Annotated in this window: 56 protein-coding genes (2 of these 56 cut by a window edge); 32 read left to right on the top strand and 24 right to left on the bottom strand. The window is 70.5% G+C overall.

Annotation, left to right across the window (positions count from 1 at the left end; all coding sequences use genetic code 11):
* On the bottom strand, nt 1-436 hold the beginning of the coding sequence (eccCa, locus tag AB0M54_RS04630; protein ID WP_364313086.1) for a type VII secretion protein EccCa. Its footprint begins 3,521 nt before the window's first position; 436 of the gene's 3,957 nt are visible here — the first part of the coding sequence; the start codon lies at nt 434-436; the stop codon falls past the left edge of the window.
* A gap of 129 nt (nt 437-565) precedes the next feature.
* Between eccCa and eccD the strand changes: the two genes are divergently transcribed.
* The gene (gene eccD / locus AB0M54_RS04625; protein ID WP_364313088.1) at nt 566-2,002 is read left to right on the top strand and encodes a type VII secretion integral membrane protein EccD; all 1,437 of its coding nucleotides are present in this window, start codon (nt 566-568) and stop codon (nt 2,000-2,002) included.
* Between the two features lie 68 nt (nt 2,003-2,070).
* Here the strand turns inward: eccD and AB0M54_RS04620 are convergent, their stop codons facing one another.
* A complete protein-coding gene (locus AB0M54_RS04620) occupies nt 2,071-2,574 on the bottom strand; it encodes an inorganic diphosphatase (RefSeq protein WP_364313091.1) in 504 nt (167 codons plus the stop codon).
* Between the two features lie 237 nt (nt 2,575-2,811).
* The gene (locus AB0M54_RS04615; protein ID WP_364469066.1) at nt 2,812-3,300 is read right to left on the bottom strand and encodes a hypothetical protein; all 489 of its coding nucleotides are present in this window, start codon (nt 3,298-3,300) and stop codon (nt 2,812-2,814) included.
* A gap of 114 nt (nt 3,301-3,414) precedes the next feature.
* Here AB0M54_RS04615 and dacB point away from each other — a divergent pair, with 114 nt between their 5' ends.
* The 7 genes from dacB (at nt 3,415) to AB0M54_RS04580 (ending at nt 10,822) form a co-directional block, all read left to right on the top strand.
* Nucleotides 3,415-4,797, top strand: a complete 1,383-nt coding sequence (gene dacB / locus AB0M54_RS04610) for a D-alanyl-D-alanine carboxypeptidase/D-alanyl-D-alanine-endopeptidase (RefSeq protein WP_364469064.1) — start codon at nt 3,415-3,417, stop codon at nt 4,795-4,797.
* 54 nt (nt 4,798-4,851) lie between these two features.
* Nucleotides 4,852-5,910 (top strand): zinc-dependent metalloprotease, encoded by a 1,059-nt coding sequence (locus AB0M54_RS04605; RefSeq protein WP_364313099.1) that lies wholly within the window; start codon nt 4,852-4,854, stop codon nt 5,908-5,910.
* On the top strand, nt 5,911-6,861 hold the full coding sequence (tilS, locus tag AB0M54_RS04600; RefSeq protein WP_364313102.1) for a tRNA lysidine(34) synthetase TilS: 951 nt from the start codon (nt 5,911-5,913) through the stop codon (nt 6,859-6,861).
* Nucleotides 6,862-6,967: 106 nt separating this feature from the next.
* The gene (gene hpt, locus AB0M54_RS04595; RefSeq protein ID WP_364313105.1) at nt 6,968-7,543 is read left to right on the top strand and encodes a hypoxanthine phosphoribosyltransferase; all 576 of its coding nucleotides are present in this window, start codon (nt 6,968-6,970) and stop codon (nt 7,541-7,543) included.
* Nucleotides 7,544-7,767: 224 nt separating this feature from the next.
* Nucleotides 7,768-9,792, top strand: coding sequence for an ATP-dependent zinc metalloprotease FtsH (ftsH, locus tag AB0M54_RS04590; RefSeq protein WP_364313107.1), 2,025 nt, complete (start codon nt 7,768-7,770; stop codon nt 9,790-9,792).
* On the top strand, nt 9,792-10,427 hold the full coding sequence (folE, locus tag AB0M54_RS04585; RefSeq protein WP_364469192.1) for a GTP cyclohydrolase I FolE: 636 nt from the start codon (nt 9,792-9,794) through the stop codon (nt 10,425-10,427). Before ftsH ends, folE begins: the two co-directional genes overlap by 1 nt.
* Nucleotides 10,424-10,822, top strand: coding sequence for a RidA family protein (locus AB0M54_RS04580; protein ID WP_364313110.1), 399 nt, complete (start codon nt 10,424-10,426; stop codon nt 10,820-10,822). The genes folE and AB0M54_RS04580 overlap by 4 nt, the downstream gene beginning before the upstream one ends.
* A 20-nt stretch (nt 10,823-10,842) precedes the next feature.
* Here AB0M54_RS04580 and AB0M54_RS04575 read toward each other — a convergent pair whose 3' ends face one another.
* The 3 genes from AB0M54_RS04575 to AB0M54_RS04565 are packed head-to-tail and all read right to left on the bottom strand — an operon-like array spanning nt 10,843 to nt 14,002.
* Nucleotides 10,843-11,103 carry a hypothetical protein gene (locus AB0M54_RS04575; RefSeq protein WP_364313112.1) on the bottom strand — a complete coding sequence of 87 codons (261 nt, stop codon included), beginning with the start codon at nt 11,101-11,103 and terminating at the stop codon, nt 10,843-10,845.
* An 11-nt stretch (nt 11,104-11,114) separates the two neighbouring features.
* On the bottom strand, nt 11,115-11,786 hold the full coding sequence (locus tag AB0M54_RS04570) for a hypothetical protein (protein WP_364313115.1): 672 nt from the start codon (nt 11,784-11,786) through the stop codon (nt 11,115-11,117).
* Nucleotides 11,783-14,002 carry an FtsK/SpoIIIE domain-containing protein gene (locus AB0M54_RS04565; RefSeq protein WP_364469190.1) on the bottom strand — a complete coding sequence of 740 codons (2,220 nt, stop codon included), beginning with the start codon at nt 14,000-14,002 and terminating at the stop codon, nt 11,783-11,785. Before AB0M54_RS04565 ends, AB0M54_RS04570 begins: the two co-directional genes overlap by 4 nt.
* 614 nt (nt 14,003-14,616) lie before the next feature.
* Here AB0M54_RS04565 and AB0M54_RS04560 point away from each other — a divergent pair.
* Nucleotides 14,617-15,054 (top strand): hypothetical protein, encoded by a 438-nt coding sequence (locus AB0M54_RS04560; protein ID WP_364469062.1) that lies wholly within the window; start codon nt 14,617-14,619, stop codon nt 15,052-15,054.
* A 4-nt stretch (nt 15,055-15,058) separates the two neighbouring features.
* Here the strand turns inward: AB0M54_RS04560 and AB0M54_RS04555 are convergent, their stop codons facing one another.
* The 7 genes from AB0M54_RS04555 to AB0M54_RS04525 form a co-directional block, all read right to left on the bottom strand.
* Nucleotides 15,059-15,652, bottom strand: a complete 594-nt coding sequence (locus AB0M54_RS04555) for a hypothetical protein (RefSeq protein ID WP_364469060.1) — start codon at nt 15,650-15,652, stop codon at nt 15,059-15,061.
* Between the two features lie 11 nt (nt 15,653-15,663).
* Entirely contained in the window at nt 15,664-16,779 is a 1,116-nt protein-coding gene (locus AB0M54_RS04550; protein ID WP_364469058.1) for a M23 family metallopeptidase, read from the bottom strand.
* A complete protein-coding gene (locus tag AB0M54_RS04545; RefSeq protein ID WP_364469056.1) occupies nt 16,776-17,273 on the bottom strand; it encodes a hypothetical protein in 498 nt (165 codons plus the stop codon). The genes AB0M54_RS04550 and AB0M54_RS04545 overlap by 4 nt, the downstream gene beginning before the upstream one ends.
* 63 nt (nt 17,274-17,336) lie before the next feature.
* Nucleotides 17,337-19,283: an MFS transporter gene (locus tag AB0M54_RS04540; RefSeq protein ID WP_364469054.1), complete on the bottom strand. Its 1,947-nt coding sequence runs from the start codon at nt 19,281-19,283 to the stop codon at nt 17,337-17,339.
* Between the two features lie 4 nt (nt 19,284-19,287).
* Nucleotides 19,288-23,055, bottom strand: coding sequence for an ATP-binding protein (locus AB0M54_RS04535; RefSeq protein ID WP_364469052.1), 3,768 nt, complete (start codon nt 23,053-23,055; stop codon nt 19,288-19,290).
* A gap of 40 nt (nt 23,056-23,095) precedes the next feature.
* Complete coding sequence (locus tag AB0M54_RS04530; RefSeq protein WP_364313133.1) at nt 23,096-23,458, bottom strand: hypothetical protein; 363 nt, start codon at nt 23,456-23,458, stop codon at nt 23,096-23,098.
* A gap of 3 nt (nt 23,459-23,461) precedes the next feature.
* Nucleotides 23,462-23,755 carry a hypothetical protein gene (locus AB0M54_RS04525; protein WP_364313136.1) on the bottom strand — a complete coding sequence of 98 codons (294 nt, stop codon included), beginning with the start codon at nt 23,753-23,755 and terminating at the stop codon, nt 23,462-23,464.
* A gap of 371 nt (nt 23,756-24,126) precedes the next feature.
* Between AB0M54_RS04525 and folP the strand changes: the two genes are divergently transcribed.
* The 7 genes from folP to AB0M54_RS04490 all read left to right on the top strand — a co-directional run bounded on the left by folP (nt 24,127) and on the right by AB0M54_RS04490 (nt 28,548).
* Nucleotides 24,127-24,951 (top strand): dihydropteroate synthase, encoded by an 825-nt coding sequence (folP, locus tag AB0M54_RS04520; RefSeq protein ID WP_364316986.1) that lies wholly within the window; start codon nt 24,127-24,129, stop codon nt 24,949-24,951.
* The gene (gene folB / locus AB0M54_RS04515; protein WP_364313139.1) at nt 24,948-25,325 is read left to right on the top strand and encodes a dihydroneopterin aldolase; all 378 of its coding nucleotides are present in this window, start codon (nt 24,948-24,950) and stop codon (nt 25,323-25,325) included. Before folP ends, folB begins: the two co-directional genes overlap by 4 nt.
* Nucleotides 25,322-25,849, top strand: coding sequence for a 2-amino-4-hydroxy-6-hydroxymethyldihydropteridine diphosphokinase (gene folK, locus AB0M54_RS04510; RefSeq protein ID WP_364313142.1), 528 nt, complete (start codon nt 25,322-25,324; stop codon nt 25,847-25,849). The genes folB and folK overlap by 4 nt, the downstream gene beginning before the upstream one ends.
* Nucleotides 25,846-26,370 (top strand): DUF3180 domain-containing protein, encoded by a 525-nt coding sequence (locus AB0M54_RS04505; protein ID WP_364313145.1) that lies wholly within the window; start codon nt 25,846-25,848, stop codon nt 26,368-26,370. Before folK ends, AB0M54_RS04505 begins: the two co-directional genes overlap by 4 nt.
* Before the next feature lie 111 nt (nt 26,371-26,481).
* Nucleotides 26,482-27,705, top strand: a complete 1,224-nt coding sequence (locus AB0M54_RS04500; protein ID WP_364313148.1) for an ABC transporter permease — start codon at nt 26,482-26,484, stop codon at nt 27,703-27,705.
* A 16-nt stretch (nt 27,706-27,721) separates the two neighbouring features.
* Nucleotides 27,722-28,003 carry a hypothetical protein gene (locus tag AB0M54_RS04495; RefSeq protein WP_364313150.1) on the top strand — a complete coding sequence of 94 codons (282 nt, stop codon included), beginning with the start codon at nt 27,722-27,724 and terminating at the stop codon, nt 28,001-28,003.
* Nucleotides 28,004-28,056: 53 nt separating this feature from the next.
* Nucleotides 28,057-28,548 carry a hypothetical protein gene (locus AB0M54_RS04490; protein WP_364313152.1) on the top strand — a complete coding sequence of 164 codons (492 nt, stop codon included), beginning with the start codon at nt 28,057-28,059 and terminating at the stop codon, nt 28,546-28,548.
* A 258-nt stretch (nt 28,549-28,806) separates the two neighbouring features.
* On the opposite strand, the gene AB0M54_RS04485 is transcribed toward AB0M54_RS04490, so the two are convergent.
* The 4 genes from AB0M54_RS04485 to AB0M54_RS04470 all read right to left on the bottom strand — a co-directional run bounded on the left by AB0M54_RS04485 (nt 28,807) and on the right by AB0M54_RS04470 (nt 32,178).
* Nucleotides 28,807-29,838 (bottom strand): ABC transporter permease subunit, encoded by a 1,032-nt coding sequence (locus AB0M54_RS04485; protein ID WP_364313155.1) that lies wholly within the window; start codon nt 29,836-29,838, stop codon nt 28,807-28,809.
* The gene (locus AB0M54_RS04480; RefSeq protein WP_364313158.1) at nt 29,835-30,722 is read right to left on the bottom strand and encodes an ABC transporter ATP-binding protein; all 888 of its coding nucleotides are present in this window, start codon (nt 30,720-30,722) and stop codon (nt 29,835-29,837) included. Before AB0M54_RS04480 ends, AB0M54_RS04485 begins: the two co-directional genes overlap by 4 nt.
* Nucleotides 30,719-31,108: a GntR family transcriptional regulator gene (locus AB0M54_RS04475; protein ID WP_364313161.1), complete on the bottom strand. Its 390-nt coding sequence runs from the start codon at nt 31,106-31,108 to the stop codon at nt 30,719-30,721. Before AB0M54_RS04475 ends, AB0M54_RS04480 begins: the two co-directional genes overlap by 4 nt.
* 71 nt (nt 31,109-31,179) lie before the next feature.
* Nucleotides 31,180-32,178 carry an ATP-binding cassette domain-containing protein gene (locus AB0M54_RS04470; RefSeq protein ID WP_364469050.1) on the bottom strand — a complete coding sequence of 333 codons (999 nt, stop codon included), beginning with the start codon at nt 32,176-32,178 and terminating at the stop codon, nt 31,180-31,182.
* A gap of 2 nt (nt 32,179-32,180) precedes the next feature.
* On the opposite strand from AB0M54_RS04470, the gene AB0M54_RS04465 reads away from it, so the two are divergent.
* The 4 genes from AB0M54_RS04465 to AB0M54_RS04450 all read left to right on the top strand — a co-directional run bounded on the left by AB0M54_RS04465 (nt 32,181) and on the right by AB0M54_RS04450 (nt 37,039).
* Entirely contained in the window at nt 32,181-32,900 is a 720-nt protein-coding gene (locus AB0M54_RS04465) for an ABC transporter permease subunit (protein ID WP_364313165.1), read from the top strand.
* Nucleotides 32,897-33,616, top strand: coding sequence for an ABC transporter permease (locus AB0M54_RS04460; RefSeq protein ID WP_364313168.1), 720 nt, complete (start codon nt 32,897-32,899; stop codon nt 33,614-33,616). The genes AB0M54_RS04465 and AB0M54_RS04460 overlap by 4 nt, the downstream gene beginning before the upstream one ends.
* Before the next feature lie 146 nt (nt 33,617-33,762).
* Complete coding sequence (locus tag AB0M54_RS04455) at nt 33,763-34,761, top strand: glycine betaine ABC transporter substrate-binding protein (protein ID WP_364469048.1); 999 nt, start codon at nt 33,763-33,765, stop codon at nt 34,759-34,761.
* Nucleotides 34,762-34,900: 139 nt separating this feature from the next.
* Nucleotides 34,901-37,039 (top strand): hypothetical protein, encoded by a 2,139-nt coding sequence (locus AB0M54_RS04450; RefSeq protein WP_364469046.1) that lies wholly within the window; start codon nt 34,901-34,903, stop codon nt 37,037-37,039.
* On the opposite strand, the gene AB0M54_RS04445 is transcribed toward AB0M54_RS04450, so the two are convergent.
* Nucleotides 37,040-38,164: an NADH-quinone oxidoreductase subunit D gene (locus AB0M54_RS04445; protein ID WP_364316989.1), complete on the bottom strand. Its 1,125-nt coding sequence runs from the start codon at nt 38,162-38,164 to the stop codon at nt 37,040-37,042.
* A gap of 14 nt (nt 38,165-38,178) precedes the next feature.
* Complete coding sequence (locus AB0M54_RS04440; RefSeq protein WP_364469044.1) at nt 38,179-39,573, bottom strand: SAM-dependent methyltransferase; 1,395 nt, start codon at nt 39,571-39,573, stop codon at nt 38,179-38,181.
* Between the two features lie 76 nt (nt 39,574-39,649).
* On the opposite strand from AB0M54_RS04440, the gene AB0M54_RS04435 reads away from it, so the two are divergent.
* Genes AB0M54_RS04435 through panD form a run of 3 tightly spaced genes read left to right on the top strand, consistent with a single transcriptional unit; the run spans nt 39,650 to nt 41,735 of the window.
* Nucleotides 39,650-40,513 carry a Rossmann-like and DUF2520 domain-containing protein gene (locus AB0M54_RS04435; RefSeq protein ID WP_364469042.1) on the top strand — a complete coding sequence of 288 codons (864 nt, stop codon included), beginning with the start codon at nt 39,650-39,652 and terminating at the stop codon, nt 40,511-40,513.
* On the top strand, nt 40,510-41,340 hold the full coding sequence (panC, locus tag AB0M54_RS04430; protein ID WP_364469040.1) for a pantoate--beta-alanine ligase: 831 nt from the start codon (nt 40,510-40,512) through the stop codon (nt 41,338-41,340). The genes AB0M54_RS04435 and panC overlap by 4 nt, the downstream gene beginning before the upstream one ends.
* Nucleotides 41,340-41,735 (top strand): aspartate 1-decarboxylase, encoded by a 396-nt coding sequence (panD, locus tag AB0M54_RS04425; protein WP_364313185.1) that lies wholly within the window; start codon nt 41,340-41,342, stop codon nt 41,733-41,735. The genes panC and panD overlap by 1 nt, the downstream gene beginning before the upstream one ends.
* Nucleotides 41,736-41,740: 5 nt before the next feature.
* Here panD and AB0M54_RS04420 read toward each other — a convergent pair whose 3' ends face one another.
* From AB0M54_RS04420 to AB0M54_RS04410, 3 genes are all read right to left on the bottom strand, one after another.
* The gene (locus AB0M54_RS04420) at nt 41,741-43,387 is read right to left on the bottom strand and encodes an L-aspartate oxidase (RefSeq protein WP_364469039.1); all 1,647 of its coding nucleotides are present in this window, start codon (nt 43,385-43,387) and stop codon (nt 41,741-41,743) included.
* A 47-nt stretch (nt 43,388-43,434) separates the two neighbouring features.
* Nucleotides 43,435-44,316 (bottom strand): septum formation family protein, encoded by an 882-nt coding sequence (locus tag AB0M54_RS04415; RefSeq protein ID WP_364313191.1) that lies wholly within the window; start codon nt 44,314-44,316, stop codon nt 43,435-43,437.
* A 205-nt stretch (nt 44,317-44,521) separates the two neighbouring features.
* Entirely contained in the window at nt 44,522-44,884 is a 363-nt protein-coding gene (locus tag AB0M54_RS04410) for a hypothetical protein (RefSeq protein WP_364313194.1), read from the bottom strand.
* Nucleotides 44,885-45,478: 594 nt separating this feature from the next.
* Between AB0M54_RS04410 and nadC the strand changes: the two genes are divergently transcribed.
* The 5 genes from nadC (at nt 45,479) to AB0M54_RS04385 (ending at nt 52,191) form a co-directional block, all read left to right on the top strand.
* Nucleotides 45,479-46,336, top strand: coding sequence for a carboxylating nicotinate-nucleotide diphosphorylase (nadC, locus tag AB0M54_RS04405; protein ID WP_364469037.1), 858 nt, complete (start codon nt 45,479-45,481; stop codon nt 46,334-46,336).
* A gap of 181 nt (nt 46,337-46,517) precedes the next feature.
* Nucleotides 46,518-47,276: a type III pantothenate kinase gene (locus tag AB0M54_RS04400; protein ID WP_364313200.1), complete on the top strand. Its 759-nt coding sequence runs from the start codon at nt 46,518-46,520 to the stop codon at nt 47,274-47,276.
* Nucleotides 47,277-47,301: 25 nt separating this feature from the next.
* Nucleotides 47,302-48,810, top strand: coding sequence for a lysine--tRNA ligase (gene lysS, locus AB0M54_RS04395; protein ID WP_364469035.1), 1,509 nt, complete (start codon nt 47,302-47,304; stop codon nt 48,808-48,810).
* A gap of 125 nt (nt 48,811-48,935) precedes the next feature.
* The gene (locus tag AB0M54_RS04390) at nt 48,936-49,292 is read left to right on the top strand and encodes an Lsr2 family protein (protein WP_364313206.1); all 357 of its coding nucleotides are present in this window, start codon (nt 48,936-48,938) and stop codon (nt 49,290-49,292) included.
* A gap of 373 nt (nt 49,293-49,665) precedes the next feature.
* Complete coding sequence (locus tag AB0M54_RS04385) at nt 49,666-52,191, top strand: ATP-dependent Clp protease ATP-binding subunit (protein ID WP_364313208.1); 2,526 nt, start codon at nt 49,666-49,668, stop codon at nt 52,189-52,191.
* Between the two features lie 26 nt (nt 52,192-52,217).
* On the opposite strand, the gene AB0M54_RS04380 is transcribed toward AB0M54_RS04385, so the two are convergent.
* Entirely contained in the window at nt 52,218-53,105 is an 888-nt protein-coding gene (locus AB0M54_RS04380; protein WP_364469033.1) for an A/G-specific adenine glycosylase, read from the bottom strand.
* A 21-nt stretch (nt 53,106-53,126) separates the two neighbouring features.
* Between AB0M54_RS04380 and AB0M54_RS04375 the strand changes: the two genes are divergently transcribed.
* From AB0M54_RS04375 to AB0M54_RS04360, 4 genes are all read left to right on the top strand, one after another.
* Nucleotides 53,127-53,639 (top strand): ACT domain-containing protein, encoded by a 513-nt coding sequence (locus tag AB0M54_RS04375; RefSeq protein ID WP_364469031.1) that lies wholly within the window; start codon nt 53,127-53,129, stop codon nt 53,637-53,639.
* Nucleotides 53,640-53,668: 29 nt separating this feature from the next.
* Complete coding sequence (locus AB0M54_RS04370) at nt 53,669-54,187, top strand: peptide deformylase (RefSeq protein WP_364316992.1); 519 nt, start codon at nt 53,669-53,671, stop codon at nt 54,185-54,187.
* Between the two features lie 71 nt (nt 54,188-54,258).
* A complete protein-coding gene (locus AB0M54_RS04365; RefSeq protein ID WP_364469029.1) occupies nt 54,259-54,996 on the top strand; it encodes an adhesin in 738 nt (245 codons plus the stop codon).
* 16 nt (nt 54,997-55,012) lie between these two features.
* The gene (locus AB0M54_RS04360) at nt 55,013-55,252 is read left to right on the top strand and encodes a hypothetical protein (RefSeq protein WP_364469027.1); all 240 of its coding nucleotides are present in this window, start codon (nt 55,013-55,015) and stop codon (nt 55,250-55,252) included.
* A gap of 379 nt (nt 55,253-55,631) precedes the next feature.
* Here AB0M54_RS04360 and disA read toward each other — a convergent pair whose 3' ends face one another.
* On the bottom strand, nt 55,632-56,514 hold the 3' portion of the coding sequence (disA, locus tag AB0M54_RS04355) for a DNA integrity scanning diadenylate cyclase DisA (RefSeq protein WP_364316994.1). It continues 200 nt past the right edge of the window; only the last 883 of its 1,083 coding nucleotides appear in the window; its start codon lies off the right edge, out of view; it ends in the stop codon at nt 55,632-55,634.

Raw genomic sequence — 56,514 nt, 5'->3', positions numbered from 1 at the left:
ACACCCGGTGGCTGCCCGCGGTCGACCAGAGCTGACCAGGCTCCGGGTGCCGGTAGTAGAGGCCGGTGCGTTGCTTGCCCGCCGTCTCGCGGACCCGGCGCCGCAGGTTGGCCAGGTGGCGCAGGTATTCCCGGCGGGCGGCCATCATCTCGGCCTTCTTCGGCGAGCCGTTGCTGCCGAAGGAGGTGGCCAGCATCGCCAGCGAGGACACCCCGAACAGCCCACCGACCACGTAGGACATCGCGCCGCCGCTGCCCCGGCCCATCATCATGGCCATGGCGACGGACCCGCCCAGCATCGGCAGCGCCATCAGCGCCTGCTGCCAGCGCCGGCCACCGTCCTGCGGAATCTCCGGCGGCGCGTCGACGGCCAGCTCACCGGTCGGAATCTCCGGCGCCGGTCGTCGCGCGGACCGTTTGATCACGGTCGTACTCATGGCGGGCTGTCCCTTTCCTCCCCGTCACCCGCGGCAGAACGTCATCCACAGGCGGGCATCGCGCCGCGCCCAGGATAGGTAAAGTCCCCTCCGTTCCGCAGCACCGCTGCCTGTCGATGGGTTTCATTCATGAGTGTCGGTCTGGCGCGAATCACGATCAGCGCTCCGCAACGTCGCGTCGATGTGGCGCTGCCCGAGCATGTCCCGCTCGCCGAGCTGCTGCCCGAGGTGCTGCGCCACGCCGGCGAGGGCCTGGCCGACGACGGCGAGCGCCACGGCGGCTGGCTGCTCCGGCGCACCGACGGCGTGCCCCTGGCCACCGCGCAGGGCCTGTTTCCCCAGGGTGTGCGCGACGGCGAGGTGCTCCATCTGGTGCCCGCCCGCGACGACTGGCCCGAGCTCGAGTACGACGACGTGGTCGAGGCGATCGCCGATGGCGCCCGCCGCCGCGGCACGGTCTGGACGCCCGCCTCGACCCGCACGGCGACCGTGCTCAGCGGCGCCCTGCTGCTCGGCCTGGGCCTGATCGCGGTGCTCGCGGCCGGTCCGGCGTGGGCCGGTTCGGCCTATGTGGGGCTCGGCGTCGGCCTGCTTCTCGCGCTCGCCGGGGTGACGGCTTCTCGGGCGTACGGGGACGCGCGAGCCGGCACGGCCCTCGGCGCGTGTGCGATGCCGTACGCGTTCGCCGGCGGCGCCGTCCTCGTCTCGTCCGGCGCCGGCGACCGCGTGGGCATGTTCGCCCTGCTCCCGTGGCTGGGCGGGGCCGAGCTGCTGACCGGCTCGGTGGCGTTGCTGCTGGTCGCGGCGCTCGGCGGCATCGGGGTGGCGGCCGGCCTGCGGGTCTTCGCCGCCGGTGGCCTGGTCGGCCTGCTCGCCGCGGCGACCGCGCTGATCAGCATCTGGTCGTCCGCCGCGGCCGGCGCCGCGGTGCTGATCTCGATCCTGGTCTGCGGCATCGGCCTGATCCCGCTGCTCGCGATCCGGTTCGGCAAGGTGCCGATGCCGCCGGTCACGCTGCCCACCGGCAGCGGCGCCGAGGGCTTCACCGCGGCACAGACCGCGGGCGCCGCCGACCTGGCCCGCGAGCGTCCCGACCGGGCGACCGTGTTCGCGGCGGTGACCCGCACCGAGGAGCTGCTGGCCGGCATGCTGCTCGGCCACGCGATCCTGGCCGCCGGGGCGTTCGTCGTGCTGGCAAGTGCCGGCAGCCTCTCGGCCCGCATCCTCACCACGGTGGCGGCGGCCGCGCTGCTGCTGCGCTCACGCCTGTTCGTGACCCTGCGGCAGCGGGTGCCACTGATCTGCGCGGGCATGTTCGGGGTGGCCGCCCTCGGCGTCGACCTGCTGACCGGCGCCAGCACCCCGGTGCGCCTGGGCGTCAGCGCCGCCGCGGTCATCCTCGCGTTGTCCACGATGGCGGCGGGCGCCACCTATTCCCGCAAACCGCCGTCGCCCTACCTCGGCCGCGCCGCCGACCTGGTCGACACCCTGGTCGTGGTCTCGGTGATCCCGGTCGCCTGCGCGGTGGCCGGCCTCTACGACGCGGTCACCAACATCTCCTTCTGACCGCCCTGATGCCGACGGCCGGCCTTCCGCGCTGCGGAGGCCGGCCGTCCGGGCTGAGTTTGGGCTGGTCAGTGGCCGTCGGGGCCATGTTCGAGGGCTTCGGCGCGCTTGAACGACGCGCGGATCTCCTCTTCGGCCTCGACGCGGCCGGTCCAGGTGGCGCCCTCGACCGACTTACCGGGCTCGAGGTCCTTGTACACCGTGAAGAAGTGCTGGATCTCCATGCGGTCGAACTCACCCAGGTGGTGGATGTCGCGCAGATGTTCCTGGCGCGGGTCTTCATAGGGGACGCAGAGGACCTTGTCGTCGCGGCCCTTCTCGTCGGTCATCCGGTACATGCCGATCGCCCGGGCGCGGACCAGGCAGCCGGGGAACGTCGGTTCCTGGATCAGGACCAGGGCGTCGAGCGGATCGCCATCCTGACCGAGGGTGCCCTCGATGAAGCCGTAGTCGGCCGGGTACTGCGTCGCGGTGAACAGTGTGCGGTCCAGCCGGATGCGGCCGGTCTTGTGGTCGACCTCGTACTTGTTGCGCTGACCCTTGGGGATCTCAACCAGAACGTCGAAATCCATGCTGTGCTCCCTCGGTCGTCTTGCCGGGCGTGTGTAAGCCCTATCACGATGCGCGCGGGCGAACTCGCGCTCGGCAAGATCCGCGCGCCGCGATGTGCGGGATTTCAGTAGTCTCCCCTAAGTCTGACGCCGCGAACGAGGGAGGGGCCGGTGGGGAGGGAAGACTCACATAGAGGACGGGCATCGGTGCCCGCAAACCCTCCCGAGACGGGCTCGGACGCGCCGGCGACCCACCAGTCACCACCGGCCCAGCAGGCACAATCCGCGGAATCGGGCGTCGGGCAGCCCGGTCGGGGCCAGGCCATGGCGCCGGCCGCGACGGGTGACGGGGACGACCAGGGTGACGGCCGGCGCGAGGACGGCGCCGGGCCGGGCGGGCCGGAAAGGGCTTCGGAATTGGCACGGGGTGGAACGGCGCCTGAGGGCGCCCGGGGTTCGGCGCGCGTCGGTCCGCCGGCCGAGAGCGAGCAGGGCGCGGGTACGCCGCCACAGCCGGCCGCCGCGAGCCCGCAGCCCCCGGGTGCAGAGCCGCAGCCCCCGGGTGCAGAGCCGCAGGCTCCGGGCGTCGGGCCGCAGGCTTCGGCGGCCGCGGCGGGCGCGGAGGAGGCCGTCGGGGGATTGCGGCCGGCGGTGGGACGGGTCAGTGTTTCGCGGCCGGTCGGGATTGACCGGGCCGGCGCGGGCGCGGGTGGGCCGGGCGGGGGACCGGCCGATGGGCCGGGACAACCCGCAGGTGGCCCACCGGGCGGGAGCGGGCAGCCGGCCGGTTCGGTGAGCGCGGGACCGTCTTCCGCTCGGCGTATCTTATGGGTTTCCGGGTTGTTGGTGTTGATCTTGGTCGTGGGGCTCGGAGCGGGCGCCTTCATCATGCGGCCGGGGCCGATCGCGGGGTGGCTCGCGGACAAGCCGGCGCCGACGCCCTCGGCGACCCTCCCGCCCGAGCCGACGCCCACGCCGGTGCTGGCCGCGGCGGGCGAGGTCGGCACGGCGCCCACCGCGGCCGGCGTCCAGAAGGCGATCGGCAGCCTGGTCACGGCGCCGGCGTTGGGCTCCCGGGTCCGCGTCTCGGTGGTCGACGCGGCGACCGGCGCGACGCTGTTCTCCCGGGACGCGGCCACCCCGGCCACCCCGGCCTCGACGACCAAGCTGGTCACCGCCGCGACCGTGCTCGCCGCGCGCGGCCCGGCCTACCGGCTGACCACCCGCGCGGTGGCCGGCGCCAAGCCTGGTCAGGTGGTGCTGATCGGCGGCGGCGACCCGTCGCTGGCGGCCAACGCGAAGGGCCAGTTCCCGGGCGCGGCCCGGCTGGACAAGCTCGCCGCCCAGGTCAAACGGGCGATGGGCGACACACCGGTCACCCAGGTCGTGATCGACACGTCGCTGTTCACCGGGCCGACCACGGCCAAGGGCTGGACCGGCACGATCATCGCGCCCGAGGGGCAGGTCTCGGCGATCATGCCGCTGATGATCAACGGCGGGCGTCGGCAGCCGGTGCACCGCGAGGCCGGCGGCGATCCGCGGTCGTCGGATCCGGCGCTGGCGGCGGGGCAGGCGTTCGCGAGGCAGCTCAAGGTGAAGGCGGCCGTGGTTCGTGGCACGGCGCCGTCCAGCGCGGGCGGGGCCTCGTCGGCGCCCCCGATCACCCTGGAGCCGGGCACCGAGCTGGGCCAGGTGCAGTCGCCGCCGCTGGTGCACGTCGTGGACTGGATGCTGGAGCAGTCCGACAACACCATCGCCGAGGTGCTGTCCCGGCAGGTGGCGCTGGCCGCGGGGGAGCCGGCCACGTTCGACGGGTCGACCCGGGCGATGATCGCCAAGCTGACCGAGCTGGGCCTGCCGGCCGACCGGATCAAGCTCTCCGACGCCAGCGGGCTGTCGCGGCTCAACCAGATCAGCCCGGCGCTGCTCACCCAGCTGCTGGCGCTGGCGGCCAAGGGCGACCACCCGGCGCTGACGCCGATGTTCGGCGGGCTGCCGGTGGCCGGCTGGTCGGGCACGCTGCGGACCCGGTTCGTGACGCCGGCGCCGAACCGGGCCGGTCAGGGGCTGGTCCGGGCCAAGACCGGGTCGCTGAGCGGGGTGAACACGATCGCCGGTCAGCTCGTCACCAAGGACGGGCGGCTGCTGGTCTTCGCGATCATGGCCGATAAGAGCGGCGAATCGACGTCGGCGCGGCAGGCCCTGGACAAGATCGCCACCCGACTGGTCGCCTGCGGCTGCTGATCTCGGGGTTTGTTCAGGGGCCACCGGCTGGTGAGCCGCGAGTACTGTCGATTCATGGCGCAGTTCGTTGACTGGGATCTGGCCGCCGCGACCGCGGGGGCGTTGTCCAAATCCGGCCCCGCGGTCTCCTATGAGGAAGCCATGCAGGTGGTGACCCAGCTGCGTGAGCTGACCGACGAGGCGGCCGGTCACGTGGCCGACTACACGGGGCTGACCTCGCAGGTCGAGGTTCCGCCGGTCCAGGTGGTCGACCGCAAGGACTGGGCGGCGGTGAACATCGCGGGCCTGCGACAGGTGATCAGCCCGCTGGTCACCCGGCTCTCCGGCGACCGGCAACCGGGCGGGGTGGCCGACGCGATCGGCTCCCGGGTCACCGGTGTGCAGGCCGGCACGGTGCTGGCCTATCTCTCCGGCCGGGTCCTCGGGCAGTACGAGGTGTTCTCCGGCGAGCCCGGCCAGCTCCTGCTGAACGCGCCGAACATCGTCGAGGTCGAGCGCAAGCTCGATGCCGACCCGCGCGACTTCCGGCTCTGGGTCTGCCTGCACGAGGTGACCCACCGCACCCAGTTCACCGCGGTCCCGTGGATGCGCGGCTACTTCCTGGGCGAGGTGCAGGCCTTCGTCGACGCCTCACAGAGCGGCGGCGAACACATCCTGGAGCGGCTGCGGCGCGGCGTGGCCACGCTGTCCGACGCCCTGCGCGACCCCGACAGCCGGTCCTCGGTGCTCGACATCGTGCAGACGCCGGCCCAGAAGGCGGTGCTCGACCGGCTGACCGCGCTGATGACGTTGCTCGAGGGGCACGCCGAGTTCGTCATGGATGGCGTCGGCCCCGAGGTCATCCCGAGCGTGGAGTCGATCCGGGCCAAGTTCAACCGGCGCCGCGAGACCGGCAACCCGCTGGAGAAGGCGATCCGCCGGGTGCTGGGCATTGAGGTCAAGATGCGGCAGTACGCCGAGGGCCGCAAGTTCGTGCACGGCGCGGTCGAGCGGGTCGGCATGGCCGGCTTCAACAAGATCTTCGAGTCGCCGCTGACTCTGCCGCGGCTCGACGAACTGGGCGACCCGGATGCCTGGGTGGCCCGGGTGCACGGCGGCGTCTCGGCGGGATAGGTGGCGTACCTTCCGGCGCCGGTCGCGGCCACCCGCCGGGCGGTCCGGGCGGCGCTGGCCGGGTTTCCGGCCGAGTCGCTGGTGCTGGTGGCCTGCTCGGGCGGGGCCGATTCGATGGCGCTGGCCGCGGCTTGTTCTTTCGTCGCGCCGCGGCTGGGTTTGCGGGCCGGGCTGGTGACTGTTGATCACGGACTCCAGGCCGGGTCGGCAGCGCGCGCGGCCGCAGTCGTGGCGTGGGCCTCGGGATTTTCGCCCGTTTTGTCGATGGAAGTCTGCGTCACCGGCCCCGGCGGGCCCGAAGCTGCCGCCCGAAATGCGCGATATGCGGCGCTGGAGGCGGCGGCCGAGGAGCACGGCGGCGCGGCGATCCTTCTCGGCCACACCCGCGATGACCAGGCCGAGACGGTGCTGCTGGCGCTGGCCCGGGGGGCCGGCCCGCGCGGGATGTCCGGGATGCCGGCTCGGCGTGGGCGGTTGCTGCGCCCGTTCCTCGGGGTGGCCCGCTCCGACACGCGGAAGGCCTGCGCGGCGCTCGGGCTCGAGATCTGGGACGACCCCCACAACCAGGATTCCGCGTACGCCCGCGCGCGCGTCCGCGCCGATCTGCTCCCCGCGCTGGTCGCCGCCCTGGGCCCGGCCGTGGTCGACAACCTGGCGCGTACGGCCGGCCAGCTCGCCGCCGACAACGCCGCCCTGGACGCGCTGGCCGCGGCCGAGGTCCACGACGAGCTCGAGGTGACCGACCTGTCCGTCCTGCCCGACGCGATCCGCACCCGGGTGCTCCACCAGTGGGCCCGGCGGCTGGGCGTCTCCGGCAGCGCGCTGTCCCACCGGCACGTCGCCGCGCTCGACGCCTTCGTCACCGACTGGCACGGCCAGGGTCCGGCCGCGTTACCGGGCGGGGTGCTGGTGGCCCGGCGGGAGGGACGCTTGAGGCGGGTCGACCTGTGACGGTCGACACCCCGTGTCACGACCGCCTCGGGTTTAGCCGGATTTGCGCTGGTCCGAGCAGTGACCCCGGCCGCCGCTCGCAACCTTCATCAGGCAGGCTAGGCGCATGGCAGACGGCTCCTGGTACGACGCCGACATCGACCACGTGATCCTCTCCGAGGAGCAGATCCGGGAGAAGACCGAGGAACTGGCCAAGCAGGTCTCGGCCGACTACGCCGGCGCCGACGGCGGGCTCCTGCTCGTCTGCGTGCTCAAGGGCGCGGTCATGTTCATGGCCGACTTCGCCCGGTCGCTGGGGCGGACGGGTCCGTCCGTCGAGATGGAGTTCATGGCGGTGTCGTCCTACGGCTCCGGAACCACCTCGTCGGGCGTGGTGCGCATCCTCAAGGACCTCGACCGCGACATCGCCGGCCGACACGTGGTGATCGTCGAAGACATCGTCGACTCCGGCCTCACCCTGTCCTGGCTGATGAAATACCTGCAGAGCCGCTCGCCGGCCAGCGTCGAGGTGGTCGCCCTGGTGCGTAAGCCCGACGCGGTCAAGGTCAGCATCCCGGTGAAGTACATCGGCTTCGACATCCCGAACGAGTTCGTCGTCGGGTACGGGCTCGACTTCGCCGAGCGGTACCGCGAACTGCCCTACATCGGGGTGCTGAAGCCGGACGTGTACGCCCGTAGCTGAACGGGTTCCTCAGCGTCTTCTCAGGAATGCGGCGATTCGCCCGGTTTTCAGCGTCCTAGGGGGTAAACGGTCGGTGTCGGGCGGGTGGGCTCACGGAGTCGTGACCGGCACCCACGGTGTACCGTCGAGTGACCAATGGCGTAGCCCCACGCTCGCCGGAGCAAGTCAGGTGACCAGGACGCCGATCAGGAGGGTCCGGGCGCGCTAATCGCCCGACAGACAGTATGGAACGTACGCGTTTCTTCCGCCGCCCGGTGGTCTGGATCAGTCTGGTGATCATCGGTGCGATTGCGCTGAGCTCAATCTTCACCAGTGGTCCGAGCTACCAGCGAGTTGACACGTCGGTCGCCCTCGAGCGGCTGAACCAGCCGGGCATAAAAAAGGTCCTGATCAAGGACAAAGAGCAGACACTGCAGATCGATCTGGTCTCCGACGAGCGATTCGCCGGCAAAGAGACCAAGCTGATCGAGACGCAGTATCCCTACGAGGCGAGCAACCAGATCCTGTCCGCCGTCCAGCAGGCCAAGGCCGCCGGGCGCGTCCAGGAGAACTTCAACGTCACCGTCTCGGGCGACAGCATCCTGCTCAGTCTGCTGGTCAACCTCCTACCGATCGCGATCCTGGTGATCCTGCTGCTGCTGTTCATGTCGCAGATGCAGGGCGGCGGGTCCCGGGTGCTCAACTTCGGCAAGTCCAAGGCGAAGATGATCACCAAGGACACTCCGAAGACCACGTTCGCCGACGTGGCCGGTGCCGATGAGGCGGTCCAGGAGCTCTACGAGATCAAGGACTTCCTGCAGAACCCGGCCAAATACCAGGCTCTCGGCGCCAAGATCCCCAAGGGTGTGCTGCTGTTCGGCTCGCCCGGAACCGGTAAGACGCTGCTGGCCCGCGCGGTCGCCGGCGAGGCCGGGGTGCCGTTCTACTCGATCTCCGGCTCCGACTTCGTCGAGATGTTCGTCGGTGTCGGCGCCAGCCGGGTCCGTGACCTGTTCGAGCAGGCCAAGGCCAACGCGCCGGCGATCGTCTTCGTCGACGAGATCGACGCCGTCGGCCGCCATCGCGGCGCCGGCATGGGTGGCGGTCACGACGAGCGCGAGCAGACGCTCAACCAGCTGCTGGTCGAGATGGACGGCTTCGACACCAAGGGCGGCGTGATCCTGATCGCGGCGACCAACCGGCCCGACATCCTCGACCCGGCGCTGCTGCGCCCGGGCCGCTTCGACCGGCAGATCCCGGTGGACAACCCGGACATGGAGGGCCGCAAGGCGATCCTCCGGGTGCACGCCAAGGGCAAGCCGTTCACCCCCGACGTCGACCTCGACGCGGTGGCCCGCCGGACGCCCGGGTTCTCCGGCGCCGACCTGGCCAACGTGATCAACGAGGCGGCGCTGCTCACGGCGCGTAACGAGAAGCGGGCGATCAGCAACTACTTCCTCGAGGAGTCGATCGACCGCGTCATCGCCGGCCCCGAGCGCAAGACCCGGGCGATGAGCGACAAGGAAAAGAAGATCACCGCGTACCACGAGGGCGGGCACGCGCTGGTGGCGTACGCGCTGCCACACTCCGCCCCGGTGCACAAGGTGACGATCCTGCCGCGCGGCCGCTCCCTGGGCCACACGCTGGTGCTGCCGACCGAGGACAAGTACACCCAGACCCGGGCCGAGATGATCGACACCTTGGCCTACGCCCTGGGTGGCCGGGCCGCCGAAGAACTCGTCTTCCACGAGCCCACCACCGGTGCCGGCAACGACATCGAGAAGGCCTCCGGGCTGGCCCGGGCCATGGTCACGCAGTACGGCATGAGCTCCAAGCTGGGCGCGGTCAAGTACGGCACCAGCGGTGACGAGCCCTTCATGGGTCGCAACATGGGCCACGAGAAGGACTACTCCGACTCGGTCGCCGCCGACATCGACGGCGAGGTCCGGGCGCTCATCGAGCTCGCGCACGACGAGGCGTGGGAGATCCTGGTGGAATACCGGGATGTCCTCGACGACATGGTGCTCGAGCTGATGGAGAAGGAAACCATCACCCAGGACGACATGAACCGCATCTGCGCCCGGGTGCAGAAGCGTCCTCCGATGGCTCCGTTCAACGGCTTCGGCAAGCGCCTGCCGTCCTCGGCGCCGCCGGTCCTCACCCCGTCCGAGCAGTCCGCGCTGAAGGCTCAGGCCGAGGCGGACGGCCAGGCAGCGGTCGGTCCCGGCCCTTCCGGCAACACCAGCAATGGCTCGGAAGGCGGCCACTGATCGGCGAGCTCGACTATCTCGCGGCGCGACTGGTCGACGGCAAGCTCAACGGGTCTCCCGTCGAGGACGCCGTCGACCTGCCGCGTATCGAGAACGCGGTCCGGGAGATCCTCATCGCGATCGGTGAGGACCCGGACCGTGACGGCCTCCAACGCACCCCGTCCCGGGTCGCGCGGGCCTACGCGGAACTCTTCGCCGGCCTGCGGGTCGACCCCTCCGTGGTGGTCACCACGACGTTCGAGGCCAACCACGAGGAACTCGTGCTGGTCCGCGACATCGAGGTCCAGAGCATGTGCGAGCACCACCTGCTGCCCTTCATCGGCAGCGCGCACATCGGCTACATCCCCGGCGTCGACGGCCGCATCACCGGCCTGTCCAAGCTGGCCCGCCTGGTCGAGGTGTTCGCCCGCCGCCCGCAGGTGCAGGAACGCCTCACCTCGGAGATCGCCGACCTGCTGATGAAGCAGCTGGCGGCGCGCGGCGTCATCGTGGTGCTGGAGTGCCGGCACCTGTGCATGGAAATGCGTGGCATCCGCAAGGTCGGCGCCCGTACCGTCACCTCGGCGGTCCGCGGCGCGTTCCAGCGCGACGGCAAGGTCCGCGCCGAAGCGATGGCTCTGATAAACGCGAGGTGACCTTGCTACATCGATCCAACCCACCAGGTCTGCACCAGCCGGACGGCTACTCGCACATCACCGTCTCCGACGCCGGCCGCATGATCCACTTTGCCGGTCAGTGTCCCCTCGACATCGACGACAAGGTGGTCGGCGACGACTTCCTTACCCAGACCGACCAGGTCATCTCCAACTGCCTGGCCGTCCTCGCGGCCGCCGAGGTCAGCGCCGCCGACGTGGTGCGATCCGTCGTCTACGTGGTCAGCACCGACAGCGACGACCTCGGGGCGGTCTGGCGCCGGCTGATGGCCTCGCCGCTGGCGCCGGCCTTCACCACGGCCAGCACCCTGCTCGGCGTCGCCGCCCTCGGCTACCGCGGCCAGCTCATCGAGGTCGACCTGACTGCTGTCGGTTAGGCCGGGTTATGAAACACGGCCTACACGATCATCCGGTAGGTGTTGCCGGAGTCGATCGCACCGCGGGCCAGCGTCGCCGCCTCGTCCAGCCGCATCCGGGCCTGCTCGAGCTGGGCAATGGCCGACGCCACGGACGGGTGGAACGACCCGATCGCCGTCATCCGGAGCAGCGTCAGCGCGTCATCGAGCTGCTGCGTCACATGCTGGATGCCGGTGACCGCCCGCTCCGCGCCGTCGACCGACGCGGCCACGTTCGCCTTGACCTCTTCGACACTGGCCACCGAGCCGCCCCCTAGTTCACGAACTGCAGCAGGCCGACGGCCATGCAGGTCAGCAGCACCGGCGTCAGGCACGCGACCACGCCGACCAGCGGGGTCCGGTCCACCTTCTCCGGGCCGCCGCCATAGACGAACCCGATCGTCACCCAGCCCATCCCGAACGCCAGCAGCGGCATGCTCAGCCCGCACAGCAGCGCGTAGGTGGGCACCGAGCCGGCCGGCGCCACCAGGTAGAGCACGATCTGCACGATCAGCACGGCGGCGGCGAACGGGCCGTAGACCAGCAGGTTCCGCGCCCACGGCCGCAGCGACGAGATCCGCTTGGCCGGCGAGTTCAGCATCGCCGCGTCGGCCGCATCCGCCGTACCCCGGGCCTGCCGCAACGCCGCCAGCACGGCGACCGGCCCACCGGCCATCGCGAGCACCTGGTCACCGGCCTGCGGCACCAGATCCTGATCGGGTACGCCGAACTCCTGCGCCAACCGGGCGCGCTGCGGTGCGAGCCGCGCGCGTACCCCCGAAAGCTCCTGCCTCGCGGCCTGCAGAGCCGCCGCCTGCTCACCCGCGGTGACGCTCGCCTCGCGCCGCACCGCGTCCAAGCGTTGCGCCGCGGCCAGATAGTCTGCCCACGGCCCATGGGCGGGCGTCTTCTGGGTCGGTATCTCGTGGGTCGTCGGCTCGGTCATCCGTCCGCCTCCGGCAGCACGAACGGCACCACGACATCGGACCGGTCGGTCTGCCGGTCGTAGAGCAGCGCCCGGTTCGCCCGCGGGTGCCAGTCGACCGTCCGTCCCAGCATCAGCGTGACGTCCTGCTGCGTGCAGTTCAGGAACAGCAGGCCGGCCACGTCTTCCCGGCCCATGCTGCCGCCCGTCTCCTCGGTGAACCGCCGGGTGCCCCGCCACCACGACAGCAGGTGCACGCCGCGGCTCGGTCCCTCACGCAACACCTGACGCAGCGACGGCAGCGTCCCCGGGCTGGCCGCGTCCATCCCGAACACCACCAGATAGCCCGGCTGCTCCAGGGTGAGCTGGGCGGCCAGGCCGGACGCGCCGACCGCCACCACCTCTTGCCGGTGGCCGATCTCCACCGCCAGGTCCTTGGCCAGCTCATCGCCTTCGGCGACCAGGGACGAGATGACAAAGCGGGCGGTACGCGGCGCGTGGAAGGCCGCCACGCTCAAGGCGGCGGCCTGCAACACCTCGGCGCCGTCCGGCCGCGACCCGAAGATTGCCAGGTGCCGCCCCGGGGACGCGTCCAGCGGGAACGACGCCGTCGACAGCTGCACGTCGATGGACCGGCCGACCAGCGCCGCCGGGCGGCCCGCGCGCCCGGCCAGCGCCGCGCGGTAGGTGGGGTCGTCGGCCAGGTGCTGCTGGGCGTACCCGGCGAAGATCCGCGGCGCCGGCGACTCGGGGTCACGGGCGCCCCACAGCTTGTGCCGCAGGTCGCTGAGCGCCTCTTTGTCGGCGTGCGGGTCGGGGAAGCGCACGATGCGTTCGTGGGCGCGGGTGGCGCCACGCGGGCCACCCAGGCCACCGGCGGTGTTCATCACCGCGGTGCCCAGGGCCAGGCCGGCCGCCGAGTCGTTGGTCGGCTCCAGCACGTCGCCGCCGCCCGGCAGGGCGACCCGTACCGGGAACTGGCCGAAGATCGAGTCACGCTTGGTGTAGAGCGCCTCCACGCCGAGCACGGTCTGGCTGGCCAGGACCAGATGGATGCCGTACGACCGGCCCTTGCGCGCCAGCGACTCAAGCAGGCCGACCGCCTCGGAGGCGATCGGATCGTTGCCGGACAGCAGCACCTGGAACTCGTCGATGACGCAGAGCACCCGGGGCAGCGACTTGCCCCGGCCCTCCTCGGCGGCCACCGCGCGCAGATCGGCGAACTTCGTCACACCGGCCCGCTTGTACGCCACCGACCGGCGGGTCATCTCGGCGTCCAGTTCACGCAGGACGGCCAGCCCGTACTCCCGGTCGGACTCGACACCGACCGCCCGCGCGTGGGGCAGCCAGGTGCGGTCGCGCTGGGTCGGCACGAATTCGGCGAACGAGACGCCTTCCTTGAAGTCGAGCAGGTAGAGGGCGAGCTCGGCCGGGCTGAACCGGGCGCACAACCCGTACAGCACGTTGATCAGGAAGGCCGTCTTGCCGGCGCCGGACCGGCCGCCGACCATCCAGTGTGGCGTCAGGTCGTTGAACTGGAGCATCACCGGGTTGTCGCCGGCCTGCCCGACCGGGGTGCTCAGCCCGTCGGCGGCGTCCCCCGCCCAGATCTCCTCGCCCGGTTCCGGCAGCAGATCGGCCAGCGTCACCTGGGCGGCCTGCGCCGAACTCGCGGCCAGCTCCTGGCAGACGGCGTCGATCAGGTGGGGCGGTGGGTCGTCGTCGAGGAACACCGGCACGTCGAAGAACCCGTCGACCCCGGCGGTGAACGCGCCGGCCGGGGTGTTGCCGATGCGTACATCCGGGTTGAGCAACGCGATCGCGGTCGAGTGAGGCAGCATCCCCTGCTGACTGTCGCCGGTGTTCTCCGGCGGCGGTGGCCAGCCCGCGACGATCAGGTGCAGTCCCGCCTCGGGCCCCTGCTGGGCCAGCAGCGCGATCTGGCTCAACTCGCCCCACGCGGTCGGCGGCAGGCTGGCGATGACCAGCAACATCACCTTGTCGCGGCGGCTGCGCCGAGACCCTTCACCCCGACGGGTACGAAGCCACTTCTGCACTTCGTTCAGGGTGTCCCGCAGCCCCGCCTGGTCGGTCGCCACCGGTTCCATCACGCCGGCGTCGGTCAGCGGCTCGAACGGCGCGAACACCGTTCCCCCACCCGCGCAGTCAACCGCCCGCAACAGCAACGACCCGGCCGGCGCCGCGGCCAGCAGCCGCAGCACGACGCTCCGCAGCATGCCGCCGACCCGGGCATCGCGCGCATCCTGGTCGATGGTCAGGTTGCCGGTCCCCAGCAGCGGAACAATCGCCGGGAACGTGGCATCGTCGAGTGGCTGCGCCACACCCACCCGCACGAACTGAGGCAGCCCAGCACCACCCAGCGGCGTATTGGCCGACCGAGCCTCCAGCGGCGCACCCAGCCACCCCGGGGCGAGCGCCTGCGCCGCGACCCGCAACTCTTCCGCCAGCGCATGCTGCTCACGCGGATCGGCCGCGGCCGGCCCTTGCGCGTCAAGCGCGGCGGCCGCCGCAGCGACGGTGGCCTCGGCCTGCCGGTGCAGGGCAGCGGCCTGATCGATCCGGGAACTCGATTCCGCCACCGCCTCACCTCCCTGTGTGCGCTCAAACCGTATCCCAGCCACGCCGCCGCTTCGCGTTCCGTAGCCCAAGCGCCTTCCGTGGCGCAGGTCGATCAATCCCCACACGCACTAAAGTCGACACCGTGCACCCACCGGAGCCCCCCACCCCCCCGGCGCAGCCACCCCCAGCCGCGCCTCCCCAGGGCGCCCCACCACCCCCACCCCCCGGCGTGCCGCCCCCCGCACCCGCCACACCTTCCCGAAACCGCCGCATGCGCCTCTTCCTGGCCATGGCAGCAGGCATCGTGGCGTTGCTCTGCCTGGGCGGCGTAGGCGTCTTCGTCTCCCTCTACGACGACGCAACCAAGATCAAGCGCACAGAGCCCGACGCGGTCGTCGACAGCTTCCTCGGCGCATACCTCGTGAATCGGGACGACGCCCAAGCCGATCTTTACGTCTGCAAATCGGGCGCGGACCTGTCGTCGTTGGCGGCCTATCGAACGACGATGACGAACATCGAACGAGACAAGAGCGTCGGTATCCGGGTCACTTGGTCGAGCCTCACGGTCGTCACCACGGGTGCTCGTCGCAATGTGACCACCGAGCTCACTCAGACGGCTACGGATGGCGCACGCCTCGGCGAGACCTGGTCCTTTGACCTGCAGGATCAGGACGGGTGGCGGGTGTGCGGCGCGGCGAAGGTCAGTTGATCGGTCATTCGACCCAGAGCTGGTTCACTGGAATCTCGAGCGTGCTTGGAGCCTTTCCAGACCAGCTCCATCGATACCATTCCAGCTCGGTGGTTACGCGCACGCAGACGTCGCCGTCCTCGCCAGCGTGGATCTCTGTTACGCCGCGAAGATCGCGCCGTTCGCCGCCGCCTTCCAGGATCTGAATGATTCGGCGTCCAGTGATGACGTCCGCGTCCAGAGCAGCCACCGGATTACGGCGCGGAGGACCGTCAAGTGAGACGAGGCGTGATGTTGCGTCGTCGCCGAGGCCGGCGGTACCGGCTAGCCCATACTCCTCGGCCCAGACTCGCTCAACGGGCACCATCGGTGCGAAGACCTCGGTCTGCTCGGCCTCGGCCCGGTACCACTCCGACTCGGACATCACGGGTACATAGGTTCGGCTGCCCTGGACGACCTTCTCGTCCGCGCGCATGTCCGCGCGCCATCCCATGCCGGGTAGGCCAACGAGAACTCGACGGCCGCGAAGTGAGCCGGCCATGGTGGCCGGCGTAGGCACAATCGGCCGTGGACCCTCGTGCTCCCAGCCTCCGGCTTGTCCTCCGAACGGGTCGGGCATGGGGCCGCCGCTCACTCGTCGCCTCCGAGGGGTGCGCCCTGTTCTCGCATGAAGCGGACCGGGTCGATCGCGCCGTTGCTCGTGCGGTCCTTGTTGAGATGTACCTCGAAGTGAAGGTGCGGTCCGGATGAGTTGCCGCTAGTGCCGACCCGACCGATAATCTCGCCGACGGTCACATCTTGGCCGACCGTGACGAACGGCCGCTGCACCATGTGGCAGTAGCGGGTCATCACGTCGTTGGCGTGCACAATCTCGACCATCCATCCGCAGCCACCCTTGCCTGGGTAACCATCGACGTTGCAACTACGCCGGCCGCGATGGTCTTCGTCGCACTTGACCACCGATACCGTTCCACTCGCCACTGCGGCGATTGGTGTGTAGCGCCCGACAATCAAGTCGACGCCTTGGTGTGTCGGGCGCTGCGGGGTGCGGAACCCAGACCCCACCATGGCCTTCAGCGGGATCGTATAGCCCGAGGCAGCCACCTGTCCGCCTGCCGCGCAGACCATCGCGATGGAATTCCCGACAGCGTTTGCCGCACCGTTCGCGAGCTGATTGACGATGATTGAGGCTACGGCCTCATGCTTGGCGTAGGCGTTGGGATAGGCGCTGCGTTGCACTTTTTGCGCGGCTTTGGTTAGCGGTAGCTTGTCCCAATTTCTAACAGTCTGTAGCTTCTCGTAGAACTTTCGGCTTGCATAGACCGGATCCTGGACCTGTGCCGGGGTACCCCACCCCGCACTCGGGCGTTGCTGGAAGAGGCCGAGGGAGTCGTGGTCGTTGGCTGCCCCTAGATTGCCGTAATTGTGGAGCGTCGACTCCTGCATTGCGGTGGCAACGGCGATTACCCAGGCACGCGGCGGCAGTTTGAGGTCCGCGCCGACATTAATGATGATCGCCGCGTTGCGGATCTGCTCAGGGCCATAGTCAGAAATCGATGGCATTTCGCCGTTCTCGTCTACCGGTCCGCCTTGACCGCAGCCGAGGGTGGAGAAGGCGTTGGTGTCGTCCTCGCGGCCCAACCCACCAATCAGGATCGCGCTGACGCTGCCACCACAACAGAGCAGGGCTAGCGTCGCGATGATGGCGATCAGGAGACCGATTCGGGACGGCCGAGGAATCCTCACGGCCCGTCCCAATCGATGGCGTTCACCAGCCATCTACCCTCGGGCGCGACCAGGCGAAGGGTCAGCCTCCCTGAGTCGGTCTCGATCACGGCGTCGAGCAGGTTCTCGCCAACCGGCACCAGCTTGGGCTGTCCGTTAACTCGGTCGGCGGGAACGTCGGCCGGATCGGTGCCGGCGAGATCCGCCGAAAGCTCCTTGGTCGCATTGGGCACCAAGCGATCACGCCACGTCTTGGACGACACGTTGCGATGATCCACCCACGCGCCGGCGAAGGCGTAGGCAACGGCCGCCGGTTGCGCGGTACCCGGGCTGGTGCGCGGCTGCGGAGGCGGCTCCGGCGAGATGACGCTGTCCTCGTCGTCGGGGTTCACACTCAGCCCGGGTTCCGGCGAGCTTGCGCCAATAGGTGCGCGCGTTGTCGTGTCAGAGCCGTCGGAGAAGACGCGGCCGATCCCCACCACTGCGAGCACGATGATCGCGAGGACGATCGCCACACCCCACCTCGACCTGAACAGCCCGGTGAGGCCACGTTCCAGCAAGCGCGGTGCCATCAACGATCACTTCGCCTCGGTGCGTACTCGCGGTTCGGACGGCTCCCGGGTGGTGCTGCCCGTCTCCGGGCGGTAGATGGCGTAAGACGCTGGGCGCTCCGCGACGTCTGGGTCCGACCAAGTAGGCGTTCGGCGCGGCTGGGCTGCCGGCTCGCCGGCCTCGGTCGGCTGCCGCTTGGCCGGAACGTCTTCAGCCGGCATTTCCGTACCGTCCCGACGTGGCGTGGGTACACCCGTCTCGGGCTTCTGTTCACGGCGGCCGATCGCCGGGAGTTTCCGACCCGGCTGCGTCTGCGACGGATCTTCGTTACGGGTCTCCGGTCGCTGCTGAACAGCATTTGGGCCGCCGACTTGGTCGACGAAGACCGTCTTGGACTTGCCATCGTCATCACTGATGACATACTCCCGGCCCCGCCGGGCAAAGATGCCCTCAAACAGGCGAGAAAGCTGCTGCGTGGAGTTCTTGCCGCCGAGCTGGGTTATGCGCGTGTAAGGCCGCAGCAGCACCCAGCCAACCAAGCCACAAAGGAAAACCAGGACGACTTGCAGCCATCCAGCGAGGCTCGCCGTGTTCATGATCAGGTCGACGGCGAACAGATAGATCGCGGAGCCGGTGCCGAAGATCGCGATGTTGAAGATTGCGGCGACGACGGCGTTGCCCAGCCTCTTGATACCGGCGTTGGCCGGCCGGAGCAGGCCGATGGTGCCGAGGATCGGTGCCGCGATGACTGCCCACCGGAAGATCAAGAAGCCGAGTAGAACCAGCAAGGACGCGGTCAGGTCGAACAACGCGAACATCAGGGATGCGAGCATCGCGATGAAGCCGGAACCGACCCGGTCCATCCCGTTGACGCCCTTGAGGTACTCGTAGGCCTCTGGGTCCTCCGTCTTGACCTGCTCGGCGACCCGCTCCCACTGGTCCTTCTTGCGTTCGAGAGTCGCGTCACGTGTCGCCGGATTGTCGCGCAGTTTCTTCGCTTCCTCCCAGGAGAGCGAGCGCGCGTCATAGAGTGCCGGACCATACTTCTTTGCGGTTTGGCTGTCCGCGGAGCCGAGGAGCCCACGCAGCCAGTTGCGGTACAGCATCGTCTCCGTGGCGGTGTCGCTGGCGCGCACTGCGGGCGGACGGTTGTCCTTACAGGCGGCTGGCCCGAGAGAACAGCCAGCCGGAGGCCTCTCCGGGCGTGGCCCGACCGCGTCATGTACCACGCTGAGGGTGGAGATCAGGGTCTGGTCGGCCATGTTGGCCGAGCGAACCGGCCATGCGGCGATGGCAGTGACTGCAACCATCACAAGGATGGCCCAGCCCGCCGTCGTCGTCATCGCTCCCATTTCCGCCTGGCGGGACCGCCAGATCAGATAGAGACCGACGACGGCGAGAGTGACCACCCCGAAGACGCTGAACACCTTCTCGTAAACGGCTTTGGTGGCCTCGGCGACGAGCGGGTCGGCCCAGCCCCACAACGTCTCCGGATCCCAGGCACGCTCGCGGAGTGCATTCGCAGCGCCGACGATGGCGGTGGCGATCATGAACTCGCCGTTGGCGACCGTCGTCTCGAACTTGTACTCCGGGTCTATCAGCGTCGAGGCACACCCATTGTCGAGGTCATACGTCGTGTAGCTGTATCCGGCGTAGCCGTAGTCGCTGTACAGGCCGGGGAAGCTGTTGCCGGTCGACGACTTGGGACGCTCTGCAAACCATCCGGCCAGACCCGAGTCAGGCGTGCTCGGCTGGGGCGGGTTGAGACAGTTGGCCCGCGCCTCACCGACCTTGGCCAGCCGCTGCACGCAGCCATCCATGTTCTTCTGCCACTCTTCGAGGCTGCACGCCCCGCCGGGGGCGCGCTCCAGGACCGGGGCCGCGGTCGCCGGGACTGGGGCCGCCACCGCCCATGCGATGGACGCCACCGCTGCGACCAGCAAAGTCAGCACCGTAGCCAGCGCCCGCCGCATCATCTCAACCCTCCAGGTCGGACATGCTCGGAATGGTGGTCACCGGGGGCGCCTGGGCCGCCGGCGTCGTGTCCAGGTGGTCGAGGAGGCCGTCGACGTACGAGACGTCGACCCGGACCTTCTGGACCCGGCCGTCCACGTCTCGCATGACGAACTCGCGGAAACCGAGACGCGACGACGACGAGGTGTCCACCTGGGACAACGAAGCCAGCGTGGCCTCGTAGCCGTCGTTCACCGGCACCCGCAGCAGGCGTAGCGCCTCGCTGGCGATCTCCTGGTCCTCGGCGATGCGGCCGACGAACACCGTGGACACCAGGTTCTGCACGTCCAGGCCGAGGATGTCGCGCGGGTTCTGGGAGGCGACCAGCGCCGCCAGGTTCCACTTGCGGGAGTCCCGGGCCAGGCGGACCAGGAACGAGCGGCCGGAACGCCAGCCCTCCATGAAGTGGGCCTCGTCCAGGCCGACCATCTTGCGGGCCGACATCGAGCCGCCGTACGACCGGCGGACGGCCAGGCGGTGGGCGGTGTGCAGCATCGGCAGGGCCAGGCTCTCCTCGGCCGACCAGTACTCCCGCTCGATCTTCAGGTCGGGCAGCCGCAGCCCGGCCATGGTGATCACGGTGAGGGTGGAGTCGGCGCCGAGCAGGTGTTTCGGCGGCGAGCCGAAGAACAGCAGGGCCAGGGGCATCTCGGCGGTGTCCAGGAGCAGGTTGGCCAGCTCCTTGCCGTCGTCGTCGAGGCCTTGCAGGGTACGCACGACGTCGTCCAGCGTGGACGTCTCCTCGGCCGGCACCAGGCGGACCGCGTGCCGCAGCAACGTCGCCGTCGACGCCTCCTTGGCGACCTGCGGCGGCACCAGCATCGAGCAGATGTCCTGCACCAGCATGCGGCGCTCGGCCCGCGCGTTGGAGACGCCGATCTCGTACTCGCGGTCACCACCGGGCCCGGCCGCGAACTCGCTGCGTACCGGCGTCGGGATCAGCGCATAGGGCGCCAGCGTCCCCTGCTCGGAGCCGGTCAGATTCAGGACGCGGGAGTACGGCCGGAGCTCCGGCATCTGGCACAGCCGGGCGAGCGGGCCGGACGGGTCGAGCAGCGTGACCTGCACACCCCGCCGCGCGTTCAGGTAGCCCAGGGCACCCATCAGCGTCGACTTGCCACCGCCGGGCTCGGCCACGAAGACGCCCAGGCCGGACCGCTCCCGCACCTCCATCGGGAAGTGCAGGTCGAGGAAGACCGGGCGGCGGCAGGTGCCGGCGGTACGCCCGATCAGGTCGCCCCGCCGGTCGCCGACCGTGGACGCGGCCTGGGGCAGCGCCGCCGCCAGCAGTTTCACCGGCATCCGGCGCACGTAGCCGGTGTTGGCGATCGGCTCGCCGGGGATGAACTCGCGCGCCAGCTGGTCCTGGTTCTTCGGGTGCTGCAGGGAGATGCGCAGCTCCCGCGAGTAGAGCTGGATGAGGCGGCGCGCCCTTTCCATACATTCTTCCCGGGTACGCCCACCGACCGCGATCCGGTGCCAGCCGTGCGCCCGGGCCGACTCGACGGGAAGACCGGTCGTCATCTCGTCGCCGATCACCAGCGCCCGCTTGGCCAGGCGTTCAAGCTCCGGCGGGGCGTCGATCCCGTGCTCGGCGTAGTCGAGCTGCTGGGACCGGATCATCCGCAGCCGGTGCTCGAGGTTCTTGAACGAGCTGCCCGACCCGAGGATGTCGATCCGCGAGGACAGCTCCATCGGCCACGGCAGCCGCTCGTGGAAGTGCAGCCACGGCTCGTGCTTCTCGGGGATCTCCAGCGGCTCCATCCGCCCGACGGACAGGACGGCGACGTGCCGTTCCTCGCCGGTCATCCGGTTCACCAGCTTGACCGTCGACCCGTACGGCGTCCGGTAGCGCTCCACCTGCTCGGTCAGCGCCAGCAGGTCGCCGGAGTCCCACTGCCCGCTGGTCACCGGGGAGAGCGGCCCGGGCGGGGCCATGCACAGCGCGACCGAGCGGAACAGCAGCCACTCGAGCTCCTGCGGGCTGACCCGGCGCCCGCGCATGCCGAACGCGTTCAGCACCTCGTCGAACTGCTCGACCGTGCGGCCCAGCTTGCGCCGCTCGCCGTCGGACGTGCCCTTGCCGAACATCCGCAGGATGCGCTCGGAGAACGTGTCGCCGAGCGACCGCCGCGCGAACGTCACGCCCAGGTAGGTCTGTCCCTCGGCGTGGTTGACCGAGAGCAGGTGCCGCTGGGCGGCGACCAGGTGGTCGGACCACGAGGTCGCGCCGGCCACGTCGGCCAGCGGCCGGGCGGTCATCGAGTCGACCGTACGGGCCCACTCGTCGGCCGGGAACGGCCTGGTGGTGCGGCGCAGGTGGAGGCGGAACCCGGCCAGGCCGGCGTACTGCTCGGAGATCGCGGACAGCAGCGCCTCGCGTTCCGCGTCCGGCCGGAACGCCCAGCGCACCTCGGGCAGCCAGTACCAGGCGGTCACCGTCGACTGGGTGAAGGTGAGGTGGCCGGCTATCTCGCTGATCGCCAGCTCGATCGCGGGGTCCCGGTCGCCGAACTTGATCCGGTTCGGCTTGAGTGGGGCCGGCTTCACTTCCTTCTTGCGTACGGCCGGAAGGTTCTCGGGCTCCTTGCGCTTCCGCTTCTTGGCCGGCGCCTTCTCGGGCATGGTGGCCGGCAGGTCGCGCGGCTCGGGCTCGGCCAGCGCCCGCCCGGTGCGGATCGGCTCGAGGTCGCGCTCGGGCGAGCGGGGCACCGGGGTCACCCCGGGGTGCCCGGCCGGCGAGCCGTTGGCCCGGTGGGTCCGATCGGGTGTGGCGACGGTCTGCCACAGCGGCGGCGTCGAGACCGGCGCCGGGGAGACCGGCCGCGGCGGCGGCGCCGGGGAGACCGGTCGGGCCGGCTGCGCGTTACGCACCTCATCGGGCCAGTCGTCCAGCCCGGTGTCGAAGTCGTCCTCGACCAGCGCCGGACGCTGCGGCCGCACCGGCGGCGGCTGATCCAGCGGCCGATCCTGGGCCGAAGGCCGGTCGTAGACCGGCGGCTGCTCCGGCCCCGTGGGCTGGTCAAAGACCGGCGGCTGGTCATAGGCCGAAGGCTGGTCGTAGGCGGGAGGCTGCTCCTGCGCCGAAGGCTGGTCAAAGGTCGCCGAGGGCGCCGAAGGTCGGTCGAAGGTCGCCGGGGGCGCCGAGGGCCGGTCGAACGTCGCCGGGGGCCCCGAAGGCCGGTCAACGGGCGGCTGGACCGGCGGCGGCGCGTCGAACCGAGCGGCCGGCTGCTCAACCGTCGGCGCCGAAGCCGGATCGCCCACGGCGGGATCAGCCGAAGAGGGACCGGAAACGGGATCGACCGACGAAGGCGCCGGATCAGCGGGCGACGGGTCCAGGGCGGACAGTGCCCCGGCGGGCGTCCGCTCCTCGAACTCGAAGCCGAAATCGAAGTCGTCCTCGTCGCCCGGCGAGCTGGGTGGTTCGTCGGGCGACGGCGGAACCGGCGGGGCTGACGCGGGCGCACCGCCGAACAGATCGAGGAACGGCGAGTCGATGTCCATCGAGCTGTCCAGCCCCGGACCGCCGTTCGCCCGCGGGCGCATCGGCTGGGGCGCCTTGAACACCCCGACCGCCCCATGCCCGGGGCTCGTCACCAACTCGGTGTCGGGAGAGTTGAACTCAGCAGAACCATCGGCAGCGTAATCATCCGAACGCACACCGTTACTTTGCCTGGCCGACTGGGGTGAACCGCCTCGGGGACGCCCCGGCGGAGGGGATGTCGTCATGAAGTGGCCCCGCTCGGGCGTGCGACAGGACTGTGGAAGCTCATATCAACTCCTCCCGAACCCGGATGCGAGAAGCGACGAGACGGGGGTCGCGCCGTTCGTCAGCCGGCTCGCGGGTACGCCGCCAGTCGGTGAGCGCGGTCCGGATCACCATCCGGGCGGGCCGGTCGGGGTCCACGTGTCGGAACACGAACGACGTCGTGACCATCGCGAGGGCGATCTCCCAGGCCGGGAAGGGGTCGATCTCGAACGAGATCAGATAGTGCAAGAACATGAAAAGCGGCACCAGGAGGATGAACATCCCATACTGCGCGTACGGCAGGTGCATCGGCAGCGTGTAGCCGGGCGGCCCGAGATAGACGAGCCGCGCCCGGTAGATGTCGTCATCCGTGCGTAGGCGCATGGCTCAGGTGAAGATCAAATCGATCAGGCGGTCGCCGACGAAGAACAGCGTGGCCGCGCCGGCGATGAACGCGAGGCCGACGATGGCGATCGCCGAGCTGGTCAGCACCTTGGAGATCTCGCCCCGGCTGGCCCGGCCGATGAAGATGACACCGAGCACGGCGAGAAGGATCGGCGCGACGTTGCTCGCGAAGAACGAGACGATGCCGTTGGTGTTGATCTGGCCCTGGTCGGCTGCGAGCACAGCGCCGTGTTGAAGCACCGTCGCAGCCTGAGCGGCGAAGTCGGTGGCGATCATCGGTTAAACCTCCCGGGTGACCGACGAGAAAGATCGATCACTGCAGTTGTGAAGCCTGACGGCAACCCCATATGGTGCTACTTCTGGCGCACCGGAGTCCAGTGAGCCGTAAGGGCGACCTGTCCTGCGCTAGCCCATCTGCTTCCTTCGGTCCTTCAAATGATGCCTGTCCGAAGCGTACGGGCCGCCCCTCTTACCTACAAGCTGCCTGATTCGTTACCCAAGGTAAAGGCGTGACTGAACCTGAGTGACGGGACGGATGAAGCCCAGGCAACCTGCGCGACTGTACACACGTTCTAAGATCGACTGTGGATAAGTTTGGAGCCGTGCCGAGCGGCGTCAGTTTGCTGCACCCGGGTCACCCGGTCGTGATGGGGGTCCTCAACGTCACCCCCGACAGCTTCAGCGACGGCGGGTTGTACGCCGACCGTGACGCCGCGGTCGCCCACGGCATCGTCCTCAGAGCAGAAGGCGCGGATCTGGTCGACGTCGGCGGTGAATCCACCCGTCCGGGCGCCGAGCGCGTCGACGCCCGTACCGAGATCGAACGGGTCGTTCCGGTGATCGCCGCGCTCACCGAGGCCGGCGTCCCGACCAGTGTCGACACCACCCGGGCCGAGGTCGCCGCGGCCGCCCTGGAGGCCGGCGCGGCCCTGGTCAACGATGTCTCCGGTGGACTCGCCGACCCGGACATGGCCCCGCTGGTGGCGCGGGCCGGCTGCCCGTACGTGGTGATGCACTGGCGTGGACACTCGCGGGACATGAACGCCCTGGCCCGCTACGACGACGTGGTCGCGGAGGTCGCGGCCGAGCTGACCCAGCGGGTCGAGGCCGCGCTGGCGGCCGGGGTCGCGGCCGAGCGGATCATCCTCGACCCGGGCCTGGGTTTCGCCAAGAACGCCGAGCACAACTGGGCCCTCACCCGCCGGCTGGACGTGCTGCTCGGGATGGGTCACCCGATCCTCTTCGCGGCCAGCCGCAAGTCCTATCTGGGCCGGCTGCTGGCCGACCCGGACGGTACGCCCCGCCCGGCCGCCGACCGGGACGCCGCGACGCTGGCCACGAGCGTGCTGGCGGTGGCCGCCGGCGTCTGGGGGGTGCGCGTCCACGAGGTGCGCGCGACCTACGACGCGATCAAGGTGTGGAGCGCGTCGGGCGCTCCGAGGTTGGCACAAAATCCGGGGGGTACGCCGTGAGCGATCGAATCCGGCTGACGGGTCTGCGGGTCCGCGGCCGCCACGGCGTGTACGACTTCGAGCGGGCCGACGGCCAGGACTTCGTGATCGACGCCGAGCTCGAGCTCGACCTGGCCCCGGCCGCGGCCAGCGACGACGTCACCCGCACGGTGCACTACGGCGAGCTGGCCGGCCGCCTCGCCGGGATCGTCGCGGGCGAACCGGTCGACCTGATCGAGACGCTGGCCGACCGCCTGGTCACCGAGTGCCTGGCCGATCGCCGGGTCGGCGCGGCCACGGTCACCGTGCACAAACCACAGGCGCCGATCCCGCACGAGTTCGCCGACGTGGCCGTGGTCCTGCGCCGGGAGCGGTCAGCCGGAGCCGCCTCGTGACGCGGGCGATCCTGTCGCTGGGCAGCAACCTGGGCGACCGCCTCGGGCACCTGCGGCGGGCCGTCGACCTGCTCGGCGACCGGGTGCTGCTCGTCTCCGGGGTGTACGAGACACCACCCTGGGGCGATACGGCTCAGCCGCCGTACCTCAACGCGGTGGTGATGGTGGTTGATCCTCAGGCCGGGCCGGACGAGTGGCTCGCGCTGGCCCGGACCTGCGAGGAGGACGCCGGGCGGGTGCGCGACCCGGAGCGCCGGTTCGCCCCGCGCACCCTGGACGTGGACGTGATCGAGGTCTACCGCGACGACGACGCGCCGGTGGTCCGCGACGATTCCGAGCTGACGCTGCCCCATCCGCGCGCCCACCTGCGCGCGTTCGTGCTCAAGCCGTGGCTCGACATCCAGCCGTACGCCCGGCTCGCCGGTCATGGCTGGGTGACCGACCTGCTCAACCAGCCCGGGCTCGCCGCGGATGCCGCCGCGATGAGCCCCCGGCCCGACCTGTTACTACAGTTGGACCCGTGAGCAACAACCCGAGCGGTGGTCCGCGCGCCGACCCCTCGATCCGCCCCACCAGCATCTCGGTGCTCGTGGTGGCGGCCCTGGTCGCCGCCGCGGTCGGGTGGCTGCTGCTCAGCTTCTTCTACAACGAGTGGCCGGCCCCGCCCTGGCTGCCGGTGATCGTGATCGCCGCGCTGGCCGCCGCCGAGGGCATCCTGGCCCAGAACACGGCGGCCCGGGTCCAGCGGCGGCGGGGCGCGCTCCCGGTCGAGCCGCTGGCCGTGGCCCGCTACGCGGTGCTGGCCAAGGCGTCGTCGCTGGCCGGCGCCCTCTACGGCGGGTACTGCGCCGGCCTGCTGCTGTTCTTCGCGCTGGACATGTCCCGCGAGTTCTCCAACGACGCGCTGCCGGCCACCGCGGGTGGCGTGGTCGCCGCGCTGGCGCTGGTCGGGGCGGCCCTCTGGCTCGAGCGGTCCTGCCGGGTCCCCGAGCCGCCAGACCGGGACGAGCCCGACGACTCGGACAATCGTCGCGACCACATCTGACCAGCCTCTTGGTCTTGAACCCTGGTGGTGGTACATCCGTATCCTGGGCTAGGTCCTCGCTCCCGCCCGGTCGGCCGGACCGGACCTCGGGGCAGGGCGGAGGCAGGGAAGATGGCGTACGACGAGCAGGTCAGTGATCCGGCGGCGTATCGCACGGGCTACGCCGCGCAGGACTTCCGGAGCCGCCACGGTCTCGACCCGGACCAGGACGGCGGCTCGGGCCAGCCGTTGCGGCTGGTCCCGAGCGAAGACTCGGGCCGCGACCGGCTGGGCATCCACATCGGCTGGGAGATCATCCTGCTGCTGACCGTGGCGGCGGTCGGCTTCCTGCTGTACCGCCTCGAGCCCGACGCGCTGCGCCGGCCCGCGCTGGACACGCTGCTCATCTGGGGCTCGGCGATCGGCCTGCTCGCCCTCGGGGCCGGGCTGACGCTCCGGGCCGGCGTGCCCAACCTGGCCATCGGCCCGATCGCGGTCGCCGCCTCCCTGCACTACGCCGAGAACGGCGACAAGGGCCTGCTCCGGGCAGCCGTTCCCGCGCTGATCATCGCCGCGATCGCCGGCCTGGTCGTCGCCATCCTGGTGATCAGCCTGCACGTGCCCGGCTGGGCGGCGACGCTGGCCGCCGCGCTCGGCGTGGTCGTCTACAACCAGCTCCGCACCGCCCCGGTCAACGTGCAAGGCACCTTCGACCCCTCCGACCAGGCATTCTTCCTGTTCGGCGGGTTCGCGCTGCTGGCCGTGCTGGGCGGGGCGACCGGCACGGTGGCGCCGATCCGGCGGTTCTTCGGCAAGATGCGCCCGCTCGGCGACCCGGCCCGTCGCCGCGGCGCGGGCGTGACCGTACCCGTGGTCGCCGCCCTGGTCTTCTCCTCGCTGTTCGCGGTGGTGTCCGGCATCCTGCTGGCCACCGTCCAGCCCAACACGCCGGTCACGCCGGGGCCTGGCTTCGAGTGGACCGGCATCGCCATCGGCACCGCCATGCTCGCCGGAACCAGCGCCTACGGCCGGCGCGGCGGCATCTTCGGCACGCTGCTCGCGACCGCCGCGCTCACCCTGTTCCTCGACTACGCCGACCGGCGCGACTTCGACATCGCCCTCTACGCGATCGCGGCCGCGGTGGTCGCGGCCGGCCTGGTGGTCACCCGCCTGATCGAAACGTACGGTCGCCCGCAGCCCCTCGGCGGCACCGACGACGACTGGCAGATGACCGCGGCCAGCTCGGCCGGCACCTGGCACCCCGACCAGCCCGAGACCTGGTCACCGTCCCCCGCCCAGCCCCAGCAGCGCACCGATCGCTGGGACGACGGCCCCTGGGGTGGGGCGCGGCAGTAGCCAATATGCTCTGCTCATGACCTCTGCGAGCTTTGCCGAGCTGGACGCCCTGGAGACAGAGGAGTTGCGCGAGCGCGCCTTCGCCAAGGCGCGGGAACACCGCGACCTGGGCTTCTTCTGGTCCGTCTTCAAGCATCTGCCCGACTCCGACGAGGCCTCCTCGCTGGACGGCGCGCCCAACTCGGTCGGCCCGACGATCGACGAGGCGGTCGCGCTGTGGCGTGAGCTGACCGGCCACGGTTACGGCGAGCAGGAGCCGCTGCTCCGCGCCGCCTTCATTGACTACCTGCAGAAATAGGACATTCAGCGTCGTCGTTTGAAGCTGTACGCCGCCTGGGAAATAGGCGGCGCATGGCTCTCGGTAACAAGTACAAGTCCGCGCCCGGCGCGGGCACCGCCGCCGCACTGATACTGGTCCTGGTCTTCGGTAGCCCGTGGTACCGGGACTGGGCGGCGAACAACACAGATCCCGCCACGGCGGGCGGCTGGTTCCTCCGGCTGCTCGGCTGGCCGGCGTGGTTCATCGACTCCGGTGACTCGCTGCGCGAGATCCTCGTGCAAGATCTCCGGGCGATCCTGGTGGTCGTCCTGACCGCGCTCTTCCTCTTCATGCTGCCCGGTTCACAGCTCGCCCGGGCCCGCGGCACGATCAGCCAGTTCTTCGCCGGCTGGAGTGCGTACATCTTCTCCTGCGGTTTCGCCGCGCTGCTGACCACGCTGTTCCTGGCCAACCCGACGCTGCTCCGCGCGTTCGAGTCGGCCGCGTCCGGCGCCACCTACGGCATCTTCGTCGGCTGGCTGGTCGGCCTGGCCACGCTCGGCGGTCGACGAGGCACACGGTAGCCCGCTGTTTTGCTATAGCAAGAAAGCAAATTTGCTACAGCAAAAGGGCCACTCATCGGGCGCGCCGTTCCCTCCGTCCCCCGCGGCGCGCCCATGGCCGGGCGGTCCCCTCCGGGACCGCCCGGCGCAAGCCGTTCAGCTCCGCCGACGCCGGACCCACCCTCTGCTAAGCCGACGCCGGACCCAGCCGGCGGCGTTCCCGCCTTCAGTTCGGCCGGCGGCGTTCCGGCTTCAGCTCGGCCGGCGGCGTTCCCACCTTCAGCTCAGCCGGCGGCGTACCCACCAGAAGGTCAGAAGTGACAGGAGCGCCGTGACCAGCAGGATCAGCCCGGACTCGACCCACTGCAGCGGCCAGTACCGGCTGGCCGGCTGATAGACCGCGTCCTGACGCAGGTTCTGCGACAGCACCCACTTCTCACACTTGCCCGGGCCGCCGGTCGCTTCACGTCCGCAGGAGGCCGGGTCGAACGGCCCGCGGAAGGTGGACCCGTCGGCGGTGACGGCCCGGTTCGACAGCACCCAGGCGCCCGGTTTCGCTAGTTTGGGGACGACCGAGATGCTGCCGTCCATGCTCATGATCATCTCTTCGAAGGAGTCCCCGCCGGCGCCGCTGGGCTGGGCGGTGAGCGCCGCGTTGTCGTGCAGCGGCGGGATCAGATGCCCCCGTACCAAGGTCGGCATGACCACCTGGATGGCCGCGAGCAGGACCAGCGTCAGCGCCATGGCCGGCACGGTCCGGCGAAGGACCACTCCGATGAGTACGCCCAGAGCGAAGGCCAGCCCCGCGTAGGCGATCGGCACGACGCCCCGGGCACCGAACACCTCGGGGATCAGCCGGTTGTCCCGGACCGTGTCGAACGGGCTGGAGAACCAGGTCACCACGAGGCTGAGCAGTCCCGCCGTCAGCATCGCGGCGGCCGCCCCGGCCAGCAGCTTGACCGCCAGCCAGCGGGTCCGGGTGATGCTCTGGCTCCACACCAGCCGATAGGTGCCGGACTCCAGCTCACGGGCGATGAGCGGCGCGCCCCAGAAGATGCCGATGATCGCCGGGACCAGATAGAGCACCGCGATGCCGACCAGGAAGAGCGGCGCGGCGGCGAGATCCTCGGACCGGAGCAGGAAGTCCTTGGCCTCAGCCTCGCAGTTGCTGCCGCAGGTCTCCATGCCGGTGGCGCGGAACAGGTCCATCAGGGCGGGCCGGGTCGCCACGAGCGCGATCGCGACCGCCCCGACCAGCGCGGCCACCAGGCCCACCGGCGTGCGCAACTGCCGCCACGTCAACCAGGTCATCGTTGTCCCTCCAGAACCGGGGCCGGGGTGATCCCGGCGGCCTCCGTCATGTACGCCAGCACCAGGTCCTCCAGGCCGAGCGGCTCGACCGTCCACCAGGGATCGTCGATCGGCGCCGAGCTCCGCACGATCATCGTGCTCTGCTTGCCGGTGTGGGTCTGGTAGATCACCTCGTGCCCGGCCGGCAGGCTGGCCGCCTCGCGCCTCGCGCCGGTGACCCGGTGGTGCTCGGCCAGCAGGTCGTCGACGTCGCCGGCCACCCGGATCCGGGAGTCGACCAGCACGATCAGGTAGTCGCAGGTGCGTTCCAGGTCGGCGACCAGGTGTGAGGAGAGGATCAGCGACGTGCCGTGCTCGGCGGTGTGTTCCATCAGGCCCTGCAGGAACTCGCGCCGGGCCAGCGGGTCGAGCGCGGCCACCGGCTCGTCGAGCAGCAGTAGCTCCGGTCGTTTGGCCATGGCCAGGGTGAGCGCCAGCTGGGCCCGCTGACCGCCGGAGAGCTTGCCGGCCTTCTGCTTCGGGTCCAGGCCGAGCCGCCGGATGCGCTCGTGGGCCAGGGCGTCGTCCCAGCTGTGGTTCAGCGCGCGGCCGAAGCGGAGGTGTTCGGCGATGGAGAGATGGGCGTACGTCGGGGTGTCCTGCGCGACGAAGCCGACCTTGGCGCTGTGTTCCGGGCTGCCCGGCCGCCGGTCCAGCACCTCGATCGTGCCGGCGGTCGGCCGCAGCAGCCCGCAGGCCAGCTGGAGCAGGGTCGACTTGCCGGCCCCGTTCGGACCGACCAGCCCGACGACCCGCCCGGTCGGGACGGTCAGCGTGCAGTCGTTCAGCGCGGTCTTGCGGCCGTACTTCTTGGTCAGGCCCCGGGTGGTGATCGCATCAGTCATGATCGGGCCTCCGCCTGGGCGCGAAACGCGCTGACGAACAGGGCCTCGATGCTCTCGTCGTTGAGCCCGGCCTCGCGCGCCTGAGCCAGCCACCGCTCCAGCTCGATGCGCAGCGGGGCGTGGGCGGCGAGGGTCTCGTCGCTGAGCGTACGGGCGATGAACGTGCCGACCCCGGTACGCAGCTTGACCAGGCCCTCGTACTCGAGCTCGCGATAGGCCTTGAGCACCGTGTTGGGATTGATGGCGATCTTGCCGACCACCTCTTTCGCCGTGGGCAACTGGTCGCCCTCGGTGAGCAGTCCCAGCCGCATGGCCCGGCGGACCTGGTGGATGAGCTGCATGTACGGCGCTACGCCGGACCGGGCGTCCAGATGAAAGTCGATCACGGACGGCCTCCATTCACTAAAGTACTATGACCCTAGCACCCTAGTTCAATATGGAGGCTCTCCGGTCCGGCCTACCCGGCGTGGGGCGCCTCGAAGATCGCCGAGCGGGAGACCGTGCCGACCGGTTTGTCGTTCTCGACGGCCAGCACGTTCAGGGCGTCGGCGGTCAGCATCGCGGCCAGGGCGTCGTAGAGCGTGCCGTCGGCGCTCACGGCCGGCAGCCGCTCGAGGTCCTCCACCCGGCCCAGCGGTCGCAGAGCGGTACGCAGCGGCGTCACGGTCAGTCGCCGGATGCCCCGGTCGGCGCCCACGAAGTCGCGGACCGTGTCCGAGGACGGCGAGCCCAGCAACTCGGGCGGCGCGGCGTACTGCAGCAACCGGCCACCCTCGCCGAGCACCGCGATCCGGTCGCCCAGGCGTACCGCCTCATCGATGTCGTGGGTGACCAGCACGATGGTCTTGCGAACCGCGGCCTGGAGCCGCAGGAACTCCTCCTGCAGCCGGCCGCGCACGATCGGGTCCACCGCCGAGAACGGCTCGTCCATCAGCAGCACCAGCGGGTCGGCGGCGAGCGCCCGGGCCACCCCGACGCGCTGGCGCTGGCCGCCGGAGAGCTCGTTGGGGTAGCGGCCGCCGTAGCGACCCGGGTCGAGGCCGACCAGGTCGAGCAGTTCGTCGGCGCGTTCGTTGACCCGCTTCTTGGGCCAGCCCAGCAGGCGCGGCACGGTGCCGACGTTGGTCCGGATGCTCTGGTGCGGGAAGAGGCCGACGTTCTGGATCACATAGCCGATCCGGCGGCGCAGGTCGACCGCGTCCTGACCGGTGATGTCCTCGCCGTCGATCAGGATGCGGCCCTTGGACGGCTCGATCAGCCGGTTGATCATCCGCAGCACGGTCGATTTGCCGGAACCGGACGGGCCGATCAGCACGACCAGCTCACCCGCGGGTACGTCGAGGCTGATGTCGCCGACCGCCACGGTCCCGTCGGGATAGACCTTCCCCAGGTTCTCCAGCGTGATCGAGGCCGCGGTGCGTCCTGCGCCGGAGTCGGTGATCGCGGTAGCGTCCACGTATGTCCTTCCTGTCGTGGGGTCTCGCGGCGTCCCCGCTGGCCGCGCCCGCTGAAGACGGGCCTGGAAATCCGTGGTTCTCCTGGCGATACATCCACGACAACGCCGACGCCATCCTCGACAAGTTGGTCTTCCACGCCGGGCTCACCGCCGAGACGGTGCTCATCGCGCTTGTCGTCGCCGTGCCGCTCGCGGTCGTCGCCTACTGGATACGCCCGCTGACCGGCCCGATTCTCGCACTGTCCGGCGTCCTGTACACGATTCCGTCGCTGGCTCTGCTCGCGCTTCTCGCCCCGGCGCTGGGCACCACCAACGTGACGTCGGTCCTGGTCGCGCTCGTCCTCTACGCCCTGCTGGTGCTGGTCCGCAACTCGCTGGCCGGGCTCAGCGGCGTTTCCGACGAGGTCCGAGACGCTGCCGCGGGCATGGGGTACGGGCGGGTCGGCCGGCTGTTCCGGATCGAGCTGCCGCTGGCCCTGCCCGGCATCATCACCGGCCTCCGGCTGGCCACGGTGTCCACGGTCGCCCTGGTCACGGTCGGTTCGCTGATCGGGCAGGGCGGGCTCGGCGACCTCATCCTGGGCGGCTTCCGGAACAACTTCTACAAGGCACAGATCCTCACCGGCGCGATCCTCTGCGTCGCCCTGGCTCTGGTGCTCGACCTGGTGCTGGCCGGCGTCGGCCGGCTGCTCACGCCGTGGACCCGGGGCAGGACCTCATGAACTACTTCCAGCAGGGCATCACCTGGCTGAACGACCCGCTGAACTGGACCAACCCCGGCGGCCTGCTCGAACGGCTGGGCGAACACCTGGCCATCAGCGCGCTCGCCGTGCTGCTCGGCTGCCTGATCGGCTGGCCGATCGGCATCTGGCTCGGACACCGCGGCAAAGGCGGTGGCGCGGTGATCACGGTGGCCAACCTCACCCTGGCCATCCCCACGCTGGCGCTGCTCACCATTCTGCCGCTCACCCCGCTCGGCTTCGGCCGGCCGCCGGTGGTGGTCGCGCTCGCCGTCTTCGCCATCCCGCCGCTGCTGGCCAACGCGTACACCGGCCTGCGGCAGATCGACCCCGAGACCCGGGACGCGGCCAAAGGCATGGGCCTGTCCGGCGGCCAGCTGCTGCGCCAGGTCGAGCTGCCGCTCAGCGTGCCCTACCTGGCGGCCGGTCTCCGCACCGCCGCGGTGCAGGTGGTGGCCACGGCGGCGCTGGCCGCGTTCGTCAACGGTGGCGGCCTGGGCCAGATCATCAGCGCCGGGTTCGGCCTCGGCATGAGCCAGGGCGGCGGCGGCCAGATCGTGGCCGGCGGCATCGTGGTCGCGCTCCTCGCGCTCGTCGTCGAGGGTCTGCTGGCGATTCTTCAGCGAGCGGTCACCCCGAAGCCTCTGCGGGTTCGCCGGCGGCGCCGGTCGCCCGCGGCGGCGGTACCGGCTGGGTAACGGTCGCCACACCACCTGCGAACTTGTCATACCGAGCAGGTAGGAAGGGCAGTGGAAGATTCATACGGGCATCGGCCCCTACCGACTCGCCCGTCGGACACGCGGCCCGGCCTCATGGCCGAGCCGGGACACAGAAGGCGGCAGTAATGCGTCGACACCTGCTCTTGACGGCCACCTCGTTGACGGCGGCCGTCCTCATCCTCTCCGGCTGTGGCGACGCCGGTTCCTCGGGCACCGAGGCCCCGGCGGCGAGCGCCTCCGGCGCCGGCTGTGCTCCGGTGGCCGGTGACAAGCTCGTCGTGCTCGACGATGACAAGAAGCTCCAGAACACCGACAACGTGCTTCCGGCGATCAACGCCAAGTCGTCCAGCCCCGAGCTGATCGCGGCGCTCGACAAGGTCTCGGCCGCGCTCGACACCCCGAAGCTGATCGAGCTCAACAAGGCGGTCGACGTCGACCGCAAGTCGTCCAAGGCGGCGGCCCAAGAGTTCGCGACGGCCAACAACGTCACCGCGGGCATCACCAAGGGTAAGGGTGGCGCCCTCACCGTCGGCTCGGCCGACTTCGCCGAGAACGCCACGCTGGGTGAGCTCTACGCGATCGCCGCGACCGCGGCCGGTTACACGGTCAAGACCCAGACGATCGGCAACCGCGAACTGTACGAGCCCGCGCTCGAGAAGGGCGACATCGACGTCGTCCCCGAGTACGCCGCGACCCTGGCCGGCTTCCTGAACGGCAAGGTCAACGGCGAGAAGGCGGCCGACCCGTCCTCGCCCGACCTCGACAAGACGGTGGCCGCGCTGACCGAGCTGGGCCAGAAGTCGGGCCTGGTCTTCGGCAAGCCGTCGACCGCGCAGGACCAGAACGCGTTCGCGGTCACCCAGGCGTTCGCCGACAAGAACGGCGTGAAGTCGCTGTCCGACCTGGCCGCCAAGTGCTCCGGCTCGGCCACCGTGCTCGGCGGTCCGGCCGAGTGCCCGCAGCGGCCCAAGTGCCAGGCGGGCCTGGTCTCCACCTACAACTTCCAGGCCGGCAAGTTCACCTCACTCGACGCCGGCGGCCCGCTCACCAAGACCGGCCTCAAGCAGGGCACGGTCAGCGTGGGCCTGGTCTTCAGCTCGGACGCCGCCCTGGCCGCCGGCTGACCTGACTGTGCACTCAGGCTGCGAGAACCGGGCCTGACCGCCGAACCCGCAGGCGAAACGGGCAGCGCTGGGCATGATCACCAAGATGCCCGGCGCTGCCCGTTTCGTGCCCGGTTGAGGGTGAGTAACATCGGCGTCCATGTCATCCGACCGGATTGCTGAAAACGGGCAGAACGCACGACTGCTGCGTGCGCTCGTCTGGGGCGGCGTGAGCCTGGCCCCGGTGGCGGCCCTGGTCGTGATGCTCGGCGACAGCCAGGGGCCGATCCGGTTCGCGGTCCTGCTGGTCGCGGTGTGCGTGGTCCTGGTCGGCGCGTCCCTACTGGTCCGCAACGACCCGGCGCTGCTGCAGATGCATGTCGAAGACCGGGTGGCCGAAGAGGTGGGCGCGCTCCGCGAGGAGATGCGCTCCGAGATCGCCACGGTCTCGGCCCGAGTACGAGCAATGCCGGCCGCGCCGCCCCGGGCCCTGCCGCCTCAGGCCCTGCCGCCACACCCGGGCGCGGCGCCGCCGCGCGAACCCGGCCAGCGCACCGGCGCACGCCCGGCACCCAACCCGGGCAGCGCCCACGGCGTCGGTCCGGCGCATGGCGCCCCGGCACACGGCGGGCCGGCACACGGCGCCCCAGCACACGGCAGCGGCTCGGTCCGCGGTGGCGCTGGTCATGGCGATGTTGCTCATAGTCGTGCGGTTGTTGGTGGCGCTGCGGTCGCCGGCGGCGCGGTCCATGGCGCGGCGTCCAACAGCAGCGGCGTGGTGGTGAGCGGCGGTGCTGCTCGTGGCGGTGCTGCTCGTGGCGGTGCTGTAGTCGGCGGTGCTGCGGTCGGAGGTGCCTCGGTTGCCCGCGCTGCGCGGGTGGCCTCGTCGCCGGGGTGGCCTCAGGACGCTCCGGCGGTAAGCCCGGTCGATCCGCTGGGCGACTTTTCCGACTTTTCTGATGGGGCGGATCCGGCCGGTGTGCCGGGACTGTCCGGTGCGGCCGGGCGGCCGGGGTCGCAGGTCCGGCCGGTGCACGGTGGACGGTCGGCCGGTGGCGCAGCCGTCCCGGGCCAGCCGCCCGTCCCAGGTCAGCGGTCCGTCTCAGGTCAGCGTCCTGGTCCCGGTCAGCGGCCCGGTCCCGGTCAGCGCGGTGGCCGGGGCGCGGCCCAGGTGCCGCCGCCGATGGCACCGGACTTCCAGGCGCCGCCCGACGAATCTGTGCCGTCGCAGGGCGGCACCTATGGAGCCCCGCGCGGTCCGAGGCCCGGCCCAAACCCGCCCCACCCCGGCGGTCGCCCGATTCCAGGCCGTCCGCCGCAGTCCGGGCACGTCGTCGCACCCGGGCGTGTCACCGGTCCCGGCATGCGCCCGGCTCAGCCCCGGCCGCAGCCGGCCGTCCGCCGTGCCGGCGAGGTCTACGGCGCGGTGGAGGCCGCCGACGCGATCCACGGCTCCGGCGACGACTTCCACTCCGGCGACATCCATCGGTCCGGGGACATCCATCGGTCCGGCGCCGCCGAGCGGGCCGGGGAGATCTATGGCTCGGGTGACGACTTCCACTCCGGCGAGATCTACGGGTCGGGTGACGCCGAGCGGTCCGGGGAGATCTATGGCTCGGGCGACGGTTACCGGTCGGGTGCGAGTTACCAGTCGGGCGAGGCCGAGCGGTCCGGAGACGTCTACGGCTCGGGTGACGGCTATCAGTCCGGTGACATCTACCAGGCCGGAAGCGTGGACCGGCCCGGGGAGATCTACGGTTCGGGCGACTCCTACCAGTCCGGTGACGGCTACCAGCCGGGCGAGGTCTACCGGTCCGGGGACGGCGAGCGGTCCGGGGAGGTCTACGGTTCGGGCGCCGACTACCAATCCGGTGACGGCTACCAGGCCGCCGACGCCTATCAGGCCGGCGACGACTACGCCGCCACTGACGGCTATCAGCCCGCCGACGCCTATCAGTCCGGTGACGCCTACCAAGCGGCTGACGCCTACCAGGCCGGCGAGGTCTACGGGTCGGACGGAAGCGGAGGCGCGGGCGGCGTCTACGGCGCGAGTCGCGGTGTCGACGACTCAGGCGCCCTGCCGGACGATCAGAGTGGCGGCAAGCGGCGCGCCGATGTCACCGCGGTCGACCTCGGCTACACCGGTAAGAGGGCCAAGCCCGACCCGAACGCCGTGGCGATCGAGGATGACGGCTACTACGGCAACGGGAACTACTGGGAGGCCGGGAACTTCGGGAACGTCGACGAGGGGTACCCGGGGTGGACCGAGGCCGAGGAGCGCCACGGCAAGAACTGGTGACTACTTGTCGATGTCGCCGACGACGAAGAACATCGAGCCCAGAATCGCGATCAGGTCGGGCACCAGGCAGCCGGGAATCAGCGTGGCCAGGGCCTGCACGTTCGCGTACGACGCGGTGCGCAGCTTGAGGCGCCACGGGGTCTTCTCGCCCCGTGACACCAGGTAGTAGCCGTTGATGCCGAGCGGGTTCTCGGTCCACGCGTACGTGTGACCCTCGGGCGCCTTGACCACCTTGGGCAGCCGTACGTTGACCGGGCCGCTGATCGTGTCCACCTTGGCCAGGCACTGCTCGGCGAGGTCGAGCGACGCGTACACCTGGTCGAGCAGCACCTCGAAGCGCGAGTGGCAGTCGCCGGCGGTCCGCGTCACCACGGGCACGTCAAGCTGGTCGTACGCCAGATAGGGCTCGTCCCGCCGCAGGTCGAGGTCGAGTCCGCTGGCCCGGGCGACCGGTCCGGACGCACCGTACGCCGCCGCCTGCTCGGCGGTCAGAACGCCGACTCCGACCGTACGCGCCAGAAAGATGTCGTTCTTGCGGATCAGGCGGTCGAGGTCGGGCATCCGGCGACGGACCTGCCCGATGGCCTCCCGCGCGCGCCGCGTCCAGCCGGCCGGAACCTCCTCCTTGAGGCCGCCGACCCGGTTGAACATGTAGTGGATGCGCCCGCCGGAGACCTCCTCCATCACCGCCTGGATGGTCTCCCGCTCGCGGAACGCGTAGAACATCGGCGTGATCGCGCCGATCTCCAGCGGGTACGAGCCCAGGAACATCAGGTGGTTGAGCACCCGGTTCAGCTCGGCCAGCGCCATCCGCAGCCAGACCGCGCGCTCCGGCACCTCGATGCCCATCAGCCGCTCGACGGCCAGCACCACGCCCAGCTCGTTGGAGAACGCCGACAGCCAGTCGTGCCGGTTCGCCAGCACGATGATCTGCCGGTAGTCGCGCACCTCGAACAGCTTCTCGGCGCCGCGGTGCATGTAGCCGACGATCGGCTCGCACTCGATCACCCGCTCACCGTCCAGGGTGAGCTTGAGGCGCAGCACACCATGCGTGGAGGGGTGTTGCGGCCCGATGTTCAGCACCATGTCGGCGGTGTCGAGCCCCGCGCCGGTGCCGACCGTCATCTCCCGCACATCACTCACCCGAGCATCGTGCCACGCGCGCTTTCCTGGAGACCGACCGCGCCTTCGCCGAGCCCACCCGACTGCCGCAGTCGCCCTCGTTCGTTCTCGCCCAGCCCGACCGACTGGAGCAGCCACCAGTGCCCGCCCAGCCCGTCCGGGTCGGTCAGCTCGGCCGCCGCCCCCGCCCCGCTCAGCGCCCGCAGGTAGGCCGCCGGGTCCCTGGCCGCAAGATCAAGCGGTGGTCGCGCGCCGTCGACCCCGAGCGCTCGGAGCGCCTCCCGCTGGGTGATCAGCGTGTACGGCCACCCGCCCGCAATCGCCACCGCGTCCATGGCGACATGCGCCGTGACATCGCACGACCCGTCGGGCACCGGCGCCACCTGCCGCCCACCCCGGAAACCGGTCAACGTCCCGTGCCGCGGCCTCTCACCCTTGCGGTGCCCATAGTCGACGGCCAGCGCCACACCCTTCCGCAGCGCCCCGACCGCCTCACTCCACGCCGCATCCCGCGTCCAGCCGATCTCCACCCGCTCGCCCGGGCGCGGATCGGGCCACCACCGCGCACACCAGACCCGATCATCCGCGCCCACCGCCGGCCCGGCCGTCTCCTCACCCGTGCCGGCATCGACGAGAACCCGCCGCAACCGCCCCGCGGCATCCACCTCGGCGGCATCGAGCGGCACGTTGTCCAGCCATTCCGTGGCCAGAATCGCCCCGGTCACCTGGTCGGGGAGGGTCGATCGCCACGAGATCCGCGCATTGAGCCCGTCCGGCCGGGCGGCCTTCTCGACGCCCACGAGGCGCACCCGCTCGATCAGTGGCGCCGGCTCGGCCTGTGGCGCCGGCTCGGCCTGTGGCGCCGGCTCGGCCTGTGGCGCCGGCTCGGCCTGTGGTGCCGGCTCGGCCTGTGGTGCCGGCTCGGCCTGTGGTGCCGGCTCGGCCTGTGGCGCCGACTCAACCCGTGGCGCCCGTTCAAGATCGTTTTGACTCGACGCGGCCCCCGCCGCCACCCCCACCCCGTGCACTGGGTGGGTGGCAACGTAGCGGGCGGATGCGACGTTTTCCGGTGGTTGTCCACAGGGCGGCTCGGGTGTGGATAAGTCGGTGCTGCTCAGCGCCGCGAGCAGGGCCGTCAGCAACTCGCCCCGTCCGGCCCCGACATCGACCACGTCAAACACCGCCGGATGCCCGAGCGCCGAGTCAACACGGTGCAGCAGCCGCGCCACCGCCCCCGCGAACAGCGGCGACGCATGCACGCTGGTCCGGAAATGACCACCCGGCCCGGGCGATTCCCGCACGAAGAAACCATCCGGCCCATAGAGGGCGGCTTCCATCGCCACGCGCCACCCGACCCCGTTCACCCCGTCACGGTAGGCCACCCGCCTCGCACCTGGTGGAGTTGGCCACATCGGTTGTTTCCGGGCGGTGGAACGGGCGCATACTGGCAGCCGACCGGTACCCCTGTGATGAGGACTGGATCTATAGATGAAGACTGAACCGCTGGTCATCGGCGTGGTCGGCGCCGGGCGTGTCGGTGCCGTGCTGGGCGCGGCGTTGCGTGCGGCCGGGCACCAGGTGGCTGCCACCGCCGCCGTTTCCACCGCCTCCCGCGAGCGGGCCGAGCGCCTGCTTCCGGGCGTGCCGGTCCGGCCCGCTGACGAGGTCGCCCGAGCCGCTCGAGATCTCCTTCTGCTCGCCGTCCCGGATGATGCCCTCCGCGGCGTGGTGGCCGGCCTGGCCGACACCGGCGCGCTGTCCGAGACCCGCATGGTCGCCCACACCTCCGGCGCTCACGGCGTGGCCGTCCTCGGTGATGTGACGGGCCTGGCCCTGCACCCGGCGATGACCTTCACCGGCGAGCCGGCCGACCTCGACCGCCTGCCGGGCATCGCCTGGGGCGTCACGGCCGACGACCGCGGCTTCGCGACCCGGCTGGTGGCCGATCTGGGCGGTGTCCCCGAGTGGATCGCCGAGGCGCAGCGGCCCCGTTATCACGCGGCGCTGGCCCACGGCGCCAACCACCTGGTGACGCTGGTCAACGAGGCCGCCGCGATCCTGCGGGCGGCCGGCGTGGAGCACCCCGAGGCGGTGCTGCGCCCGCTGCTCACCGCGGCCCTCGACAACGCCCTGCGGCTGGGCGACGCGGCGCTGACCGGCCCGGTGTCCCGTGGTGACGCGGGCACCGTCCGCCGCCACCTCGAGAACCTCCCGGCCGAGTCCTTGCCGACGTATCTCGCCCTGGCCCGCCGCACGGCCGACCGGGCCATCGCCTCCGGCCGCCTCCGCCCTCAGGACGCGGCCCATCTGCTGGACGTGCTGTCCCACGTGACGACGGAGGCGGCCCGATGACCGAGCTGGTGGAGACCAAGGCGGGGCTGGACAAGGCCCGCAAGGCGATGCCGGGCACGGTGGCCGTGGTGATGACCATGGGCGCCCTGCACGACGGCCACCGCGAACTGATGCGCGCGGCCCGGAAGAACGCCGACCGGCTGATCGTGACGATCTTCGTGAACCCGCTGCAGTTCGGGCCGGACGAGGATTTCGGGCGCTATCCCCGTACCCTCGAAAAAGATCTTGAGGTTTGCGCCGCCGAAGGGGCCGACGTGGTGTTCGCGCCCAGCATCGACGAGATGTACCCGGGCGGGCGGCCGGCGGTGCGGGTCGAGGCGGGCGCGCTGGGCGAGGTCTTCGAGGGCGCCAGCCGGCCCGGCCACTTCACCGGCGTGCTGACCGTGGTGTGCAAGCTGCTCCAGCTGACCCGCGCCGACCTGACGTTCTTCGGCGAGAAAGACTTCCAGCAGCTCGCGCTGGTCCGGCGGATGGTGCGTGACCTGGACATCCCGGTCGAGGTGCGCGGGGTGCCGACGGTGCGCGAGCCGGACGGCCTGGCCCGCTCCAGCCGCAACCGCTACCTGTCCGGGGCCGAGCGCGAGGCCGCCCTCACACTGTCCCGGGCGCTGCGGGCGGGCGCGGCTCAAGCCACGGCCGAGGGCGCGCTGTCGGCCGCTCGCAAGATCATCGACGGGGGTACGGGCGTCCGGCTCGACTACCTGGCCCTGACCGACCCGCTGCTCGGCCCCGCGCCGGCGACCGGACCCGCCCGCCTGCTCGTGGCCGCCCGGGTCGGCACCACCCGCCTCATCGACAACCTCTCGCTCGACCTGGAAGGCTCCTGATGCAGCGCACCATGCTCAAGTCCAAGATCCACCGCGCCACGGTCACCCAGGCCGACCTGCACTACGTCGGCTCGGTCACGGTCGACGAGGACCTGCTCGACGCGGCCGACATCCTGCCCGGCGAGAAGGTCGCGATCGTCGACGTGACGAACGGCGCCCGCCTGGAGACGTACACGATCCCCGGCGAACGCGGCACCGGCGTGCTGGGCATCAACGGCGCCGCCGCCCACCTGGTGAAGCCCGGCGACCTGGTGATCCTCATCGCCTACGGCCAGATGGACGATGCCGAGGCCCGCGCCTACCGGCCCCGGGTCGTGCACGTGGACGCGACCAATCGGATCCTCGACCGCGACAGCGACCCCACCAGCGCCGCTCCGGGCGTACCCGGCGTGTAAGGCCCTTAGCCCATCTCCTCGAACGTCTGCGCCAGCCGGCCGCGGGAGTCGATGGCGTCCAGCAGGTGCCCGCGCCACTCGTCGGCCGCGGTCGGGTAGTCCTCACGCCAGTGGCAGCCACGCGTCTCGAGGCGCGTGGTGGCCGCGGCGACCAGCGCCGACGCCACGGTCAGCAGGTTCGTCGACTCCCAGGCGGCGTTGTGCGGCCGGGAGCGCTCGCCGCCCAGCCGGGTCAGCTCGGCCGCCGTCGCCGCCAGCGAGTCGGCCGACCGCAGCACGCCGGCGCCCCGGGTCATGGCCCGTTGCAGGTCGGGCCGCGCCGTGGCCGGGATCACCCACGAATCCGCCTTCGCCGCCACCGGGTCGGCCTGAGCCGGCAGGTCACGCGCGATGTCCTCGGCGATCCGCCGCGCGAACACCAGCCCCTCCAACAGCGAGTTGCTGGCCAGCCGGTTGGCGCCGTGCACGCCCGTGCAGGCCACCTCGCCGCACGCGTAGAGCCCGTCGATGCTCGACCGCCCGTGCAGATCGGTGCGTACGCCGCCCGACGCGTAGTGCGCGGCCGGCGCCACCGGGATCAGCTCGGTGGCCGGGTCGACGCCCGCCGACCGGGTGGACGCCACGATCGTCGGGAACCGCTGCTCCAGGAAGTCCTTGCCCAGGTGGCGGGCATCCAGGTAGACGTGGTCGGCCCCGGCCGCGCGCAGCACCCGGTGGATGCCCTTGGCCACCACGTCCCTGGGCGCCAGCTCGGCCAGCTCGTGCTGACCCACCATGAACCGCTTGCCGCTCTCGTCGACCAGGTGGGCCCCCTCGCCCCGCAGCGCCTCCGAGATCAGCGGCCGCTGCACCGAGGTGACGTTCGCGGTCATGAACGACGTCGGGTGGAACTGCACGAACTCCACATCCGTGACCGTGGCGCCGGCCCGCAGCGCCAGCGCCACCCCGTCGCCGGTGGACACCGACGGGTTGGTCGTCGACGAGTACACCTGGCCCATGCCGCCGGTCGCCAGCACGACCGCCCGGGCCAGGATCGCGCCCACGCCGTCGTCCGTGCCCTCGCCCAGCACGTGCAGGGTGATGCCACAGGCCCGCCCGTTCGGGGTGCGCAGCAGGTCGAGCACCAGAGCGTGCTCGACCAGCCGGATCCACGGATCCCGGTGCACCGCCTCGTGCAACGCCCGCTGCACCTCGGCCCCGGTGGCGTCGCCGCCCGCGTGCACGATGCGGTCGGCCCGGTGCCCGCCCTCCCGGGTCAGCATCAGCGACCCGTCCGGATGCCGGTCGAACGCGGCCCCGAGGCGCATCAGCTCGCGTACCCGAGCCGGCCCTTCCTCGACCAGGACCCGGACCGCACGGGGATCGCAGAGCCCGACCCCCGCGATCTCGGTGTCGAAGGCGTGCGCCTCCGGGGTGTCGAGCGGGTCGAGCACCGCCGCGATGCCGCCCTGGGCCCAGCGCGTGGACCCGTCATCGATGTTGACCTTGGTGACCACGGTGACGTGCAGCCCCTGCTCCCGCAGATGCAACGCGGCGGTCAGGCCGGCCACGCCGGAACCGACCACCACGACGTCGGTGGTTTCGGTCCAGCCCGGCTCGGCGGCGGCCAGACGACGGGGCAATGCGGGGAGATCCATCCGCTCAGTGTTCATCGACCGGACGACGGTTTCGACAGTCGGGCCGCGAATAGTGCGCTGAGTTACTTGTACTGAACCGGCAGACCCTTGGCGCCGGCCCCCTTGAGCGAGGCGGTCAGCTCGGCCCCCTCCAGCCACAGGTAGCAGCGCACCCCATGATCACCGAGCCGCCACACGTCCTCACCGCCCGGCAGCGACACCACGCCCGTCCGAAATTGCAGGTCAGCGTCGTCCGGTACCTTGGCGAAGGTCGCGATCAGCTTCCGGCACCCGGTGTGGAAGGCGGCCCACTGCTTGTCGGTCTTCGGGTAGGTCAGATTCCCCGCGTTCCAGACCCCCACGAACTCGGCGTTGTGCTTGGCGCCGCAACTAACTCCCGGCATCGTGCTGATCGCGTTCTTCGAGTCGAGCTGAATCGCGTAGCACCCCAGCCGCAGCGCCGACCCGCTCGCCGCCAGCGAGTCCTTGACCGTGCCGAGCCGCATGACCAGCCCGCCGTCATCCTCGATCGAGCTGATCTCGAGCACCTCGCACCGGAACCACCGCGCCCCACCGGTCCAGGCCGCCGGCGACGGGTGCGTGACCCCGATCCAGAACCGTCCCGTCCGCCAGGGCCCGCCCACGTATGCGGTGGTCCTGGCGTCGCAGATCTTGTACGTGGCCCGGGCGCCCGCAGAGCCGTCGGCCGGCGGGGTGTCCGCCTCGGCGGCCGGTGCGGCGTACTCGCCGACGTACACGGTCTCGGTCCGGTGCTTGAGGTCGCAGTCCACCTCTTCGTACGCGGCCCGCGTCCCCGTCGTCGAGAAGTTCCCCAGGTGACACGTGTCCGTCGTAGGCGTGAACCCGGTAGGCGCCTGGATCGCACCCCACCCGTCGGTCAGGTTCCCGTCCACGCCACCCGGTCTGCCGCAGCCGGCCAGCGCCAGACACAGCGCAGCGACCACCCACCCCCGGTACCGCACGGGCCCCCCGATCGATGTCCGTTTTGTCGATCATAGGCGGGTTGTCGGCGCAGCTCAGGCGCTTTCTGCAGATCCACATTCAAGATCAAGATGTCGTAGCCGGGTGGGGCGTACAGGCCGCAGCTCCCGCCGAGGCCGGGCGCGCGGCTCCAAGGCCGCGGGCGGCCAGAGCAGAGCCGCGCACCCTTCATTCTGAGTGAGTGGTCCGGCCGGCAACCCACGGCCACGCCCGCCACGCGACCACCACCGACCCGACCGCCAGCAGGCTGATCACGCCTTGCGCAACCCGGGCCACCATCCCGCCGTCAACCAGCCGATAGGTCGCATACCAGTTGGCCGCCGCATCCGTCGCGAACACCAGAACGGCCAGCCAGAGCCCTGCCACCCGCCGCCCGACCAACAACCCGGCAACGAAAAAATCAACCACAGTGAGCAGCGTGAAGTACCCCGCCAACCACCCCGGCGCCCAGGCATAGGGCGGCCACCCACCACCGACCACCTGCGCCACATGCACCACGCCGCCATAACCCAGCACAAGCGCCTGACCCACCACAGCAACGCAAACTCCCCGTGGCACCCCATCCCAAAGCCGCCGCATCCCCACCCTCCCGCCGCGCCCCCGTGGCGTCGCCGTCCTCACGCCGCGCATCGCTCTTCTCCCGCGCCCGGGCCTTGCGCCGCGCATCGCAGTTCGCCCGCGCCCCGGCTCCGCCGCGCAGTTCGCCTCTACCGCCGCCTCGCGCCGCGCATAGCAGGTCCCGCGCCGCGCCGGGGCCTTGCGCGTGTTCCGCAGTTCGTCCTCTGCAGCGTCTCTGTCCTCTCGCGTGAATCGCAGTCCCGGCTCCTCGGGGCGTCGCGCCGCGCATAGCAGGGCTCGTGCCGCCGCCGCGCGCACCTCGCCGAGGCGCCGCACCTTCACGCCGCCGCCGCTCACCTCGCGCCGAGGCGCCGCACCTCGCGCCGCGCGTCGCAATTCGTCTGCGCCGCGTTGCCTGTCGAACCAACCGCCACCCACCCCCCACCCCGGCACTGGGTGGGGTCGAATGTAGGCCGCGAATTCGACGTTCTTGTTGCAGTCCACAGGGACGGTTGTGTGTGGTTGGCCTCGGTGCGGCCGCCCGCCGCCGGTGGTTAAGTGGTGATCGTGAACAGGACGGGGCTCGACGCGGAAGCGGTGCAGCGGATTGTCCGGACGGCGTTGGCCGAAGACCTGGGCGATCCGCCGCGTGATGTGACCAGCGAGGCGACCATCCCGGCCGACCAGGTCGACACCGCCGATCTCGTCGCCCGGGCGCCCGGTGTCGTCGCCGGCCTGGTCGTGGCCGGGGAGGTCTTCGCCGTCACCTCGCAGGGTGCGGCCACCTTCGAGCAGCGGGTGGCCGATGGCGTGGCCGTCGTCCGGGGCGATGTGCTCGCCACGATCACCGGGCCCACGCGCGCCCTGCTCACCGCCGAGCGGTCGGCGCTCAATCTGCTCTGCCGGATGTCCGGCGTCGCCACCCACACGCGGCGCTGGGCCGATGTGCTGGCCGGCACCAAGGCGACCGTTCTGGATACCCGGAAGACCACGCCGGGGCTGCGGGCCCTGGAGAAGTACGCGGTACGGGCCGGCGGCGGCACGAACAAGCGGATGGGCCTCTACGACGTCGCCATGATCAAGGACAACCACAAGCTGGCGGCGGGCAGCATCACGGCGGCCTACCGGCGGGTTCGTGAGGCGTTCCCGGATGTGCCGGTGCAGGTCGAGGTGACCACGGTGGCCGAGGCGGTGGAGGCGGTGGAGGCCGGCGCCGACTTCCTGCTCTGCGACAACATGAGCCCTGAGCTGCTGACCGAGGTGGTGGCGCGGGTGGGTGACCGGGCCGAGCTGGAGGCCACCGGCAACCTCACGCTGGAGACGGCCGCGGAGTACGCCGCCACGGGCGTCGACTACCTCTCGGTGGGCGGGCTGACGCACTCCTCGCCGATCATGGACATCGCCATGGACCTGAGATCCCGATGATCGGAGCAAGGGCGCGCTGAGGAAGAGAGCGGAAGGAGCGAGGGGAGCGGTGAGCGACAAGGCGCGGCGGGGCGAGATGACCGCCACCGACATTGGGCAAGCCCGCCGCTGCGGTTGTGACCTACGCCCGGCGTACCCCCGAAGCGGTCTTTTCTGCCGCAGGCAGTGAACAATCGGGACCGTGCTGCTTTGTATCGACATCGGGAACACCAATACCGTGCTGGCCACCTTCGACGGCGACAAGCTGGTGCACGACTGGCGGATCAAGACCGACGCCCGGTCGACCGCGGACGAGCTCGGCCTGATGTTCCGCGGGCTGCTCGCGGGGGACGCGGTCGAGGTGACCGGCGTGGCCGCGTGCTCGACCGTGCCGGCGGCGCTGCGCAGCCTGCGGACGATGCTGGCGCGCTACTACGGCGAGCTGCCCAACGTGGTGGTCGAGCCTGGCGTGAAGACGGGCGTCCAGCTGGCCATCGACAACCCGAAGGAGGTGGGCGCCGACCGGGTGGTCAACACGCTCGCCGCGCATGCGCTCTACGGCGGGCCGTCGATCGTCGTGGACTTCGGCACCACCACCAACTTCGACGTGATCAGCGCGAAGGGCGAGTTCCTGGGCGGGGCGTTCGCGCCGGGCATCGAGATCTCGTTCGACGCGCTGGCCGCCCGGGCCGCCCAGCTGCGCAAGGTGGAGCCGGCCCAGCCGCGGTCGGTGATCGGCAAGAACACCGTCGAGTGCCTGCAGTCCGGCATGTATTTCGGGTTCGCCGGCCAGGTCGACCGGATCGTCGAGCGGATGACCGAGGAGCTGGGGGCGGTGCGCGCGGTGATCGCCACCGGTGGGCTGGCGCCGCTGGTGAAGGAGGAGTGCCGGACGATCACCGCGTACGAGCCGATGATCACGCTGATCGGGCTGCGGATGGTATATGAGCGGAACGTCTGAGGCGGGCTGAGTAGGCTATTCCGTCGTGACGCAGCAGAACATCCCAGATGCAGACCCGGCCGAGGATCTTCCCGAGCAGATGCGGGTCCGCCGGGCCAAGCGTGACCGGATGCTGGCCGAGGGGCTCACGCCGTACCCGGTCAACGTCGACCGCACCGCGACCATGGGTGAGGTCCGCGAGAAGTACGCCGACCTGGCCACGGACACCGCGAGCGGCGACAAGGCCTCGGTCGCGGGCCGGGTGATCTTCATCCGGAACAGCGGCAAGCTGTGCTTCGCGACGCTGCGTGACGGCGAGGGTGTCGAGCTTCAGGCCATGCTCTCCCGGGACAAGGTCGGCGAAGAGGCTCTGGCCCGCTGGAAGGCCGTGGTCGACCTGGGCGATCTGGTGTCGGTCACCGGTGAGATCATCACGAGCCGCCGCGGCGAGCTTTCCGTCCTGGCCGATTCCTGGGCGATGAGTGCGAAGGCGCTGCGTCCGCTTCCGGTCGCGCACAAGCCGCTTTCCGAGGAGACCCGGGTACGCCAGCGTTATGTCGATCTGATCGTCCGGCCGCAGGCCCGTGAGGTGGTACGAACTCGGGCGACCGTGGTCCGCAGTCTTCGGGAGTCGCTGTTTCGGCGCAATTATCTCGAAGTGGAGACGCCGATGTTGCAGTTGCTGCACGGGGGCGCCACTGCTCGCCCATTTGTGACGCACAGCAACGCCCTTGACATAGATCTGTATCTGCGCATCGCGCCGGAGCTTTTTCTGAAGCGCGCGGCGGTGGGCGGGATCGAGCGGGTCTTCGAGATCAACCGGAACTTCCGTAATGAAGGGATGGACAGCAGTCACTCCCCGGAGTTCGCGATGCTCGAGGCCTACCAGGCCTATGCCGACTACAACGAGATGGCCGAGCAGGTTCGCGAGTGGATTCAGGAGGCCGCGGTCGCGGTGTCCGGCTCCACCACGGTGACCCACCACGACGGAACCGAGCTCGACCTGGGCGGCGACTGGCCGAAGGTCACGTTGTTCGGGTCGCTCTCCGCGGCGCTGGGTGAAGAGGTGACCATCGAGACCGATCTGGATCGGCTGCGGGCGTACGCCGAGAAGGTCGATCTGGCCGTTGACCCGAAGTGGAGCGCGGGCAAGCTGGCCGAGGAGCTGTTCGAGCATCTCGTTGTGCCGTCCCTGCGGGCGCCGACGTTCGTGCTCGACTACCCCGAGGAGACCACCCCGCTGACCCGCGCACACCGGGAGACGCCGGGTCTGACCGAGAAGTGGGACCTGTACGTCCTCGGTTTCGAGCTCGGCACCGCCTATTCCGAGCTGGTCGATCCGGTGGTGCAGCGCGATCGGCTGACCGCCCAGTCGCTGCTCGCGGCCGGCGGCGATCCCGAGGCGATGCGGCTCGACGAGGATTTCCTCCGCGCCATGGAGTACGGAATGCCCCCGTCCGGCGGCATGGGAATGGGAATCGACCGGCTGCTGATGGCGCTCACCGGTCTGGGCATTCGGGAAACCATCCTGTTTCCGTTGGTGCGGCCCGAGTGAAGGTCGCAGTGGAGAGTGGCGGAGATAAATCTGCCACCCTCCATTGACGCACTACGCACGCCACAAGTTATTGTTCTGCTGATAAAGCGCGGAGCACCGCGCGGTGCTCGGAAGGATAACGGCGCGTGGCCAAGCAGATCATTCACAAGCTGGTCGATGACCTCGACGGCGGCGACGCCGACGAGACCGTCAAGTTCGCCCTCGACGGCATTCAGTACGAGATCGACCTGTCCGGCAAGAACGCCGCGAAATTGCGCGACGTGTTCGCACCCTATGTCGGTTCCGGCAGCAAGATCGCGCGTGGCGGCGTCGTGGTCGGCGGGCGGGCCGCCCGGGGTCGTGGTGGCGCGACGGCCGACCGCGAGCAGAACAAGGCGATCCGGGAGTGGGCGAAGAAGAGCGGCAAGGACATCTCCGACCGGGGGCGTATCCCGCAGGAGATCGTGGACGAGTTCCACGCGAAGGGTCCGGGCCGGAGCTGACGCTCGGGAAGCGAGAGACCTGTGGACAACGAGGGTCCGTGGCGCCTGGCGCTGCGGACCCTCGCGCTTTTCGCCCCGCCTTCGGTCTGGGTGCGTACGGTTATCCACAGGGGTGGACAACGTTGTCCACAGGCTGTGGACAACTAGCGATCCTGTCCTAATTTCGCTGTGCGCGTAGTCCGCCGGGGTGGGGAACACCTGGTCAGCGTGCGAAGTTGGGGAGAACATCGTCGCCAGGAGTTCAGCTCGGGTCGGTGAGCCCCCAGCGGTGGCATCCGGCGGCGATAGAGTTACAGCACGGGCATCACCGATGCCCGTGCGCTGGCCCCGCCAGTTTCAAGATTGGCGCACGGCACGTGAGGAGCACGAGGGCATGTTCGAGCGGTTCACCGACCGAGCGCGACGGGTTGTCGTCCTGGCCCAAGAAGAGGCCCGGATGCTCAACCACAACTACATCGGGACAGAGCACATCCTGCTCGGCCTGATCCACGAGGGCGAGGGTGTCGCCGCCAAGGCTCTGGAGAGCCTGGGCATCTCCCTCGAAGGGGTCCGGCAGCAGGTCGAAGAGATCATCGGCCAGGGTCAGCAGGCGCCGAGCGGGCACATCCCGTTCACGCCGCGCGCCAAGAAGGTGCTGGAGCTCTCGCTGCGCGAGGCGCTTCAGCTGGGCCACAACTACATCGGTACGGAACACATCCTGCTCGGCCTGATCCGCGAGGGTGAGGGCGTCGCCGCCCAGGTGCTGGTCAAGCTCGGCGCCGATCTCAACCGGGTCCGCCAGCAGGTCATCCAGCTGCTCTCCGGCTACCAGGGCAAGGAGCCGGCCGCGGCCGGCGCCGCCGCCGGTGAGGCCGCGCCGTCCACGTCACTGGTCCTCGACCAGTTCGGACGCAACCTGACGCAGGCCGCCCGCGAGGGCAAGCTCGACCCGGTCATCGGGCGCGAGAAGGAAATCGAGCGGGTCATGCAGGTGCTTTCCCGCCGTACGAAGAACAACCCGGTGCTCATCGGCGAGCCGGGCGTCGGCAAGACCGCCGTGGTGGAGGGCCTGTCCCAGTCCATCGTCAAGGGCGAGGTGCCCGAGACGCTGAAGGACAAGCAGCTCTACACGCTCGACCTGGGCGCGCTGGTCGCCGGTTCCCGCTACCGCGGTGACTTCGAGGAGCGCCTGAAGAAGGTGCTCAAGGAGATCCGCACCCGGGGCGACATCATCCTGTTCATCGACGAGATCCACACCCTGGTCGGCGCCGGCGCCGCCGAGGGCGCGATCGACGCCGCGTCGATCCTCAAGCCGATGCTGGCTCGGGGCGAGCTCCAGACCATCGGCGCGACGACGCTCGACGAATACCGCAAGCACCTCGAGAAGGACGCCGCGCTCGAGCGCCGCTTCCAGCCGATCCAGGTGGGCGAGCCGTCGCTGGCTCACACCATCGAGATCCTCAAGGGCCTGCGCGACCGGTACGAAGCACACCACCGGATCAGCATCACCGACGCCGCCCTGGTGGCCGCGGCGACGCTGGCCGACCGCTACATCTCCGACCGCTTCCTGCCGGACAAGGCGATCGACCTGATCGACGAGGCCGGCGCCCGGATGCGTATCCGCCGGATGACCGCGCCGCCAGACCTGCGCGACTTCGACGAGCGCATCGCCCAGGTGCGGCGCGACAAGGAGTCCGCGATCGACGCGCAGGACTTCGAGCGGGCCGCCCAGCTGCGCGACAAGGAGAAGCAGCTCCTCGGCCAGAAGGCGCAGCGGGAGAAGGAGTGGAAGGCCGGCGACCTCGACGTCGTGTCCGAGGTCGACGACGAGCAGATCGCCGAGGTCCTGGGCAACTGGACCGGCATCCCGGTCTACAAGCTGACCGAGGAGGAGACCTCCCGGCTGCTCCGCATGGAAGATGAGCTGCACAAGCGGGTCATCGGCCAGGAAGACGCGGTCCAGGCGGTGTCCAAGGCGATCCGGCGCACCCGCGCCGGTCTGAAGGACCCGAAGCGCCCGTCCGGCTCGTTCATCTTCGCCGGCCCGTCCGGTGTCGGTAAGACCGAGCTGTCCAAGGCGCTGGCCGAGTTCCTCTTCGGCTCGGAAGACGCGCTGATCCAGCTCGACATGTCCGAGTTCCACGACCGCTACACGGTGTCCCGCCTGGTCGGCGCCCCTCCCGGCTACGTCGGCTACGACGAGGGTGGTCAGCTGACCGAGAAGGTGCGTCGCAAGCCGTTCTCGGTGGTCCTCTTCGACGAGATCGAGAAGGCCCACCCCGACGTCTTCAACACGCTCCTCCAGATCCTGGAGGACGGGCGCCTCACCGACGGTCAGGGTCGCATCGTCGACTTCAAGAACACGGTGATCATCCTGACCACCAACCTCGGTACGCGTGACGTGGCCAAGGCCGTGTCGCTCGGCTTCCAGGCCTCCGAGGCCGAGGAGTCGAACTACGAGCGGATGAAGCAGAAGGTCAACGACGAGCTGAAGAACCACTTCCGCCCCGAGTTCCTCAACCGCATCGACGACACGATCGTCTTCCACCAGCTCCGCCAGAGCGAGATCCTGCAGATCGTCGACATCTTCGTCGCCCGGATCGAGACCCAGCTCAAGAACAAGGACATGGGTCTCGAGCTGACCGACACGGCGAAGAAGTACCTGGCGAACAAGGGGTTCGACCCGGTGCTGGGCGCCCGGCCGCTGCGCCGGACGATCCAGCGCGAGCTGGAAGACACGTTGTCCGAGCAGATCCTCTTCAACGAGCTGCGCCCCGGCCAGATCGTGGTCGTGGACTGCGAGGGCGACCCGGCGAACGTCGAGAAGAGCAAGCTGACGTTCACCGGCGCCGACCGTGGCTCCAACGTTCCGGACGCTGTTCCGGCCGACCTCGGGGCTGCGACGACCGAGGGCGAGTAGTTCTTCACCGGACGGCCCGGCGGGTGTTACCCGCCGGGCCGTTCCGTGTCTCCGGCCAGCGCGAACTCGCCGTCGGCGACCGGCTCGACCAGGCCGTCCTCGACCAGGCCGGCCAGGGCCCGGGCCCGTTGCACGTCGTCGCTCCAGACCACGTCGATGCGCTGGCGGGGGACCGGGCCGGTGGCGTGGCGGAGCACCTCGAGGATCAGGCCGCGTACCTGGCGGTCGGTGCCGGCGTACCGCTGCGGTTTGCGGCTCGGCCCGTCCGGGAGGTTCTGGCCGGAGGCGCGCCAGAGGCAGATGTCCTCGACCGGGCAGAGAAGGCATTTCGGCGCGCGAGCCGTGCAGATCAACGCGCCCAGCTCCATGAAGGCGATCGAGGCGCGCGCTGCTTGCGAAGCCGAGGAAGGCAGTAGATCCTCCACCGCGACGAGGTCGGCGGCGGTGGTGTTCGGGCCAGCGTCGGGCTGCCCTTCCACCACCCGGGTGACAACCCGGCGCACGTTCGTGTCCACGACCGGGTGACGTTGCCCGAAGGCGAAGGTGGCTACGGCCCTCGCGGTATAGGTGCCGATGCCCGGGAGGGCGAGCAGTTCGTCGAGATCGGACGGCACCTGCCCGCCGTGGTTGGCGACCATGGCCACGGCGCACGCGTGCAGGCGCATCGCCCGCCGCGGATACCCCAGCCGGCCCCACATGCGGATGGCCTCCGACGGCGGATCGGCGGCCAGCGCCGCGGGCGTCGGCCACCGGGTCATCCAGGAGCGCCACGCCGGCTCCACCCGTACCACCGGGGTCTGTTGCAGCATCACCTCGCTGACCAGCACACCCCACGGGCTGGAGTCGGGCTGCCGCCAGGGCAGATCACGGGCGTTGGCGTCATACCAGGCGATGGTCTTGTCAGCGAGCGTCATAGCGCCCCCTACTGTAGGGCTGTGCACGAGCTAGCCATCACCGTGATCGGCCCGGACCGCACCGGGATCGTCGCCGACGTCGCCGAGGCGCTCGCCGGCATCGGCGCCAACCTCGACGACTCCACCATGACCCGGCTGCGTGGGCATTTCGCCATGACGCTGATCTGCACCGGTCCGTCCGCCGACGAGGTGCGGGCGGCGCTCGAAACCCTCACCGCGGACGGGAAGCTGCTGGCCACCGTACGCGCCGTGCAACCTGAGACCGATGCCGCCGTCCGCGGCGAACCGTTCCTGGTCAGCGTGCACGGCGCCGACCGCCTCGGCATCGTCGCCGCGGTCACCCGGGTGGTCGCCGGGGTCGGCGGCAACATCACCGACCTGACCTCCCGGCTGACCGGCCCGCTGTACGTGATCGTCGCCGAGGTCGACCTCGACCCGGCCCACGCCGACGAGCTGGCCGAGCAGCTGGCGGTGGCGGCGGCCGAGCTGGGCGTGGATGTGACACTGCGGCGCGCCGAGTCGGAGATCCTGTGACCCCCGACCTCCTCGACTGGAAGCCGGAGATGCTCGGCGTCGAGGGCCGGGTACGCCCGGTGGTGACCGCCCCGGCCACCGTGCTCAGCGCGGTCGGCGACGATGTCGACCCGGCCGACCCCGAGGTCGTGCAGCTCGCCGCCGACCTGGTCGCCACGATGCGGGTGTCGCCCGGCTGCGTGGGGCTGGCCGCGCCGCAGCTCGGGGTGAGCGCGCAGATCTTCGTCGTGGACGTCACCGAACACCCGAAGACGGCGACCACACACGGCACCTTTGTGCTGTGCAACGCCAAGGTGGTGGAGGCCAGCCGGTGGCGGCCCGGTCGGGAGGGCTGCATGTCGGTGCCCGAGCTGACCGGCGACGTGAAGCGGGCCGGCCGGGTGGTCGTCGAGGCCGTCCTGCCCGGCTCGGGCGACCAGGTCAGCCTGACCACCGACGCGTTCGAGGCGCGCGCCCTGCAACACGAGATCGACCACTGCGGAGGGAAACTCTTCCTCGATCGGGTGGCCGGGGCACACGCCATCTACCAGCGCAAAGTCTGGCTATAAGCGAAGCACCGTCGCGTACCTCGGCGCGTCGCGCCGGCTGGCGTGCCTCGCGGGCGTACGGTGAGCCCATCATGCGATCGACGGTCGGTCCCCTCTCTCCCGCCGTTTACTGGCGGCGCCGGGCCGTGGTGCTGGGAGCACTGCTGCTCGTTGCTGTCCTGCTGTTCGTGTCCTGCGGCGGCAACGGCGATGACTCGAAGCGCGGCTCCGGCAAGGGCACGGCGGCCTCCCAGCCTCCGACTCCCAAGCCCGGCAATTCCGCGAGCGCCGAGCCCGAGCCGTCGTTCGGCAACGACCGGCCCGTCGACCCGAACCTGCCCGACCCCGACGACCTGACGCCCAGCGCCGGGGTCCCGAACCCGTCGAGCGGCGCCGGGAACGGCACCAACAACAACGTGAACGTGCCGGCCGACGGCTCATGCGCCGACCAGGAGATCTCGGCGGTGGCGATCCCGGCCGCCGCCACGGTCAAGCGAGGCGCGGCCCTGGCCGTGAGCCTCAAGATCAAGAACATTTCCAACCGCGCCTGCACGCGCGACCTGGGCGCCGGCGTCCAGGAGCTGTACCTCGACCAGGCCGCCCGCAAGTTCTGGTCCTCGGACACGTGCAATCCCGACCGCAGCACGAACCCGACCAAGATGCAGCCCGGCGTCGAGTACAACTTCAACGTCACCTGGAACGGCCAGCAGGCCAACAAGTGCGCCGGCACCGTGCCGTCCGGCCCCGCCCTGGCCCCCGGCCAGTACCAGCTGCGCTACCGCCTGGACCGCAAACTGAGCGACCCCGTAGCGATCACCATCACCGCGTAGGCCGGTCGATCCGCCCATGACCTCGCAATTGTGGGACGAGCACGCCGCACACGGCTACGACGAGAGCACCGCCGCGATGCCCACCGGGGCCGCGGTCGATTTCCTGGCACCCCTGGCGCCCAACGGCCGCGCCCTGGAGTTCGCCATCGGCACCGGCCGCGTGGCCGTGCCGCTGAGCGACCGGGGCATCGAGGCCCCCTTCACCGCCGACAGCCGCGCCCACATCTCCATCTGGCAAAAACCCGAAACCCCATAACCCGACGAGTACGCCGAACACACACTCCCCAATGCCGAGGCGACCCAGGCGCGCAAAGAAGCCATTGCGCCCCCATCCGGTCTGAGGCGTCTGGTCACCGGCCCCGCCTCCCACCGAACCCCAACGCCCCGTGCCTGACCCCACCCGGGCAGCCACCCGCAGCGGCATCAAAACCAGAGCCCGTCTCCAAGCGATGCATCAATGCGCTCAGAGCAAAGCGCCCCAGAGGCTAGGGGCGCGCCGAAGCACGGGTGGCGGCAGCGAGGGTGAGTGGGCACCGACGAGCCCGGCCAACCCGCCTTGCGCACCGCAGAGGGTGGGCGGCCGCAGTGAGGGCGCGTGGGCACCCGCGGGCCTGGCCACCTGCCTTGACCCCAGGTCAGACGTAGCGTTCGAGAATCGACGCCTCAGCCAGCCGCGAGAGCCCTTCCCGAACCCCCCGAGCCCGAGCATCCCCCACCCCCTCGACGGCCTGAAGGTCTTCGACCGTCGCCCCCAACAGCCGCTGCAAACTACCGAAATGCCCGACCAGCCGATCGACGATCGGGGTGGGCAGGCGCGGCACCTTGGCCAGCAGCCGGAACCCGCGCGGGCTGACCGCGGCGTCCAGGGCGTCTGTCGCCGCGGCGTAGCCGATCGCCTTGGCCACCGCGACCAGGTCGATCATTTCGGTGGCCGTGAGCAGGTCGAGTTCGACGAGGCCCTCGTCCAGGGTGCGGGCCTTGCGGCCGGTCGGGAGGTAGTCGCGGATGACCAGGGTGCGGTCGGCGTCGACGCCGGCCATGAGTTCGTCGAGCTGGAGGGCCAGGAGGCGGCCGTCGGTGCCCAGTTCGACGACGTAGCCGGAGATCTCGTCGGCGATGCGGCGGACCATTTCCAGGCGCTGGACGACCGCCACGGCGTCGCGGACGGTCACCAGGTCTTCGATCTCCAGGGCGGAGAGGGTGCCGGACACCTCGTCGAGGCGCAGCTTGTAGCGCTCGAGGGTGGCCAGGGCCTGGTTGGCGCGGGAGAGGATGGCCGCCGAGTCGTCGAGGACGTGGCGCTGGCCGTTCACGTAGAGGCCGATGATGCGCATGGACTGGCTGACCGAGATGACCGGGAAGCCGGACTGTTTGGCGACCCGCTCGGCGGTGCGGTGGCGGGTGCCGGACTCTTCGGACGGGATCGACGGGTCGGGCATGAGGTGGACGGCGGCGCGGACGATGCGGGTGCCGTCGCTGGACAGGACGACCGCGCCGTCCATCTTGCACAGCTCGCGC

This window comes from Actinoplanes sp. NPDC051470, from assembly GCF_040682035.1.
GTDB lineage: Bacteria > Actinomycetota > Actinomycetes > Mycobacteriales > Micromonosporaceae > Actinoplanes.
This window is presented reverse-complemented; position numbering and strand designations above follow the sequence as displayed.

Coding starts and splice junctions, on each gene's coding strand:
- eccD (WP_364313088.1), top strand. CDS start 566: ATGAGTGTCGGTCTGGCGCGAATCACGATCAGCGCTCCGCAACGTCGC.
- AB0M54_RS04620 (WP_364313091.1), bottom strand. CDS start 2,574: ATGGATTTCGACGTTCTGGTTGAGATCCCCAAGGGTCAGCGCAACAAG.
- AB0M54_RS04605 (WP_364313099.1), top strand. CDS start 4,852: ATGGCGCAGTTCGTTGACTGGGATCTGGCCGCCGCGACCGCGGGGGCG.
- hpt (WP_364313105.1), top strand. CDS start 6,968: ATGGCAGACGGCTCCTGGTACGACGCCGACATCGACCACGTGATCCTC.
- ftsH (WP_364313107.1), top strand. CDS start 7,768: ATGGAACGTACGCGTTTCTTCCGCCGCCCGGTGGTCTGGATCAGTCTG.
- AB0M54_RS04570 (WP_364313115.1), bottom strand. CDS start 11,786: ATGACCGAGCCGACGACCCACGAGATACCGACCCAGAAGACGCCCGCC.
- AB0M54_RS04565 (WP_364469190.1), bottom strand. CDS start 14,002: ATGCTGCGGAGCGTCGTGCTGCGGCTGCTGGCCGCGGCGCCGGCCGGG.
- AB0M54_RS04560 (WP_364469062.1), top strand. CDS start 14,617: ATGCGCCTCTTCCTGGCCATGGCAGCAGGCATCGTGGCGTTGCTCTGC.
- AB0M54_RS04555 (WP_364469060.1), bottom strand. CDS start 15,652: ATGCCCGACCCGTTCGGAGGACAAGCCGGAGGCTGGGAGCACGAGGGT.
- AB0M54_RS04540 (WP_364469054.1), bottom strand. CDS start 19,283: ATGCGGCGGGCGCTGGCTACGGTGCTGACTTTGCTGGTCGCAGCGGTG.
- AB0M54_RS04535 (WP_364469052.1), bottom strand. CDS start 23,055: ATGACGACATCCCCTCCGCCGGGGCGTCCCCGAGGCGGTTCACCCCAG.
- AB0M54_RS04530 (WP_364313133.1), bottom strand. CDS start 23,458: ATGCGCCTACGCACGGATGACGACATCTACCGGGCGCGGCTCGTCTAT.
- AB0M54_RS04525 (WP_364313136.1), bottom strand. CDS start 23,755: ATGATCGCCACCGACTTCGCCGCTCAGGCTGCGACGGTGCTTCAACAC.
- folP (WP_364316986.1), top strand. CDS start 24,127: ATGGGGGTCCTCAACGTCACCCCCGACAGCTTCAGCGACGGCGGGTTG.
- AB0M54_RS04500 (WP_364313148.1), top strand. CDS start 26,482: ATGGCGTACGACGAGCAGGTCAGTGATCCGGCGGCGTATCGCACGGGC.
- AB0M54_RS04495 (WP_364313150.1), top strand. CDS start 27,722: ATGACCTCTGCGAGCTTTGCCGAGCTGGACGCCCTGGAGACAGAGGAG.
- AB0M54_RS04490 (WP_364313152.1), top strand. CDS start 28,057: ATGGCTCTCGGTAACAAGTACAAGTCCGCGCCCGGCGCGGGCACCGCC.
- AB0M54_RS04485 (WP_364313155.1), bottom strand. CDS start 29,838: ATGACCTGGTTGACGTGGCGGCAGTTGCGCACGCCGGTGGGCCTGGTG.
- AB0M54_RS04480 (WP_364313158.1), bottom strand. CDS start 30,722: ATGACTGATGCGATCACCACCCGGGGCCTGACCAAGAAGTACGGCCGC.
- AB0M54_RS04465 (WP_364313165.1), top strand. CDS start 32,181: ATGTCCTTCCTGTCGTGGGGTCTCGCGGCGTCCCCGCTGGCCGCGCCC.
- AB0M54_RS04460 (WP_364313168.1), top strand. CDS start 32,897: ATGAACTACTTCCAGCAGGGCATCACCTGGCTGAACGACCCGCTGAAC.
- AB0M54_RS04455 (WP_364469048.1), top strand. CDS start 33,763: ATGCGTCGACACCTGCTCTTGACGGCCACCTCGTTGACGGCGGCCGTC.
- AB0M54_RS04450 (WP_364469046.1), top strand. CDS start 34,901: ATGTCATCCGACCGGATTGCTGAAAACGGGCAGAACGCACGACTGCTG.
- AB0M54_RS04445 (WP_364316989.1), bottom strand. CDS start 38,164: ATGACGGTCGGCACCGGCGCGGGGCTCGACACCGCCGACATGGTGCTG.
- AB0M54_RS04440 (WP_364469044.1), bottom strand. CDS start 39,573: ATGTGGCCAACTCCACCAGGTGCGAGGCGGGTGGCCTACCGTGACGGG.
- AB0M54_RS04435 (WP_364469042.1), top strand. CDS start 39,650: ATGAAGACTGAACCGCTGGTCATCGGCGTGGTCGGCGCCGGGCGTGTC.
- panC (WP_364469040.1), top strand. CDS start 40,510: ATGACCGAGCTGGTGGAGACCAAGGCGGGGCTGGACAAGGCCCGCAAG.
- panD (WP_364313185.1), top strand. CDS start 41,340: ATGCAGCGCACCATGCTCAAGTCCAAGATCCACCGCGCCACGGTCACC.
- AB0M54_RS04420 (WP_364469039.1), bottom strand. CDS start 43,387: ATGAACACTGAGCGGATGGATCTCCCCGCATTGCCCCGTCGTCTGGCC.
- AB0M54_RS04385 (WP_364313208.1), top strand. CDS start 49,666: ATGTTCGAGCGGTTCACCGACCGAGCGCGACGGGTTGTCGTCCTGGCC.
- AB0M54_RS04380 (WP_364469033.1), bottom strand. CDS start 53,105: ATGACGCTCGCTGACAAGACCATCGCCTGGTATGACGCCAACGCCCGT.
- AB0M54_RS04370 (WP_364316992.1), top strand. CDS start 53,669: ATGCTCGGCGTCGAGGGCCGGGTACGCCCGGTGGTGACCGCCCCGGCC.
- AB0M54_RS04365 (WP_364469029.1), top strand. CDS start 54,259: ATGCGATCGACGGTCGGTCCCCTCTCTCCCGCCGTTTACTGGCGGCGC.
- AB0M54_RS04360 (WP_364469027.1), top strand. CDS start 55,013: ATGACCTCGCAATTGTGGGACGAGCACGCCGCACACGGCTACGACGAG.